This is a genomic window from Pseudomonas sp. SDO52101_S400, assembly GCF_054071635.1.
Map to the genome: position 1 here is coordinate 1 of NZ_JBSVWF010000050.1, position 48,397 is coordinate 48,397.

38 protein-coding genes and 2 pseudogenes are annotated in these 48,397 nt (G+C 61.7%); 18 read left to right on the top strand and 22 right to left on the bottom strand.

Annotation, left to right across the window (positions count from 1 at the left end; translation table 11 throughout):
* Positions 1 to 103: 103 nt before the first annotated feature.
* The 3 genes from ACW9HX_RS22095 to ACW9HX_RS22105 all read right to left on the bottom strand — a co-directional run bounded on the left by ACW9HX_RS22095 (position 104) and on the right by ACW9HX_RS22105 (position 4,098).
* Complete coding sequence (locus ACW9HX_RS22095) at positions 104 to 2,533, bottom strand: TonB-dependent siderophore receptor (protein ID WP_457382243.1); 2,430 nt, start codon at positions 2,531 to 2,533, stop codon at positions 104 to 106.
* 99 nt (positions 2,534 to 2,632) lie between these two features.
* The gene (locus ACW9HX_RS22100; protein ID WP_457382244.1) at positions 2,633 to 3,592 is read right to left on the bottom strand and encodes a FecR domain-containing protein; all 960 of its coding nucleotides are present in this window, start codon (positions 3,590 to 3,592) and stop codon (positions 2,633 to 2,635) included.
* Positions 3,592 to 4,098 carry a sigma-70 family RNA polymerase sigma factor gene (locus tag ACW9HX_RS22105; protein WP_457382245.1) on the bottom strand — a complete coding sequence of 169 codons (507 nt, stop codon included), beginning with the start codon at positions 4,096 to 4,098 and terminating at the stop codon, positions 3,592 to 3,594. The genes ACW9HX_RS22100 and ACW9HX_RS22105 overlap by 1 nt, the downstream gene beginning before the upstream one ends.
* Positions 4,099 to 4,338: 240 nt before the next feature.
* Here ACW9HX_RS22105 and ACW9HX_RS22110 point away from each other — a divergent pair, with 240 nt between their 5' ends.
* On the top strand, positions 4,339 to 4,779 hold the full coding sequence (locus ACW9HX_RS22110) for a carboxymuconolactone decarboxylase family protein (RefSeq protein WP_457382246.1): 441 nt from the start codon (positions 4,339 to 4,341) through the stop codon (positions 4,777 to 4,779).
* A gap of 4 nt (positions 4,780 to 4,783) precedes the next feature.
* Here the strand turns inward: ACW9HX_RS22110 and ACW9HX_RS22115 are convergent, their stop codons facing one another.
* The 3 genes from ACW9HX_RS22115 to ACW9HX_RS22125 all read right to left on the bottom strand — a co-directional run bounded on the left by ACW9HX_RS22115 (position 4,784) and on the right by ACW9HX_RS22125 (position 8,355).
* The gene (locus ACW9HX_RS22115; protein ID WP_457382247.1) at positions 4,784 to 6,376 is read right to left on the bottom strand and encodes a DHA2 family efflux MFS transporter permease subunit; all 1,593 of its coding nucleotides are present in this window, start codon (positions 6,374 to 6,376) and stop codon (positions 4,784 to 4,786) included.
* The gene (locus ACW9HX_RS22120) at positions 6,373 to 7,494 is read right to left on the bottom strand and encodes an HlyD family secretion protein (protein ID WP_457382248.1); all 1,122 of its coding nucleotides are present in this window, start codon (positions 7,492 to 7,494) and stop codon (positions 6,373 to 6,375) included. Before ACW9HX_RS22120 ends, ACW9HX_RS22115 begins: the two co-directional genes overlap by 4 nt.
* 96 nt (positions 7,495 to 7,590) lie before the next feature.
* Positions 7,591 to 8,355, bottom strand: a complete 765-nt coding sequence (locus ACW9HX_RS22125) for an AraC family transcriptional regulator (RefSeq protein WP_457382249.1) — start codon at positions 8,353 to 8,355, stop codon at positions 7,591 to 7,593.
* Between the two features lie 98 nt (positions 8,356 to 8,453).
* Here ACW9HX_RS22125 and ACW9HX_RS22130 point away from each other — a divergent pair, with 98 nt between their 5' ends.
* The 5 genes from ACW9HX_RS22130 (at position 8,454) to ACW9HX_RS22150 (ending at position 17,466) form a co-directional block, all read left to right on the top strand.
* On the top strand, positions 8,454 to 9,587 hold the full coding sequence (locus ACW9HX_RS22130) for an MFS transporter (RefSeq protein WP_457382250.1): 1,134 nt from the start codon (positions 8,454 to 8,456) through the stop codon (positions 9,585 to 9,587).
* A 105-nt stretch (positions 9,588 to 9,692) separates the two neighbouring features.
* Positions 9,693 to 11,420, top strand: a complete 1,728-nt coding sequence (locus ACW9HX_RS22135; protein ID WP_457382251.1) for a ShlB/FhaC/HecB family hemolysin secretion/activation protein — start codon at positions 9,693 to 9,695, stop codon at positions 11,418 to 11,420.
* Between the two features lie 94 nt (positions 11,421 to 11,514).
* Entirely contained in the window at positions 11,515 to 15,984 is a 4,470-nt protein-coding gene (locus tag ACW9HX_RS22140) for a hemagglutinin repeat-containing protein (protein ID WP_457382252.1), read from the top strand.
* A 145-nt stretch (positions 15,985 to 16,129) separates the two neighbouring features.
* A complete protein-coding gene (locus ACW9HX_RS22145) occupies positions 16,130 to 16,864 on the top strand; it encodes a class II aldolase and adducin N-terminal domain-containing protein (protein WP_457382253.1) in 735 nt (244 codons plus the stop codon).
* A 221-nt stretch (positions 16,865 to 17,085) separates the two neighbouring features.
* Positions 17,086 to 17,466: a hypothetical protein gene (locus ACW9HX_RS22150; protein WP_457382254.1), complete on the top strand. Its 381-nt coding sequence runs from the start codon at positions 17,086 to 17,088 to the stop codon at positions 17,464 to 17,466.
* Positions 17,467 to 17,565: 99 nt separating this feature from the next.
* Here ACW9HX_RS22150 and ACW9HX_RS22155 read toward each other — a convergent pair whose 3' ends face one another.
* From ACW9HX_RS22155 to ACW9HX_RS22165, 3 genes are read right to left on the bottom strand one after another with little or no spacing between them, the layout of a single operon-like run.
* On the bottom strand, positions 17,566 to 18,588 hold the full coding sequence (locus ACW9HX_RS22155; RefSeq protein ID WP_457382255.1) for a GlxA family transcriptional regulator: 1,023 nt from the start codon (positions 18,586 to 18,588) through the stop codon (positions 17,566 to 17,568).
* Positions 18,589 to 18,601: 13 nt separating this feature from the next.
* Positions 18,602 to 20,263 (bottom strand): choline dehydrogenase, encoded by a 1,662-nt coding sequence (locus ACW9HX_RS22160; protein ID WP_457382256.1) that lies wholly within the window; start codon positions 20,261 to 20,263, stop codon positions 18,602 to 18,604.
* A 39-nt stretch (positions 20,264 to 20,302) separates the two neighbouring features.
* Positions 20,303 to 21,472 (bottom strand): aromatic ring-hydroxylating oxygenase subunit alpha, encoded by a 1,170-nt coding sequence (locus ACW9HX_RS22165; RefSeq protein ID WP_457382257.1) that lies wholly within the window; start codon positions 21,470 to 21,472, stop codon positions 20,303 to 20,305.
* Positions 21,473 to 21,652: 180 nt separating this feature from the next.
* Between ACW9HX_RS22165 and ACW9HX_RS22170 the strand changes: the two genes are divergently transcribed.
* Complete coding sequence (locus ACW9HX_RS22170; protein ID WP_457382258.1) at positions 21,653 to 22,366, top strand: class I SAM-dependent methyltransferase; 714 nt, start codon at positions 21,653 to 21,655, stop codon at positions 22,364 to 22,366.
* A 17-nt stretch (positions 22,367 to 22,383) separates the two neighbouring features.
* On the opposite strand, the gene ACW9HX_RS22175 is transcribed toward ACW9HX_RS22170, so the two are convergent.
* Complete coding sequence (locus tag ACW9HX_RS22175) at positions 22,384 to 22,695, bottom strand: hypothetical protein (RefSeq protein ID WP_248743292.1); 312 nt, start codon at positions 22,693 to 22,695, stop codon at positions 22,384 to 22,386.
* A 464-nt stretch (positions 22,696 to 23,159) separates the two neighbouring features.
* On the opposite strand from ACW9HX_RS22175, the gene ACW9HX_RS22180 reads away from it, so the two are divergent.
* From ACW9HX_RS22180 to ACW9HX_RS22195, 4 genes are all read left to right on the top strand, one after another.
* Positions 23,160 to 23,660 carry a hypothetical protein gene (locus tag ACW9HX_RS22180; RefSeq protein WP_457382259.1) on the top strand — a complete coding sequence of 167 codons (501 nt, stop codon included), beginning with the start codon at positions 23,160 to 23,162 and terminating at the stop codon, positions 23,658 to 23,660.
* 408 nt (positions 23,661 to 24,068) lie between these two features.
* Positions 24,069 to 24,569, top strand: coding sequence for a sigma-70 family RNA polymerase sigma factor (locus ACW9HX_RS22185; RefSeq protein WP_457382260.1), 501 nt, complete (start codon positions 24,069 to 24,071; stop codon positions 24,567 to 24,569).
* Between the two features lie 40 nt (positions 24,570 to 24,609).
* Positions 24,610 to 25,593, top strand: coding sequence for a FecR family protein (locus ACW9HX_RS22190; protein WP_457382261.1), 984 nt, complete (start codon positions 24,610 to 24,612; stop codon positions 25,591 to 25,593).
* Positions 25,594 to 25,691: 98 nt separating this feature from the next.
* Positions 25,692 to 28,115, top strand: coding sequence for a TonB-dependent siderophore receptor (locus ACW9HX_RS22195; protein WP_457382262.1), 2,424 nt, complete (start codon positions 25,692 to 25,694; stop codon positions 28,113 to 28,115).
* Between the two features lie 44 nt (positions 28,116 to 28,159).
* Here the strand turns inward: ACW9HX_RS22195 and ACW9HX_RS22200 are convergent, their stop codons facing one another.
* The 3 genes and pseudogenes from ACW9HX_RS22200 to tssI all read right to left on the bottom strand — a co-directional run.
* Positions 28,160 to 29,311 (bottom strand): MFS transporter, encoded by a 1,152-nt coding sequence (locus tag ACW9HX_RS22200; protein WP_457382263.1) that lies wholly within the window; start codon positions 29,309 to 29,311, stop codon positions 28,160 to 28,162.
* 110 nt (positions 29,312 to 29,421) lie between these two features.
* Positions 29,422 to 29,673, bottom strand: coding sequence for a hypothetical protein (locus ACW9HX_RS22205; protein ID WP_457382264.1), 252 nt, complete (start codon positions 29,671 to 29,673; stop codon positions 29,422 to 29,424).
* A gap of 127 nt (positions 29,674 to 29,800) precedes the next feature.
* Positions 29,801 to 31,018, bottom strand: a pseudogene (tssI, locus tag ACW9HX_RS22210) (type VI secretion system tip protein TssI/VgrG); the annotation flags it as partial.
* A gap of 269 nt (positions 31,019 to 31,287) precedes the next feature.
* Between tssI and ACW9HX_RS22215 the strand changes: the two are divergent.
* Entirely contained in the window at positions 31,288 to 32,283 is a 996-nt protein-coding gene (locus ACW9HX_RS22215; protein WP_457382265.1) for a diaminopimelate epimerase, read from the top strand.
* A gap of 10 nt (positions 32,284 to 32,293) precedes the next feature.
* Here ACW9HX_RS22215 and ACW9HX_RS22220 read toward each other — a convergent pair whose 3' ends face one another.
* The 7 genes from ACW9HX_RS22220 to ACW9HX_RS22250 all read right to left on the bottom strand — a co-directional run bounded on the left by ACW9HX_RS22220 (position 32,294) and on the right by ACW9HX_RS22250 (position 39,650).
* Positions 32,294 to 33,865 (bottom strand): glucan 1,4-alpha-maltotetraohydrolase domain-containing protein, encoded by a 1,572-nt coding sequence (locus tag ACW9HX_RS22220; RefSeq protein ID WP_457382266.1) that lies wholly within the window; start codon positions 33,863 to 33,865, stop codon positions 32,294 to 32,296.
* A gap of 141 nt (positions 33,866 to 34,006) precedes the next feature.
* Positions 34,007 to 34,462, bottom strand: a complete 456-nt coding sequence (locus tag ACW9HX_RS22225; RefSeq protein WP_457382267.1) for a carboxymuconolactone decarboxylase family protein — start codon at positions 34,460 to 34,462, stop codon at positions 34,007 to 34,009.
* Between the two features lie 7 nt (positions 34,463 to 34,469).
* Positions 34,470 to 35,705 carry a cytosine deaminase gene (gene codA, locus ACW9HX_RS22230; protein ID WP_457382268.1) on the bottom strand — a complete coding sequence of 412 codons (1,236 nt, stop codon included), beginning with the start codon at positions 35,703 to 35,705 and terminating at the stop codon, positions 34,470 to 34,472.
* 13 nt (positions 35,706 to 35,718) lie between these two features.
* On the bottom strand, positions 35,719 to 36,990 hold the full coding sequence (gene codB, locus ACW9HX_RS22235) for a cytosine permease (RefSeq protein ID WP_457382269.1): 1,272 nt from the start codon (positions 36,988 to 36,990) through the stop codon (positions 35,719 to 35,721).
* A 240-nt stretch (positions 36,991 to 37,230) separates the two neighbouring features.
* Positions 37,231 to 38,043: an alpha/beta fold hydrolase gene (locus ACW9HX_RS22240; RefSeq protein ID WP_457382270.1), complete on the bottom strand. Its 813-nt coding sequence runs from the start codon at positions 38,041 to 38,043 to the stop codon at positions 37,231 to 37,233.
* A gap of 84 nt (positions 38,044 to 38,127) precedes the next feature.
* Positions 38,128 to 38,484, bottom strand: a complete 357-nt coding sequence (queD, locus tag ACW9HX_RS22245; protein ID WP_007955941.1) for a 6-carboxytetrahydropterin synthase QueD — start codon at positions 38,482 to 38,484, stop codon at positions 38,128 to 38,130.
* A gap of 86 nt (positions 38,485 to 38,570) precedes the next feature.
* Entirely contained in the window at positions 38,571 to 39,650 is a 1,080-nt protein-coding gene (locus tag ACW9HX_RS22250) for a patatin-like phospholipase family protein (protein WP_457382271.1), read from the bottom strand.
* 145 nt (positions 39,651 to 39,795) lie between these two features.
* Between ACW9HX_RS22250 and ACW9HX_RS22255 the strand changes: the two genes are divergently transcribed.
* Genes ACW9HX_RS22255 through ACW9HX_RS22270 form a run of 4 tightly spaced genes read left to right on the top strand, consistent with a single transcriptional unit; the run spans position 39,796 to position 42,397 of the window.
* Positions 39,796 to 40,104, top strand: a complete 309-nt coding sequence (locus ACW9HX_RS22255; RefSeq protein WP_457382272.1) for a PepSY domain-containing protein — start codon at positions 39,796 to 39,798, stop codon at positions 40,102 to 40,104.
* Positions 40,104 to 40,415, top strand: coding sequence for a PepSY domain-containing protein (locus ACW9HX_RS22260; protein WP_457382273.1), 312 nt, complete (start codon positions 40,104 to 40,106; stop codon positions 40,413 to 40,415). Before ACW9HX_RS22255 ends, ACW9HX_RS22260 begins: the two co-directional genes overlap by 1 nt.
* A gap of 3 nt (positions 40,416 to 40,418) precedes the next feature.
* Positions 40,419 to 41,087: a response regulator transcription factor gene (locus tag ACW9HX_RS22265; protein ID WP_457382274.1), complete on the top strand. Its 669-nt coding sequence runs from the start codon at positions 40,419 to 40,421 to the stop codon at positions 41,085 to 41,087.
* A complete protein-coding gene (locus ACW9HX_RS22270; RefSeq protein WP_457382275.1) occupies positions 41,084 to 42,397 on the top strand; it encodes a sensor histidine kinase in 1,314 nt (437 codons plus the stop codon). The genes ACW9HX_RS22265 and ACW9HX_RS22270 overlap by 4 nt, the downstream gene beginning before the upstream one ends.
* Positions 42,398 to 42,612: 215 nt before the next feature.
* Here ACW9HX_RS22270 and ACW9HX_RS22275 read toward each other — a convergent pair whose 3' ends face one another.
* Together ACW9HX_RS22275 and ACW9HX_RS22280 are read right to left on the bottom strand one after the other, a co-directional pair.
* Positions 42,613 to 43,368, bottom strand: a complete 756-nt coding sequence (locus tag ACW9HX_RS22275; protein WP_457382277.1) for a methyl-accepting chemotaxis protein — start codon at positions 43,366 to 43,368, stop codon at positions 42,613 to 42,615.
* A gap of 102 nt (positions 43,369 to 43,470) precedes the next feature.
* Positions 43,471 to 44,760: pseudogene (locus tag ACW9HX_RS22280) on the bottom strand (HAMP domain-containing protein); the annotation flags it as partial.
* Between the two features lie 313 nt (positions 44,761 to 45,073).
* Here ACW9HX_RS22280 and ACW9HX_RS22285 point away from each other — a divergent pair.
* Entirely contained in the window at positions 45,074 to 46,390 is a 1,317-nt protein-coding gene (locus ACW9HX_RS22285) for a Na+/H+ antiporter family protein (RefSeq protein ID WP_064380903.1), read from the top strand.
* A gap of 121 nt (positions 46,391 to 46,511) precedes the next feature.
* Positions 46,512 to 48,194, top strand: coding sequence for a methyl-accepting chemotaxis protein (locus ACW9HX_RS22290; protein WP_457382276.1), 1,683 nt, complete (start codon positions 46,512 to 46,514; stop codon positions 48,192 to 48,194).
* Positions 48,195 to 48,397 lie beyond the last annotated feature (203 nt).

Consider the following 48,397-nt stretch of genomic DNA (forward strand, 5'->3'; position numbering starts at 1 on the left):
TTTTGATTTCTTGCGGCCAAAGGTCAAGCGAGAAGGCTTAACTGATCGGCATTAGGCCATGGCCTGCTCTTTTTCGTTGGGATGGCGGGTGAGGCAATGCGACTCAGAAATCCACGGTGGCCGAGACTTTCAGGGTGCGCGGCGTGCCCTGAGTCAGGTAACCGCCGTTGGCCGAGGCCCAATAGGCTTCGTTGGCGACGTTTTCCAGATTGGCCCGCAGGGTGATCTGCTTTTCATCCACTTTGAAGGCGTAGCGCGAGCCGATATCGAAGCGGGTCCACGCCGGAATGCTCTGGGTGTTGGCCGCGTTCAGGTACTGACCGCCGGTGCGCAACATGCGGGCGCTGAGGGCGGCGCCTTCCAGCCCCGGAATGTCCCAGTCGGCGCCGAGGTTGAACTGAAAGCGCGGCACCCCGACGGCGCGGTTGCCGTCATTCACACCGTTGCTGCTGCCTTCGAGTTCAGTCTTCATCAATGTCGCGCCGCTGAGCAGGCGCAGACCGTCGAGCGGTTCGCCGTAGACGTTGAGCTCTACGCCTTTGTTGGTCTGCTCGCCGTCGACCCGGAAGACGCCGTCCTGGGTGTAACTCGACGGTTGCTCGATGCGATAGACGCCGAGGCTGGCGCCGTAGCTGCCCATGTCCAGGCGCACGCCGGCCTCGACCTGCTTGCTGCGCACCGGGGCGAAGGTTTCGTCGCGGTTGATCGCGGTGGTCGGCGGCGTCGGGCCCTTGGCCAGGCCTTCGATACGGTTGGCGTAGAACGACACGTGTTCCCAGGGCTTGATCACCAGACCATAGACCGGGGTGGTGATCGACTCGTCATAACTCGAGGTGCGCGCACCGGTGACAGTGCTCCAGCCGTCGACTTTCAATGCCTGGCGACGTACGCCCAGGGTCAGCAGGATGCGGTCGTCGACGAAGCCGAGGGTGTCGGAGATCGCTTCGCTGCGCAGGGTGTTCTTGCCAGTGATGCGCGGGTCATTGATGTCGCTGGCGAACGAGGTGGCGGGCGGGCGAGGCTTGTCGGTGACGTTGTAAAGGTTGGTGCTGTAGCGCGAGGCATTGCCGATGGTTTCGTAGGCCGAGCGTTGCTCGCCCCAGATGCCGGCCCAGCCGAGGTTTAGTTGATGAGTGACGGGGCCGGTGTCGAAGCGACCGTTGAGGCCGGCCATTGCGCTCTGGTTGTCCTCGTCGTGGGGCGAATAGAGCATGCCGCCACGGGCGTTGCCGTTGAGATCGGTGACGGTCAGCGAGGAGTACACGCCGTTCTCGCGGGTGTGTTTGGCGCCGCCGGAAACGTACGCCGTCCAGTTGTCGTTCAGGTCGTATTCGGCCCGGGCCATGCCGAAGGTGTCTTCGAGTTGCGAATAGCTCCAGCTCTGGGCGTAGCTGGCGTTGGCGTGCGGCACCTTGGGGGCTTTTTTCAGGCTCGAATCGACGTAGATCACCGAACGGCCCTGATTGATCACCTGCTTCTGATAGCCGAAGTCGGTGGAAACCCGGAGGCGGTCGCCGCGATAGTCCAGGCCCAGACTGATCAGCGACGAGCGCTGGTCTTCTTCATCCACGGCGGTGTCACCTTCGCGCTGCATCAGGTTGACCCGCGCACCGAAGCGGTTGTCCTCGCCAAAGCGCTGACCCAGATCCAGATGCCCGCCGACCCGACCGTCGGCGCTGTAGTCGAGGGTGACGCTGCGGGTTGGCGTGTCCATGGCGCGTTTGGGTTGCAGGTTGATCCCGCCACCGATGCCGCTGCCGCTCGGGGTCACGCCGTTGACGAACGCGTTCGGGCCCTTGAACAGCTCGACCCGTTCCAGTGCCTCAGTGGCGATGATCTGCCGGGGCAGTACACCGTAGAGGCCGTTATAGGAAATGTCATCGGCGGCCAGCGGCAGGCCTCGAATCATGAACATCTGCGAAAAGTTGCCGAAGCCGTTGGACTGGCGCACCGATGAGTCGTTGAGGAGTACATCGCCGACGGTCTGTGCCTGCTGATCGGCCATGGTCTTGGCGGTGTAGCTGGTGACGCTGAAGGGCAGGTCGCTGACCTCCTGGTTCCCGAGCATGCCGATCTGCGCGCGGCGGGCGACTTGCTCGCCGCCGAAGGTGTCATCGCTGTTGTCGTGCAGGGCGCTGACGGTGGTGGCGCCCAGTTCCAGGGCACCGTCCGCCGCGACTTTTGGCGCCACGGTGTAGCCGTTGTTGCCGGTGCTGACCAGCTCGAAGCCGCTGCCTTCCAGCAAGCGGGAAAAACCGCTTTGCGCAGTGTAATTGCCTTGCAGGCCGGGGCTCTGACGATTGCCCAGTTGCGCCGGATCGAACGACAACGGCACGCCGACGCTCACCGCAAATTGCGCCAGCACATGGCTGAGCAGGCCGGGGCCGATGTTGACGCTCTGGCTTGAGCTTTCGCTGGCGCTGTCGGCGGCCAGGCCGAGGGTTGGCAGCAATGTGCCGAAGGCCAGGGCGAGGCTCAGGTTCAGGGCCTTGAGCGGGAAAGTGGCGGAGCGGGGCGGGGGCAATGCGGTCATTCGGCGATCCTGTCGGGCGCGTGGAATCAAAAGGTCTATCCACTCACCGAACGAGACGCGAAAAGGTATCAGTGAACATCGAAAAGTTTTTTGCCGGGCTCAGACACGGGGTTCGACCGACAGCCAATAGCGGGTCCGACTGTTGATGTTCAGCGGCAGGGTGTCGCTGAGCAGACGCAGGCTGGCGTCGGTGTCGCGCAGGGAAAACGCCCCGGACACACGCATCGCCGCGACGTCCGGATGACAGCGCAAGACGCCCCTACGATAGCGGCTCAATTCGCCGAGCAATTCGTCCAGGCGCATGTTGCTGGCCAGCAGCATGCCTTTGTCCCAGGCCAGGCTTGCGGTGTCGAAGGTTTCGGCGCTGTCGAAGCCGTTCAGCTTGAAGCGCTGTCGTTCGCCGGCCTTGAGCATCGCGCTTTGCTTGAGCAATTCCGGGGTGATTTGCACCTGGCCCTCCAGCACCGACACCAGGCTGCGCGAACCCTCGGTGCGCACGCAGAAACGTGTGCCGAGCGCACGGGCCAGGCCCTGTGGTGTTTCGACAATGAACGGGCGTGCGGCGGCGTCAACGGCGGTGTTGATCAGCACTTCGCCGTTGAGCAGCAAAACTCGACGCTCGACCGGGCTGAAAGCGATGTCCACGGCACTGTCGGTGTTGAGCAGCAGTTGAGTGCCGTCCGGCAATTGCAGGGTTTTCTGTTCGCCGACGGCGGTGCGCTGATCGGCGGTCCATTGCTGCCACGGCACGTGTTGCGAGGCGATGCCCAGTGGCCCCGCCATCAACAGGAGGCCGAGGCGGGTGAGGGTCTGGCGACGGCTGAGGCCTTCCTTGTGCGAAGCCCGTTGCAAGGTCTGGATCGCCACATTGGCTGGCACACTACGCAAATCCCCCAGCAGCGCTTCGGCCCGCAGCCAGGCCTGGGCGTGTTCGGCGCTGCGGCTGCGCCATTGGGCGATGGCCTGATGATCGGATGGCGAGGCGGTGCCCGAATGCAACTGCACCAGCCAGTCGGCGGCTTCACCGAGAATCTGTGGGTTGATCATCGACGAACTCATCAGGCGACACTCAGGCAGGCAATGAATGCGGCGCGCATGTGGCGCTTGACGGTAATCAGCGACACATTCAGGCGTGTGGCGATCTGCGCGTAGGTCAGGCCTTCGATCTGTGAAAGCAGGAAGGTATCGCGGGTCTGCGCCGGCAACTCACGCAGCAAGGCTTCGATGCGCCACAAAGTTTCGAGAATCAGATAGCGGGTCTCCGGCGACGGCACATCAGCGGCGGGCAGGCTGGCGATGGTTTCCAGGTAGGCGCGCTCGATGTCCTGACGACGCCAGCGGTCGATCACCAAGCCCTTGGCGATGTGCGTCAACAGCGCCCGGGGTTCGCTGCCCAGCGGCTTGATGACTTGACGGGTGAGCAGGCGCAAGAACGTATCGTGCGCCAGATCGGCTGCATCGCAGCGATTGCCCAACTTGCGCTGCAGCCAGCCCTGCAGCCACCCGTGGTGTTCGCTGTAGAGCGTCTGGACTTGCTGATTCAACGGCTGATCGAGGGACGACATGAAGAGCAGATACTCGTTTCGGGCATCCGTTGCCAGGGGTGCGATTGTGAGTGCGACTTGGGTGCAATTAAGAATTGATCGCATTCTAGTGGTACAGAACGAGCGCTGGCAATTGCCCCCTGACACTTTCTTTTCTGACGTCAGCGAAGTGGCCTACTCGTCTTCCGGGAGATTGGCTATTTGCCTGGCCCGGCCCCGGGACTAACGTAGCCACACATTCACTCGCCCCGGAGAACCACCATGAAACCTCGTGCCGATTTCTACACTGCTTCCCCAGACGCCCTGAAAGCGATGATCGCCCTGGAAACCGCCGTCTCGAAGCTGCCGCTGGAAAAGTCCCTGATCGAACTGGTCAAGCTGCGTGCCTCGCAAATCAACGGCTGTGCGTTCTGCATCGACATGCACACCGCCGACGCGATCAAGGGCGGTGAAACCCCACGCCGGTTGTTCGCCGTAACCGCATGGCGCGAAGCCCCGTTCTTCACCGACCGCGAACGCGCCGCGCTGCTGTGGACCGAGTCCCTGACCCAACTGAGCCTGACCCACGCCCCGGACGAAGATTACGAAGCGGTCGCTGCCCAGTTCTCGCCGAAAGAAATGGTCGACCTGACCGTGGCCATCAGCACCATCAACAGCTGGAACCGTCTGGCCGTGGGCTTCCGTAAAACCCCGCAGGCCTGATCGATCAATGTGCATCGGCACTCGGCGCGGCCGGTGGTTGCACCTTGCGCATCAAGGGCACCATCGCCGTGGCGATGACGAAGCACACCATGATCATCAGGAACGTGTCGCCATAGGTTTGCGTTTGCGCCTCGCGGTAGGTCAGCAGCCATAACTGATGCAGGCCGGCGGTGATGCCGACATCACCGCTTTGACCCAGTGCGGCGAAGTTGCCGCCGACCTGGGCCAGCCACTGATTCAACGCTTCGTTGCTGCTGTTCAGATGCTCGGCCAACCGCGTGAAGTGCAGGTTGGTACGGTCGTTGAGAATGGTCGCGCACGCGGCAATTCCGATTGCACCGCCCAGGTTGCGCATCAGGTTGAACAGGCCCGAAGCGTGCTTCAACCGCGCCGGCGCCAGCCCGCCAAGCGTCAGCGTCACCGCCGGCGGCACCGCCAGTTGCTGGGCAATCCCGCGCAGGGCTTGCGGCAGCATCAATTGCCCGGCGCCCCAATCGTGGGTGATCGGACTGAATTCCCACATCGACAACGCAAACAACGCCAGGCCCGCCATCATGATCCAGCGCAGATCGAGGCGGTTGGCCAGAAAGGCGTACAGCGGAATCGCCATGATCTGGAACACCCCGGTGGAAAAAACCGCCAGGCCAATGTCCAGCGCACCGTAGCCGCGCACCCGGCCGAGAAACAGCGGCGTCAGGTAAATCGTCGCGAACAGGCCGATGCCGGTGACGAAGGAAAAGAAGCAGCCGAGGGCGAAGTTGCGATCCTTGAGGGCGCGCAGGTCGACGATCGGATTGGCCACGTGCAGCGTGCGGCCGACGAATGCCACGCAGGCCAGCGCGCTGATCCACGCCGTGGTGAGGATGGTCTGGTCGCTGAACCAGTTCCAGCGCGGGCCTTCTTCGAGGGTGTATTCCAGGCAGCCGAGAAACAGCGCCAGAAACACCATGCTCAGATAGTCCGCACCCTTGAGCAGCGACAGTTCCGGCTGGTCGATCTTGACCAGCATCGGCACCGCAATGGCGACGAAAATCCCCGGCACCAGGTTGATGTAGAACAGCCAGTGCCAGGACGAGATATCGGTGATCCAGCCGCCGATCACCGGGCCCAATGTGGGCGCCAGCGAAGCCACGGCGCCGATGGTCGCGGCGGCGATCACCCGCTGTTTGCCGGTGAAGAAAAAGAACGCCGTGGTGAACACCAGGGGAATCATCGAGCCGCCGAGAAACCCTTGCAGCGCCCGAAAGGCGATCATGCTCTGGATGTTCCAGGCCGCGCCGCACAACAGGCTGGCGAGGGTAAAACCGACCGCCGAAGCGCAGAACAGCCAGCGCGTGGAGAATACCCGCGACAGCCAGCCCGACAGCGGGATCACGATGATTTCGGCGATCAGATAACTGGTCTGCACCCACGCCGTTTCATCGGTGCCGGCGGACAACCCGCCGCCGATATCGCGCAGTGAGGCCGAGACGATCTGAATGTCCAGCAGCGCGATGAACATGCCGATGCACATCGTGGCGAAGGCAAACACCTTGGTCGCCGTCGCCATTTCGGCGGCATTGAACGGCTGCGCGGGGACGGCGAGGGCGCGGCTCATGGCGCGCTGGCCACGGCGGTGGTTTCTGGCTGGGCGCGGGTGTCGACTTCAGCCGTCACCGACAGGCCCGGACGCAGGTGGCCGAGCACGCCGTCGGCCGGGTCGAGCAGGATCCGCACCGGTACACGCTGGACGATCTTGGTGAAGTTGCCGGTGGCGTTTTCCGGCGGCAGCACACTGAACTGCGAACCGGTGGCGGGGGCGAGACTGTCGAGGCGGCCGTGGAATTCCTGGCCGGACAACACGTCGGCGCGGATGCTCACGCGCTGGCCGGGTTTCATCCGCGCCAGTTGGTCTTCCTTGAAGTTGGCATCGACCCACAGGCCGCTGGCCGGCACCACCGACAACTGTTGCGAGCCGGCCTGGGCATAAGCGCCAACCCGCGCACGGCGGTTGCCGATCACGCCGTCGACCGGGGCGCGCAGTTCGGTGTAGCCGAGGTTGAGTTGCGCCAGATCACGTTCGGCCCGGGCTTGCTGGAGGGCGGCGCGAGCCTGTTGTTTCTGGGTTTCGATCACGGTGAGCTGGCGTTGCGCGGCCAGCAGTTCGGCCTGGGCTTTTGCGCTCAGGGCTTGCGCGGTCTTGAAGGTGGCGTCGGCCCGTTGCGCGCTTTCCACCGAGACTGCATTGGTGGTCACCAGACGTTTGTAGCGCGCGTTGTCGTCTCGGGAACGAGCAGTTTCGGCGCCGGCGGCATCGATGCCGGCACGGGCCTGGCCGATCACTGCTTGTTGCAGTTGTTCGGTAGCGTCCAGGTTAGCCAGCAGCGCTTCTTCGGCGGCAACCGCGCCTTCAGCCTTGGCCAGATTGGCGCGGTAATCGCGGGCATCGAGGCGGATCAGCACGTCGCCGGCCTTCACTGGCTGGTTGTCGCTGACCAGCACTTCTTCGATGTAACCGGCGACTTTCGGCCCGATCACTGTGACGTCACCGCCGATGTAGGCATCGTCAGTCTCCTCAAGAAATCGTCCGGCGCCCCACCAGTGCACGGCATACAGCCCGGCGAACACCAGCGCGGCCAGACCCGCAGTCGGCAACAGCAGGCGTTTGAGCAGGGGAGGTTTGGGAGTGCTGACCGGAACGGCGAGATCGGGTTCAACGGTGGGCATGCTGGTCATGGCGTAATACCTGCGAAGCGAGGTTGTTATTACGGCTGTAATATGACGCAGGTAATATTTCGTAGCAAATGATTTTTGCTGCCGGTCGTCGTTTGCTTATCGCAGCCAGTTGCCGGGCGTCGTGCCGGTCATGGTCTTGAAGAACGCAATAAATGCGCTGTCGCTGGCGAAGCCCAGTTCAAACGCGCAATAGCCGAGGTTGCGGCCGGTGGCGAGCAATTCCATGGCACGCATCAGTCGCCACTGCTGGCGCCATTGTTGATAGCTCATGCCGGTTTCGCGCTGGAAGATCCGGCCGATGGTGCGGCTGCTGGCACCGATCTGTTGTTCCAGCACTTGCAGCTCTGGCGGCAGTCCTTCGGGTTGCGCCAGCAAAGGTGTCAGACGTTTGTCCTGAGGCAGGGGCAACAGCATCGGTTGCTGCGCCGCGTCACGGATTTCACTCAGGCACAGCCCCAGCAGATGGATGAATTTTCCCTGTTTCCAATCGGTGTCGAAATCGGCGATCGCAATCGGCTCCAGCACGGCACGCAGCAACGGGCTGACTTCGATCACGCAGACCTGCTGCGGCAAGTCCCGGCACAGTTCGGGGATCAAAAAGATTGAGCGGTAATCGACACTTTGCTGCATCACCGCCCGATGCGTGACCCCGCCGGGAATCCACGCGGCCCGCGACGGCGGCAGCAGGCACAACTGCTGCGCCAGTGTGATGCGCGTGCAGCCCTGTCGGGTGTACAGCAGTTGCCCGCGCTGATGTCGATGTAACCCCGAGTCGTGATCGCCAAGGGTGGAAGCGATGCCGACCACCGGCGCCGGAAAGCGATCTGGATCAAAACGGTCGTGGGCATCGAGCCAGGCCATGGGTTGTCCGATTTCAACGATAAATTGTCAGGGTTCGGATAATACGTCAGTCATGACTTTTTAAACTCCTCGGCGGTTCAAGTTGAGGAGTTATCGTGATGAACAACAAGAAGCTTTTGATGTTGGCAATTGCGTTGCTGATGTTCCCGCAGATCGCCCAGACGTTGTTCAGCCCGGCGCTGGGAGATATCGGCCGAGTATTTGATGTTGGCCCGCAAGCGGCGGCGCAAACCCTGTCGGTGTACTTCCTGGCTTTCGCGTTTGGCGTGGTGACGTGGGGCCGGGTGTGTGACCGGATCGGCCGGCGGCCCTCGATGCTCGCCGGTCTGGCGATTTATGCGCTTGCCTGCGTATTGGGCTTGAGCGTTCGCAGTTTCACCGGTTTGTTGATGGCCCAGGCGCTGGCGGCATTCGGTGCCGCCGTCGGCTCGGTGGTGACCCAGACGCTGTTGCGCGATCGTTTTCGCGGAACGGAACTGGCCCAAGTGTTTTCTCTGGTGGGCATGGCGCTCGCGGCCAGTCCGGCCATCGGCCTGTTCAGCGGCGCGAGCCTTGTTCAGGGTTTCGGTTATCGCGGTGTACTCGTTGCGCTGTTGTTGCTGGCTTCAATCTTGTGGATCTGGAGTTGGCACAACCTGCCGGAAACCCGTCCGCCGCAACACACCTCCTTCGGCCTGTTCGCAACCATGGGCCAGATGTTGCGCGATCCGGGCATCTGGCGTTCGGCGCTGTGGATTGCATCGTTCAACGTAGCCTTGTTCAGCTATTACAGCCTCGGGCCTTATCAGTTCGAACGCCTCGGCTTGAGTGGCGAGTGGTTCGGCTACAGCGGTGTGATGCTCGCGCTGGCCTCAGGGTTTGGAGCATGGCTCAACAAACGCTTGCTGCGAATCGGTTACCGGCCGCTGCAGTTGATTCGCCTTGCAGCCTTCACCGGGTTACTCGGTGGCATCGGCGTGTGGCTGTTGCAGGCGTATGTCTGGTTCGTGCTGCCGATGCTGCTGGTGGTACTGGCGCTCGGCATGGCGATCCCGAACATTCTGGGCGCAGCACTGAGCAATTACGCGGATCGATTGGGCACGGCCGGCGCATTGCTGGGGCTGTTTTATTACCTGCTGATCGGCGGGGGATTGATGATGGCGGCGTGGTCTCAGGCCCTCGGGGAAACCCTGATGATCTGCAACTTGCTGGCGTTATCGCTGGCGATCCGCGCTAAAAACGCATTTGTTTAAGAAATGTAAGCAATGTAGGAAGCGTCTTGCATTTGTGTAGGAAGGCTCTGACTATCACTGCAATTGATGGGATGGCATTAAGCCATTTGATTGCAAGGATGTTGAGTGCCGTATTCGATTCGCGCTGTTACCCGTTGTAGTTTCCTGCCTCGCCCGCTGTTGTCGGCCTTGTTGTTGAGTGTGTGTGCGCCCAGCGTTCTCGCCGCCGAAGCTTCAGCCCCTGGCCAGGAAGTGCTGCGCCAGCAACAACTGCAACAGCGCGATCTGCAACAACTGCAACTCGAACAGCGCAAGCGGCAACTGGAGCGCGGCGCGTTCGGCCCGGCGCCTGCCACCTCGGCCGTTCCAGAGTCGATCAAACCCGACGAACGCTGCTGGCCCTTGAGCGGCACGCGCATCGGCGGCGTTACGCTGATCGACAAAGACAAACTCAACGCCCGAATCAAACCGCTGCTGGCGCCGTGCATGGGCGTCGGGCAGATCAACCATTTGCTGGCGACCATCACCGCGCTGTACGTGGAGAAGGGCTACATCGCCAGCCGGCCGTACCTGAGCAGCGCGCCGGCAGCGGGGCAGTCGCTGGATATCCTGGTCGACGAAGGTTATATCGAGTCCATCGAGCTGGCCGACCAGAGCCTGCCGGTGTCCCTCGGTGGCGCGTTTCCCGGCATGCTCGGCAAGCCGCTGAACCTGCGGGACCTGGAACAGGGTCTGGATCAGTTGAACCGTCTGCGCTCCCTCGATCTGACCGCCGACATCGCTCCCGGCAGTCAGCCGGGCGCATCAAAAATCATCCTGCGTTCGCGTACTTCGGGGCAGTCGCGCTGGGCCTTGGGCCTGGGCGCGGACAACCTTGGCAGCGCCAGCACCGGTCGTGACCGCGACACGCTGAGCCTGACCCTCGACAGTCCGCTCGAACTCAACGACCTGCTGAGTATCAGCGCCAGCGACACCCTCAATCAGGGCGACCGCTACAGCCGCAACGCCAGCCTCTACTACGCGATTCCTTACGGCTACTGGACGTTCAGCACCTTCGCCAGCCACGCCGAATACCGCGCGCCGTTCAAGCTCAGCACGCTGACCTTTCACAGCACCGGCATCACCGATCAGATCAGTCTGCGCGCCGACCGGGTGTTGTGGCGCGACCAGAGCCATCAGCTCAGCGCCAACCTGCAACTGGCGCACAAGGATGTCGACAGCTATCTGGAAAACGTCCGGCTCGGCATTCAAAGCCCGACCCTGACCGTGGCCGAGGCCGGGATCAATCTGTTCTGGCTCGACCGGGCGGTGTGGAACCTGGATTTCAACTATGCCCAAGGCCTGCGCTGGCTGGGGGCCGACGACGATGCCGATCGCCAGGTCAAGAACCTGCCCAAAGCACAGTTTCGCAAGTACCGCGCCGGCCTCAGCCAGTGGCGCAACGGCCAGCTCGGCGCGCAAGCCTGGCAATGGCAGAGCCAGCTCAATTTGCAATACAGCCCCGATCCATTGCCGGCGATCGAACAACTGCTCGGCACCGACGATTCCGCCGTGCGCGGTTATCGGATCAGCAGCGCGTCGGGGGCCAGCGGTGCGATCTGGCGCAACACCTTGCGCCTGCCGCTGCGCAGTGATTTGCCGGTACAGCTCACCCCGCGCATCGGCCTCGACCACGGCTGGATCAAGGCCGATCACGGCGCCCCGGTTCAACGCCTGAGTAGCGCCAGCATCGGCCTCAACCTGGGTTGGAAAAACCTGCAGGTGGATGTCGATTACCAGCGCAGCCTCAACACCCCGACCGGCCTGCACCGCGAGCCTGAAACCTGGCTGATGCGGGTCGGATTACAGATATGAACGTCAGTGAACAACAGCCATCGGACCTGAGCGCGACAGCCGTGGCCTTCTACTCAACGCGCAACGTGATGCCGCACTACATGGAGAGTTTTTTATGCCAATGAATACCTTTGCGTTTCATCTTTCCCCACGGGGCAAACTGCGCTGGGCCATCGCCAGCCTGTTCCTGGTCGCTCACCTGCCGGGCGCCATGGCCGGCGGTGTAGTGGTCGCGCCCGGCCCCGGCGGCACCGCGCAACTGCAAACCCAGGGCGGCGTCCCGATCGTCAACATCGTTGCGCCCAACGGCTCGGGCCTGTCGCACAACCAGTTCCTCGACTACAACGTCGACCGTCAGGGGCTGGTGCTGAACAACGCCTTGCAGGCCGGGCAATCGCAGCTCGCCGGGCAACTGGCGGCCAACCCGCAATTGCAGGGCCAGGCCGCGAGCGTGATCCTCAACGAAGTGATCAGCCGCAATCCGTCGGCCATCAATGGCGCCCAGGAAATCTTCGGTCGCGCCGCCGACTATGTGCTCGCCAACCCGAACGGCATTTCGGTGAACGGCGGCAGTTTCATCAACACGCCGAACGCCAATCTGGTGGTCGGCCGTCCCGAGCTGAACGACGGCAAACTGCAAGCCCTGAGCACCCGCGACGCCACCGGCCAGTTGCAGATTCAGGGCGGCGGGCTGCGCAATGGCGAGGGCTCGATCAACCTGATCGCACCGCGCATCGACAGCCAGGGTGCGATCACTGCCCGTGATCAACTGAACCTCACCGTCGGACGTAATCAGATCGACTACGCCAGTGGCCAGGTGAAAGCCGTGGACCCGGCGGGCAACACCACCGATCAGCGGATCGACGCCAGCCTGTTCGGCGCGATGCAGGCCGGGCGCATCAACATTGTCAGCACCGCGGAAGGCGCGGGCGTGAAAGTGGGCGCGGTGCAAGTCGCCGGACGCGACGGTGTGCAGATTCGTTCGGCTGGCGACTTGAGCGTCAGCGGCCAGGCGATCCCGGACAGCCTCGACGTGACCCGTGCCGGCATTCGCAGCAGCCAGGGCGACGTCGGCCTGCACAGCGGCAAGGACCTGACTTTGGCCGCCACCGACGTCAGCGGTCGTGACGTGAAGGTCGATGCCAAACGCAATCTGACCCTGAGCACCGTCGAAAGCCGCAAGCTCCAGGAACAGCGCGAGAACTGGAACAACAGCACCATCGGCATCACCTGGGAAACTTACGAGCGCACCAAGACCGACAGCGATTCGCGCCAGCACGGCACTCAGATCATCGCCAGCCGCGACGCGCAATTGTCGTCCGGCAAAGACACCGAACTGAAAGCCGCCAAGGTTGAAGCGAAGAACAACCTCAGTGTGCAAAGCGGCGGCGACCTGCGCCTGACCGCCGCCACTGAAAGCCACACCCAGACCGATCAGGGCAAGCACCGCAAGCACCTGTGGAAAGCCGACTGGGACAGCAGCAGCGAAGAGCAGCGCAGCATCAGCAGCCAGTTGAAGGGCGGCAACATCGCTCTGCAAACCGCCGCGTTGCTGCGCTCCGAAGGCGCCGAGCTGAACAGCGCCGGCGATCTGCAACTGGCCGGCAAACAGGTGGAAATCACCACCGCGACCCGCACCAACCGCAGCAGTGACAACCGCTATTCCGGTGATCTGGTCGGCGGTGGCTTCTTCGGCAAGACCGGCGATGCCGACAAGGGCCAGACCCAGCATCAGGGCAGCAAGATCAACGCCGCCGGCAAACTGGTGGTCAAGGCGGACGAGGTGCGCATCAGCGGCAGCCAGGTGCGTGGCGCCAAGGACGCCAGCGTGATCAGCGACAACGGTTCGCTGACCATCGACGGCGTGCAGGACACCTCGCACAGCAATAACCACGACAAGGACAGCAAGTTCTTCGGCATCACCAAGGACGAGTCCCGGCAGAACAGCAAGGACAGCACCACGGTGCGCAGCGAGCTGGTGTCGGACAGCAACCTCAAGCTCAAGAGCGCCAAGGACATCGAAGTCGCCGGTTCCACGGTCAAGGCCGGCGGTTCGCTGACGGCAGATGCGGCCGGTGACGTGAATGTGCATTCGACGCAGAACACCCACGACAGCAGCAACAGCACACAGACCCGTGGCTTCGACGCCTATGCCAAGGAGCAGACGGCGGAGCAGTATCGCGCCGGCGTGCATTACGAAGACAAGGCGCAAACCGTCACCGCCAACGACGTCACGCAGCAGGCTTCCAGCCTCAGCGGCGGCAGCGTGCAGGTGAAGGCGGGCGGCGACGTAACGCTCAAGGGCACCGAGGTGAAATCCACCGCTGGCGACACCAGCCTGAGTGGCAAGAACGTCTCGTTGCTGGCCGAGCAAGACAGCCACAGCACCTCGACCGAAACTCGCAGCACTGGCGGTGGTTTCTACTACACCGGCGGCCTTGACCGCGCCGGCAGCGGCGTGGACTTCTCGCACAGCACCTCACAAGACACCACCAGCAAAACCAACGCGCAAACCACCGGCGTGCAGAGCAGCGGCAGCCTGAACATCAACGCTGACAAACTCGTCACCGAGGGTGCGCAACTCAAGTCCGGCAACGGTCTGAACGTCGCCGCCAACGAAGTCGACAACCGTGCCGCCAGTAGCACCGAGAGCAGCACTCACAATGAGAGCAACTGGTCGGCGGACATCGGCGCCAACGTCGAGTACAAAGACATCGCCCGGCCTATTGCCGGCGCGGTGAAAGACGTGCTCGACGGCAAGGTGCCGGACAAGGACGCACTGGCCAGTCTCGGTCAGCCGAACGTCGGTATCGACGTGGCGGTCGGTCATGCCAGCGCCGATAAAACCGAGCAGAGCAGCAACGCGGTGGTCAGCCAGTTCGACGGCAAGACCGTGGACGTGAAGGTCGGCGGCACGCTGCACGATCAAGGCACGCAATACAACGCCAGCGGCGGCAAAGTGAACATCAGCGCCGACAAACTGGTGGCCGATGCCGGGAACAACACTCGCAGCAGCACCGAAAAATCGGTGGATGCCAAGGTCGATGTGCGGGTCTACACCAAGACCGGCGAAGACGTGAACGTGGCCGGCAGCGGCGCGGGCGGCAGCAGCCAGTCGAGCAAGGACAGCTCCACGGCGGTGGTCGGTGGTTACGCTGGCAATCAGGGCGTGAACATCAATGTCGGCCGCGACGCACAGTTCGAAGGCAGCCGTTTCGACGGCGGGCAGGGCGCTGTCAGCATCAAGACCGGCGGCGATCTGGCCCTGAATCAGGCCAACGACCGCCAGAGCAGCGACAGCTCCAGCCTGCGTGGCAACGGCTCGCTGACGGTCGGCACCTTGCCGGGCACCGACGGCACCAACGTCGATCTCGGCGCCGGGTTCCAGCTCGATCACAAAGGCAACAAGACCACCGACAGCCAGGCGCACGTCGCCAGCCTTAGCGGCAACGGCCCGGTGCAACTGAGCAGCGGCGGCAATCAGGTTCAGCAGGGCACGAAGATCGACAGCGCTGGTGCTATCGACCTGAAGGCCGACGGCAAGCTCGACCTGCAAGCGGCCACCGACACGCACGTCGCCACCGGCAGCAATCTCGGCGGCGGTCTGAAGGCGGGCGGCAGCAAGACCAGCAGCGAGAAGAGCCGCGATCAGGGCGGCAACCTCAGCGGCAACTTCAACATCGGCCGGGTCAACGAGAACTCGCAAACCCTTACCGGTGGCCAACTCAACAGCCAGAACGGCATCGCGCTGAGCGGCGACTCGGTGCGCCTGCAAGGCACTCAGGTCACTGCGCCAAACGTCGGCATCGATGCGCAGAAGGGCGGTTTCGTTCAGGAGTCCGCGCAGTCCACCGACAGCCGTAACAACTGGAACGTCGCGTTGAATGCCGGTGGCAATCTGAGCAAAAGCACACCGACCGCCGCCGATGAAAAAGTCAGCAGCGATCACGGCTTCAATGCCGGGGCCAAGGTCGGCGTGGACTACCTGCAAGGCACCACCCAGCAGAACAGCCAGATCAAGGCTGACACGGTGGTGTTGAACAGCGCCGGCGATGCGAGCCTGAGCGGTGCACGGATCGATGCGCGCAATGTCAGCGGCAAAGTGGCCGGTGATCTGACGGTCGAAAGCCGTCAGGACACCAGCAACCACGCCAAGCTCGATGTGGATCTGGGCCTGACCGCCAAGAAGACCCCAGCCGACGACAAGGGAAAACTCGCGGGCACCGATTACAAGCCAACGCTGAAAGTCGATGGGGAATACGCGCACAAGGACAGTGTGAAACAGGCCTCCGGCATCAGCGCTGGTCAGGGTGTGAATCTCACTGTCGGCGGCGCTACGCGGCTGACCGGCGCACGGATTTCCGCCACCGAAGGCAAGGTCGATCTGGGTGGTTCGAAGGTCAGCAGTACCGACCTGAGCAACCGCGACTACGGCGTGAAAGCCGGGTTGGATCTGCCGCACAAAACCGAAGAAAACGCACCGAAGGTGTCCTTTGAAAACGGCAACCTGAATGTCGGCCCTGTGACCTTGAGCGGTCATCTGGACAGTCAGTCCCTGCAAGCCGGGATCGACGAAAAAGGCTGATTCACCTTCAGTGAAACCGGCGGGAGCGAGCCTGCTCGCTCCCGCTTCTGATGAACACCCCGCTCAAAACGGCAGCCACTGTCGTTTCCCGTCAAGTCGATAAAAGCTTGCGCTCTACACTCGGGTGAAACCGGGAGGCTGCGCCATGCACGACAACGTCGAACACCTGAGAATCCAGCTGGCCTGCGCCCTGCGCTGGGCCGCGCGCTTGAACCTGCACGAATCCATCGCCAACCATTTCAGCGTGGCCACTTCACCGGACGGTCGCGAGTTTCTGATCAACCCCTACGGCAAACACTTCTCGCGGATTCGCGCCAGTGATCTGTTGCTGCTCGACGCTGACGATCCTTCCAGCCTCGACCGCCCGGACGCGCCGGACATCACCGCCTGGGCCTTGCACAGCGCCTTGCACCGCAACCAGCCTCAGGCCCGGTGCATCCTGCACACCCACAGCAAATACGCGACGACGCTGGCCTGTCTGAAGGACTCGCGGCTGCCACCGATCGAGCAGAACAGCATGCGGTTTTTCGAGCGGGTGACGATTGATGACGGCTTTGACGGCATGGGCCTCGGGGTAGAGGCTGAGCGGGTGAGCAGACTGCTCGGCGACAAGCCGATCCTGCTGATGGGCAATCATGGATTGCTGGTCGCGGCACCGAGCGCAGCCCAGGCGTTTGATGATCTGTATTACTTCGAGCGGGCTTGCGAGGTGTACATCACCGCACTGGCGACCGGGCGTGAGTTGCGGGTGGTGAGCGATGAAGTGGCGCGCAAGACCTGCCGGCAATGGCTGGATTATCCGGGGTTTGCCGATAAGCATTTCAACGCGTTGATGGGCATCCTCGACGAAGAGGAACCGGTCTACCGCCAGCTGAATTAGCGATGGGTTCTCGGATGACTGATCCAGAGCCCGCGCGGATTCGTGCCACAGTGAAATTGAGTTTGGCTGGAAGAAGCAAATTGTTATAGCGAATTGTTCTTGCTGGGCTGTCAGTTCTGACAGTATGCAAAAAGCTGATGAGGAACGACGATTGGCTTGCGGTGTGTGGTTCCGATTGAACCTGCGCTGACATCAAACCAATCAATTCAGGGAGCTGAAAAATGAGCGACATTACTTTTCCAGACGTATTTAACGGTGTGATCAATTGCCGTTCCAATCCAATGAACGGCGTTAGGGTCCAAATTGGACCACTGACTGGTGCGCAAATCGGTGGCGTGTTGAAAATCACATGGCAGGGATACAGTGATCGCAGCGGCACGGTACCCATCCCCGGCACCCAGACATCGCTGAATCGTTTTATTACCCAGGATGAAGTCGACAACGGATTAGAACAAACCATCGGTGACTGGCTCGCAAATATCAAACCCATTCGAGTTGGCTCGGCTCGTGTTGACTTCACGATCAATGGCGGTGGGGGGAACAATGCGTTGGTGGAGGTCTTTTTATTGAATGCAGCTGGTGAATCGTGCGACGAGGTCTGAACGCACCTCGTTCGAGTTTCAACAATGTCTGCCTGTTGCAGGCATTTTTTTGCCAGCAAGGCATTGCGCAATGTCACGGGTGAACGGCCGCTCTTCGTTTCAAGGTGCCTTGCCCAGCGGCTGGCGCATCACCGGCGCGCTCCACGCCTGACGCCGATCCTCACTCGGCGGGCAGCCAAAACGCGCGCGGTAAGTGCGGGAGAAATGCTCCAGCGATCCAAACCCCGAACACGCGGCCACCTGGGCCACGCTCATCTGTGTCTGTTGCAGCAGGTTGTGCGCCCGGGCCAGACGCAGGGTGATGTAGTACTTGAGCGGCGAGAGCCCGGTCTGATGCTTGAACTGACGCTCCAGTTGCCGTCGCGACAGGCCGACCTCGCTGGCAATTGCTTCGCAGTCCAGCGGTTCTTCCAGAGCCTTTTCCATGAGTTGCACGGCGCGGCGGATCTTGCTGCCGAACATCCCGCTGTTGCCCGGGCCACTCTCGAGCTGATTGTCCGCCGGGGCGCGCATCTGGCCCATCAACAGGTGCAGGCCGATTTCCCGGGCCAGGTCTGCATCGAAGCGCTGGCCGATCCAGCCTAGCAGCATGTCGAGAATGGTGGTGGCGCCGGCGCAGGTCAGGCGCTGGCGTTCGAGGGTGTAGAGCTGCGGTCGGGCGCGGATCTTGGGGTAGCTTTCCTGAAAACCCTGCAGATTGTCCCAATGCACCGCCGCTTCGTAGCCGTCGAGCACACCGGCGGCGGCCAGCAGTTCGGTGCCGGTTTCCACGCCGATCAACACCGCGCCGAACAGCGCCTGTTTGCGCAGCCAGCTCTTGAGCGCCGGGTTGCGGCTGTGCTGATGCACCTCGAAACTGGCCAGCACCACGCAGGCGTCGAAGGCCTGTTCAGTGTTCAAGCCATCTTCGGCGATGTTCACCAGACCGTTGCTGGCGGTCACCGGACCGGGCTGTAAGGACAACAGTGTCCATTCGAACAGCGTGCGCTGGCTCAGCCAGTTGGCGATGGCCAGCGGTTCCAGCACCGCCGCCAGCCCGAAATTGGAAAACGCCGGCAATAACAGCACCGCCACTCGCAGCAGTGCTTCATTGTGCGGTACAGCTTCAGTGGATCGGGTCATCGCCATCTCGGCTTTATCGTTGTTCGGTTTGCCAGTGCGGGTTGATCCACACCGGTACATCGAGGGCTGGCAGCGGGCGGAGGTTGCGGATCAGGTCACTGGCCTTTTCCGCGATCATCACCGTCGGCGCGTTGGTGTTGCCGCTGACGATCACCGGCATGATCGACGCGTCCACTACGCGCAAGCCGTCGAGGCCGTGCACTCGCAATTGCGGATCGACCACCGCTTCAGGGTCGCCCACCGGGCCCATCTTGCAGGTGCCGCTGGCATGGTAGCCGGTTTCCGTGACCTGCCGCGCCCAGGCGTCGAGCTCGGCGTCGGTCTGCACCGAACGGCCTGGCACCAGCTCCTCGCCCTTGAACGGAGCCATCGCCGGCTGCTCGATGATCTCGCGCACCAGCCGTGCCCCGGCGCGCATGTCGGCGCGATCCTGCGCGGTCTTCAGGTAGTTGAACAGAATCCTTGGCGGCCGCCGCGGTTCGGCGCTGTGCAACGTCACGCTGCCCAGGCTGGTGGGGCGCATCAGGTCGATGTGGATCTGGAACGCGTGGGTCGGCACCCGCTCGACGCTGCCGGGTTGCACCGCCAGCGGCATGAAGGTCAGCTGCAGATCCGGGTGTTCGACACCGGCCCGGGAACGCAGGAACGCGCCGGCCTCGAAATGATTGCTCGCCGCCAGGCCGTCGTGGCGCACGAACCAGCGCGCACCGATCCACCATTTGCCCGGCGCGGTGGTCCAGCGATACAGCGACACCGGTTGCTGGCAGCGAAATTGCACCACCGCATCCGGGTGATCGTTGAGACGTTTGCCGACGCCCGGGAGGTCGTGCACGACGCTGATCCCGAGGTCACGCAGTTCTGCCGCCGGGCCCACGCCCGAGAGCAACAGCAACTGCGGCGAATTGATCGCCCCGGCGGTCAGCAGCACCTCCCGGCGGGCGCGGACGGTGTTCGTTTCGCCGCTCTGTTCATAGTCAATCCCGACGGCTCGTCGACCCTCGAACAGGATGCGTAGCACCAATGCATCGGTGACCACCCGTACGTTGCCCCGCGCCAAAGCTTCGCTGAGATAACCGCGCGAAGTGCTCCAGCGCCGACCGTTGCGTGTGGTGCGATCCACCGGGCCGAAAGCTTCCTGACGGTAACCGTTCAAGTCCTCGCTGATGCCATAACCGGCCTCGGCCCCGGCCGCGATGAACGCCGCGCACAACGGTATACTGACGTCGCCGGGGGTGACGTGCAAATGGCCGCTGGCGCCGCGATAGTCATCGCCGCCGTCGGCATGAGTCTGCGCACGCTTGAAGTACGGCAGCACTTCGCGATAGCTCCAGCCGGTGCAGCCTTGCTCGGCCCAGCCGTCGTAATCCCGGGCATGGCCACGGATGTAGACCATGCCGTTGATCGACGATGAACCGCCGAGGGTGCGGCCTCTTGGCGTACCGATTCGCCGGCCGTCGAGGTACGGCTCCGGCTCCGATTGATAACGCCAGTTGTAGCGCGACCCGCCCACCACAAGGCCCACGGCGGACGGCATATCGATCGTCCAGCTCTTGTCCTCGGGCCCGGCCTCCAGCAGCAGGATTCGCACGTTCGGGTCTTCGCTCAGGCGGTTGGCCAATACGCAACCGGCCGAGCCGGCGCCCACGATCAGGTAATCAAACCCGGTTTCGTCCATGGTTTGCTCCGTTCTGACAAATGACGAGGGAAAGGCGGATCAGTCCACGGAATGGCCGTGAATGCCGTTGAACACCAGGCGATGAAAGTGATGCACCAGATGCTCGCTTTCATTGCTGCGCTGGGCGTCGATCATGTAGCGGCCCTGGTCGTAACCGAGCGAGCGCAGGCCCTTTTGCACCGAGATGTTCAGGGCGATGTCTTCGGGGCCGAGGTCTTCGTTCATCCACTTCATGCACGCAGTGCTGACGGCGGCCGTCTCGGGGTTGCTGGAGTAGTAGCCGAAGCGCAGCAGCGAGCGCTCGGCATCCAGCGGAATCATGATGAACGAGCCGAGAAACTCGGAGAACGGGAAGGTGTAGAAAGTGTTGTTCGGCCACATGCCAATGTTGAAAAAGCACTCCTGCGGATTCAGCTCGCTTTTCAGCGGCACGCCGTAGGCTTCGGTCGACGACAGATTGGCCGGTGCGGCGTAGGTCCACCAGTGGTCGCGTTTGATCAACTGGTAGCCCTTGAAGTCGATCAGCCGGGCGAGGTCGATATGGCACGGGCCGGACAGCTTGAAGTGATAACCCTCGATGGAATTGTCCATGATCACTTTCCAGTTGGCCGGCACGATCACGTCCTGTTCCTCGATCAGGCGCATGTCGCTCAGGTCCGGAAACACCCGGTACATTTCTTCGTCGGCGCCGGGGAACAGATCCCGCAGCGTCGGTGCGGTCGGGTCGAGGTTGAAGTAGATGAAACCGCCGAGTTCCTCGGTGCGCACCTGGGGAATGTTGAACTGCGCCAGCTCGAAATTCTTCATCCGTTCGCATCGTGGTGCACCGCGCAGGCTGCCGTCCATCTCGTAGCACCACGAGTGATAGGCGCAGCGCACCACGCCGCCGGTGATGCCACGCCGTTCTTCCAGCAAGCGATTGCCGCGATGCTGGCAGACGTTGTGAAAACCATGGATCTGCCCCTGCCGATTCTTCGCCACCACCACGCTCTGGTCGAACAGATCGGTGACCACGAACTGCCCCGGCTCGGCGAACTCACTGACATGCCCGGCGACATGCCAGGCCTTCATGAAAATGTTGTCGCGCTCGGCACGAAACAGGCTGTCGTCGTAGAAATAACGCGAGGGCAGGGTGAAGGCCTGCTCCGGATCCTGCTGATCCCAGGCGTCGACCGGGCTGTGCTGCTTGCGGGTCTGGAAACTGTGCATGAGGCGATCTCCACGGCGTGTTGTTGTGGGATCTAATCTAGGGTGCGGGGCGGTGTGGGGGTTGATGGATTGCGACCAGTTGCTGGACGGAATGATCAATCGCAGGCTGGACCGGGGAGGCCTTGACAGCCCTGCGATAATGAAACTTCACCGCGATCATGATGCAGAGGAAATTTCTCCATGGACAATCAAGCACTCAAGGCTTTGTTCGACCAGCAGTCCGCTGTCTATGACAAGCAGTGGAGCGGCATGGCGCCCATTCGTGATGCGCTTTATTTGCTGCTGGATTCGGTATTCGCGGGCCTGCCGGAAAATGCCCGGATTCTCTGTGTCGGCGTGGGCACCGGCGTGGAAATGGCGCACCTGGCGCAGCGGTTTCCCGGCTGGCAATTCACCGGCGTCGATCCTTCGGGCGCGATGCTCGACGTGTGCCGTCAAAGAGCGACCGAAGGCGGCTTCCTGGCCCGTTGCCGGTTTCACGAAGGTTATCTCGATACGCTGACGGATGACTCCGCTTACGACGGTGCAACCTGTTTTCTGGTGTCGCAGTTTTTGCTCGACCCGCAGGCCCGTATCGGCTTTTTCCACGAGATTGCCCGTCGTCTGGTGCCGGGCGGGATTCTGGCGAACGCTGATCTCGCCTCTGACACCGCATCGCCGGCCTACAAAGCATTGCTGCGTCACTGGATGACGCTGATGGCTTCGGCCCAGGTGCCGGAGGAGATGCTCGAGCGTGCGCGTGCGGCGTATGCCAGCGATGTGGCGATCCTGCCGGCGCCGCAAGTCGCCGGACTGATCGAGTCGGCCGGGTTCGAGGCACCGGTGCAGTTCTTTCAGGCGGGGTTGATGCATGGGTGGTTCTGCCCACGCAAGGCAGAGATTGCCAGGAGTTAGCGCTGAAGTTGAGGCTATCACTCGTCAAACAGAATCCAGCCGTGACAGATGCCGTCAAAATTCTTTGCCGTAAAAAATAGCTCAAGTTCTGTCGCGTCAAATTCTTTGTGCAGCCAGTGCCCACGTACTGGCCCTCTCGTTATCACAAACTCCAAGCGATACCTTTGAACAGTCCACGATCTGAAAGACGCCCGATTCAGTTCAAACCTGTCGCCCTGCTTGAGCGCCCATAGTTTTTCGACAAGACTGCTATCTCGCACCACCTCTTCGGCTGTCGTCAGCAGATGCAGTGAATGGAGCTTTTTTTGAAGCCTGAGGCTTCTAGTCATAAGTTAACCTGTCCATAAGCGAGCCGAGTTTCAACACGATAATGCTGGAGCGCGGAGATGATCGATTTTGCTCCAAAGCTACCCGTTGCGGACGGGGGAAGCGGTCAATAGCCGATGTCATTAAACACTAGAGAACAAAATTTCACCTTACTCAAACGTCCAAACATGAATGTCCGTGCGAAACGGCTGCGCCTTATGCCTCGGGTGTCGGGTTGGCCCACTGAGCGGTGAACTCACTGATTTTTTTCCGCGCTGCGGCTCTCGACGATGTGCAGACGCAGTATGGGAATGCCGCTTTTCGCCAGGATGCCATTCTCAAATTGTCCCGCGGCATCTGATCGGGTCGGTTGTGGGCCCCGCCATCGACCTCAATGACTCCTACCGGTAGCCCTCGCGGCAGGCGTTAGAGATGCGTTAGATTCGCTTCAAGTCTATTTGTAAGCCCCTGCCTCGGATGAACATGCATGGATTTGTACTCGTTTCAAATAATCACACTCGGAACGGACGCTGCGAATGGGCAGGCAACTTGGTTGCAATACCTGGCCGCGCTCTTGACCCCTTTGGTAGCAGCTTTGGGTATCTTGATAGCATTCAATCAGTGGAAAACCGCCCGAATGAAGTTGAAGCTCGACTTGTTCGATAAGAGGGTTGCCGTCTATGAAACTGTCCAGCGTGTCGTGAGAGAAGCTGTCCTTGAGGAGCACTTCACAGATGAAATGCTCTCTGATTACGTGGAAGGCATCGCTGGAACCCGTTGGCTTTACGACGAAAAAATGAAGGATTACTTGATCGACCTTGTCGACTCGCTCTGTCGTATTCGCCCATTTAACGGCCTTCCGGACGACGTGCCTGAGGGATTTGCGAGCGAATTAGTGTTGAGAGAACTTGAAGCGTTAGCGAGGTTGGATCTTCACTGGAATAAGCTCGACGAGAAATTTGCCCCTTTTCTTTCCCTGGGGCACTGACGTAAATCCCCAGACATTTCCGGTATGCACCCATGCACCATTCTCTACGTATAGAATGGCGCATGGGTGCATACCCTCCGCTCGGAATCGGGCAAAGTCTTAAACCCCGCTGAAACTCCCCCCTCTTTCATGACCCGCCGAAACTGGCGGCATGAACAAGACACTTCTCGCACTCAATGCCGACCTCTCCGCCGCCGTCATTGACGGTGTCGCACCTGAATGGCTTGAACGCCTGAATTCCCCGCGGAAACACGAAAGCCGCGCAGATGGTGCCAAATACTGTGCAGCGCGGTGCCAAATCCGGTGCGCGCTTACAGTCCGTCAGCCTCGTCGGCATTCCCGAGGAATCCATTGCTTCGCCTTAATGGGAAGTATTACCATTCGCTCCCCTTTCCTCAGCACGCCGCAATGATCCCCATGCTGCCCCGCAGACCCGGCTTTCTCGAGCATTACGAAGAGTTGATCGGCACCTGGACTCGCCGTCTGCGCAATCGCTCGCAGGCCGAGGATCTGGCGCACGACACTTTTGTGCGGGTGCTCGAGTCCGATTCGTCGGCGGTGCAGCAACCTCGGGCGTATTTGCACCAGACGGCGCGCAACATCGCGGTGGACGGTTATCGGCGTGAGGACCGGCGGGGCGCCATGGAGTCGGAGGCGATCGATCTCAGTGAGTCGCCGACCGGTGACCCGGAGCATTACATGCATGCGATCCAGCTGGCCGATTCCATCGAGCGCGCGCTCACCGAGTTGCCAGTCAACTGCCGACGGATTTTCGTCTGGCAGAAGATCGAAGGCCTGACTCAGGCGGAAATCGCCGAGCGTATGGGCCTGTCCAGGAACATGGTGGAAAAGTATATGATCCGCACCCTGCGGCACTTGCGTGATCGCCTGGACGGGGCGCAATCGTGAGTCGCGGCGTCTTTTCATCCCCAGCCAAACAGGACATTCCATGATGGATACTCGTGATTGCGCGTGCGGGCAAACAACGGTGCGCGATGAGGCGGCATGCTGGTTTGTGCGTTTGCAGGAGCCGGTTGTCAGTGTCGACGAACAGCAGCGCTTCGACGCCTGGCTGAACGAACACCCGCAGCACCTTGACGAATTCCAGTTGCTGCAAGGCCTGTGGACAGCGGCGGATCTGCTCACGGCGCCACGGCTCAAGGCCCTGTGCGAAACCCCACCAGCGCGTCGTGAGCGCCGTCCGCTGCTGCGTTATGCCGTGGCGGCCAGCGTGGTCGCGGTGGCCCTTGGGCTCGGTCTGTTCAGTGGCTTGAATCACCCGGCGGGTTACAGCGCCGAATTCGTCACCGCGCTGGGCGAGCGCAGGCATGTCGCGCTGCCGGACGGCTCGGTGATCGACCTCAACAGCCGCAGCCGCTTGCAGGTGCGTTTCGAGAAGGATAGGCGCCTGATCGAATTGACCGAAGGCGAAGCGATGTTCAGCGTCGAGCACGATACCTCGCGGCCCTTCGTGGTCGAGGCCGGCAGCGGCAAGGTCACGGTCACTGGCACCCGCTTCGATGTACGCCGCGACGTGACGCAAACCCGGGTCGCGGTGGAGCAGGGGACGGTCAAGGTGCAGGGGCGCAATGCGCCGGACAACGAGTTCATCAACCTGACGGCCGGCCTCGGCACCCATGTCGATGCCAATGGCGTTGTGGCCCAGACCTATGCAGTCAACCCGGCGGAACTGACGGCCTGGCGTAGCGGCAAACTGGTATTCAACAACGCCAGTCTCAGCGAAGTCGTCGAAGAGGTTTCCCGTTACCGCGAAAAACCCCTGACGGTCACCAATCCGGCCGTGGCCAGTCTGCGCCTGACCAGCGTGTTCAAATCCGACAACACCGACGCCTTGCTCAAGGCCTTGCCGAGCATCCTTCCGGTGGCCGTGCGCACCCACGCCGACGGCAGCCAGGAAATAATTTCAAAATAAAATTCAGGTTTTTTTCGAGTTCGTCGTCTTCCTGTTCAACTGCAACTGGTTTGCATTAACAGCCGCACACTCTTGCGATCCACAGGACTCCGTACGACGTGAAAAACACCACTGCCAACAACAAAAAATCCCCCTGGTTGCCGCTGGCGCTCGCGCTGGCGGTCAACGCTGCGATGCCGCTGGCCTTCGCCGCCGACGCCATTCATATCCGCGCGCAGCCACTGGGCCAGGCGCTGAGCGAACTGGGTCAGCAAACCTCGCTGCAGGTGTTTTTCAGCCCGGATCTGGTGGCCGGCAAGCAGGCCCCGGCCGTCGATGGCAACCTCTCGCCGGAGGACGCACTGCGCCAGTTGCTGCAAGGCAGCGGCCTGAACTATCAGATCAATGAAGGCTCGGTGACCCTGTCGCCGGCACCGACCGCAGCCGCCAATGGTCCGCTGGAACTCGGCGCGACCGACATCAAAGTGGTCGGTGACTGGCTCGGCGACGCCGATGCCGCCGTGGTGCAGAACCACCCGGGCGCACGGACGGTTATTCGCCGCGAAGCCATGGTCGAGCAGGGCGCGATGAACGTCAGCGACATCCTCAAGCGTGTACCGGGCGTGCAGGTGCAGGACTCCAACGGCACCGGTGGCAGCGATATCTCGCTGAACGTCGGTGTGCGTGGCCTGACTTCGCGTCTGTCTCCGCGCTCTACTGTGCTGATCGACGGCGTACCGGCGGCGTTCGCACCGTACGGTCAGCCACAACTGTCGATGGCACCGATTTCCTCCGGCAACCTCGACAGCATCGACGTTGTGCGCGGTGCCGGTTCCGTGCGCTATGGGCCGCAGAACGTCGGCGGCGTGATCAACTTCGTGACCCGTGCCATCCCGGAAAAAGCCACCGGTGAAATCGGCACCACCCTGGAAACCACTCGCTACGGCGGCTGGAAACACATCGACACTGCTTTCCTCGGCGGTACGGCCGACAACGGCATGGGCGTGGCGCTGTTGTATTCCGGGGTCAACGGCAATGGTTATCGCGAGCGCAACAACGGCAATGACATCGACGACGTGCTGCTCAAGACCCACTGGGCGCCGACCGATCAGGACGATTTCAGCCTCAATTTCCACTACTACGATGCCAGCGCCGACATGCCCGGCGGCCTGACGCAGAAGCAGTACGACGACAAGCCGTATGACTCGGTTCGCGATTACGACAACTTCAGCGGTCGCCGCAAGGATGTGTCGTTCAAGTGGATCCGCCAGATCGACGAACGCACCCAGGCCGAAGTGCTGACCTATTACACCGACAGCTTCCGCGGCAGCACCATCGCCGCCCGCGACCAGAAAACCCTGAGCTCGTACCCGCGTTCCTACTACACGCTGGGCATCGAGCCACGCGTCTCGCGGGTATTCGATGTCGGCCCGACCACTCAGGAAGTCAGCGTCGGTTATCGCTACCTGAAAGAGGCGATGCACGAGCAGTCGAGCCGTCTGGCACTGGTCAACAATGAGCCGGTGGTCACCAAGACTTCCGACGGTCATGTGTTTCAGGACCGTACCGGTGGCACCGAGGCCAACTCGGTCTACGTCGACAACAAGATCGACGTCGGCAGCTGGACCATCACCCCGGGCATTCGCTTCGAGCACATCAACACAGACTGGCACGATCGCGCCGTTCTCGACACCGCTGGCAAGCGTGTACCGGAGAAAAACCGCAGCATCGAGAGCAACGAACCGCTGCCGGCGCTGAGCGTGATGTATCACTTGTCGGACGCGTGGAAGCTGTTCGCCAACTACGAAACCTCGTTCGGCAGCCTGCAGTATTTCCAGTTGGGGCAGGGCGGCTCGGGTGACCAGACGGCCAACGGTCTGGAGCCTGAGAAAGCCAAGACCTATGAAATCGGAACCCGCTACAACGATGACGTGTGGGGCGGTGAAGTGACGCTGTTCTACATCGACTTCGATGACGAACTGCAATACATCAGCAACGACGTGGGCTGGACCAACCTCGGCGCCACCAAGCACCAGGGTATCGAGGCTTCGGTGCACTACGACATGGCTGCGCTCGATCCGCGCCTTGATGGCCTGACCGCCAACGCCGGTTTCACCTACACCCGCGCGACCTACGAAGGCGAGATCCCAGGCTTCAAGGGCCGCGACCTGCCGTTCTATTCGCGTCAGGTGGCGACCGTCGGCCTGCGCTACGACTTCAACCGCTGGACCTACAACATCGACGGTTTCGCCCAGTCCAAACAGCGTTCACCGGGCACCGGTGTGAATGCCGACGGCAGCTTCAGCAACAACTACATCACCGAGGGCACGGCGGACGGACAATACGGTGACATCCCGGGTTATGTGACCTGGAACGTGCGTGGCGGCTATGACTTCGGTGCGCAGCTGTCTAACCTGAAGCTCGGCGCCGGGGTGAAAAACGTCTTCGACAAGCAGTACTTCACCCGCTCCAGCGACAACAACTCAGGAATGTATGTCGGCGCACCGCGTACGTTCTTCGTGCAGGCCAGCGTCGGATTCTGACCTTGCCCGGATCGCTCCCACGCAATGCGAGGGAGCGATCCGGCTCAGACTTTGAGCGCTTTCCCGCCAATCGCCACTGCCACCAGCAGCGCCGCCATCAACCCGAAGGCGAAACTCAGGCTGCTGGCATGGGCGACAAATCCGATCACCGCCGGCCCCGCCAGAATGCCTGCATAGCCCAGCGTGGTGATTGCCGGCACCGCGATGCTTTCTGGCATCACCGTCTGTTTGCCCACCGCCGTGTACAGCACCGGCACAATGTTCGAGCAGCCGGCGCCGACCAGTGCATAACCGACCAGTGCGGCTTCCCAGCTCGGCGCGAACGTCGCCAGAAACAGTCCCGCCGCTGCCAGCAGACCGCCAAACAGAATGATCCGGGTTGCACCCAATGCCCGAACAATCCGGTCACCGGTCAAACGACCCACTGTCATCGTCAATGCGAATGCAGCGTAACCCAGCCCCGCATACGCCGTATCGATCCCGCGTTCCTGTGCCAGAAACACCGCACTCCAGTCCAACGCTGCGCCTTCGGTTAGGAACACGATGAAGCACATCCCGCCGATGAACAGCACGATCCCGTGGGGCACCGCGAACGCCGGGCCCGAGCTTTCACTGCCGTAAGGCAGCATGTGCGGAACAGCCTTGAACAGCGCCGCGATCAGCACCACGACCACCACCAGCATCGCCGCCAATGGCGACAAGCCGAGGCCGAGCAGGGCGCTCACGCCCGCCGCGCCGACGATCCCGCCGAGGCTGAACAGCCCGTGAAACCCCGACATCATGTTCTTGCCGCTGGCCCTCTCGACGATCACCGCTTGCAGGTTCACCGTCGAATCCACCGTGCCGAGCCCGGCACCGAACATGAACAATGTGGCGATCAACGCCGGAATCGACGAAACCGTCGCCAGCAATGGCAACGCTGCACAGATCAGCAGCGTGCCACCGGTAGCCACGCGCCGACAGCCGAACCGCGTGGCCAGAATCCCCGCCAGCGGCATTGCCAGAATCGAACCCACTCCCAGACACAACAGCAACAGACCCAGCGTCCCTTCATCGAGCCCGGCCCGCGCCTTGGCATACGGCACCAGCGGTGCCCACGCGGCAATGCCGAGCCCGGCGATGAAGAAGGCGATGCGCGTGGACATCTGTTGCAGGCGTCCGGGGGCGAGGGGAGGCGGGGTGTTGATGGCAGTCATGAAACGTCCTTGGTCTTGCGGTCAATGGCGTGATGCAGGGCAACATCCTTGCATATCAGTCCATGGGCAGCGACCTTGAGTTCCCGATCAGGCTGATCGGCGAGAACGGCTCACTGCTCGCGAATGCTTTGCGTCAGCTTCAAAAAGCGCGGTACGACAGCCTCGGGTGGTGGCACCAGATCTTTCAGGTCGTCGGTGCCTTTCTGGAAAGTGAACATCTGCGCTGCGATCAGCGGGCTCGCGAGACCGCCGACATGGGCGATGGCGAACCAGGCGCGATCCTGTTCGGTGGTTTCCGGGCGCGGATCCAGACCCCAGCCTTCGAGGGTGGTCATGCGATCACCGATATAGAACTTCTCCATGATCTTCGACTTTTTCCAGATTTCGGCATCGTAGCCGGGGCGGTAGTCGGTGTCGTAGGTGCCGTCGGTGGGTTTGGCGTGGTTGCCGAGTGAGGCATTGATCAGGCTCATGATGACGTTGGGCGTGCTGGTGGTCCCAGTGGAATTGCACCTTGATGCGGCCGTATTGGTCGCAGTGGATTTCTTCGCCTTTGGGGCCGGTGACCATGGCGGTCTGGCTGCCGAGCACGCGGGGTTTCGGGTGTTCGAGGGCCGGGCGGTAGAACACGTCCCATGGAGTGGCGAGGAAGGTGTTGCGGTAGCCCTGGTGGAAGTCGTCCTTGTTGTCGGTGGTGTCGCTGGTCACCGACTCTTCGAGGACTTGCGGCTGTTTGCCTTCGTGGAAGATTTCGGTGAGCAGCCACAGGTCGTTCCACTCGCTGCGCGGGTGGTCGGACATTTCCATGAAGTGGCCGCTGACCAGTCGGGTCTGGTCGCCGCGACCTTCGGCCTGGCGGTAGTCGGCACGATGACGTTCGAGGGCACGCTGGCTGAGGAACTTGCCGCGCGCGCGGTCGATGAAACGGCCGGGGTAGTCGTAGTCTTCCAGATCCGGTTCAGTGCTCTCGCCATCCGGTTTGTACGCGGCTTCCATTTGCAGGCGCGGCTTTTCGAAGTCGTAGTCGCGGCGAGTGGTGCGGCTGGTGCGGGTTTCCAGACGCAGCTTGAAGCCTTTGATCACCGGTTCTTCGGCGACCATGCCGCTGCCCTGCACGTACGCGGTCGGCTGGCCAAGGTTCGGGAACACGGTCTGGTCATCGCCAAACACCAGCAGATGGCCCTTCTTGCTGTGCTGGAAGTGGTAGTGAATGCCTTCTTCTTCGCACAGTCGCTGGACGAAATGCAGGTCGGTTTCGTCGTACTGCACGCAGTAGTCGCGATCCGGGCACGGCTGGCTGAGCTGGAAGCTGTAGGCGTTGCCTTTGATGCCGTGCTCGTCGAGGATCAGCGCGATGATTTTCGGCGCCGACATCTGCTGATAGATGCGCTGGTTGGTGCGGTGATGCAGGTATTGCAGCTGCGGCACCAGCGAGACTTTGTAGCGGGTCAGGCGCTTGCCGGCATCGCCCTGGGCGGCGCGGTAGATCTGGCCGTGGATGCCCGAGCCCTGCGGATCGAGGGCGAGGAACGCCTGTTTGTGCAGGAGTTTTTCCAGGTCCAGATCCGGGTTTTCGCTGACCAGTTCCAGGTCGAAACGGAACGGCTGGCTGATGCCTTCGGTGCCGGTGAACGACAGCACTTGCAGGTCGCCTACGTAGTCCTCAACGGTCAGGCTGAAGTGCGTTTCGTTGGCTGGACTGAACATTTGGCGCTCCTTGAAGTGAAACTGAATCTCCTTAAAGTTCTACAGCCGGCGAAAGCCTGATCCAGAACCGAAGCGGATCATAAAGGCTTAAAGTTGCGCAAAAAGTTGCGCACATACCCTGAAGGCCACGTTTTATAAGGGCTGCTTGAAGTTGCTACGAGATATTTCTTGGCAAAGTGATATCACTTTTGCTGATGTTTCCACGTGATTGTCGATCCCGTCAGGCAGTAGAGTGGAGCGCTGACAGGAACCTGAGTGCAGGAAAACAGATGGCGAAGTTCTACGATGCACGGGGCAATATCTACGGCGTGGTTTCACCCCGACAAGTATGCGAGGCGGGCATCACCCTGCCGGCCAGCGCTGATGACGCCGCTTCCTCCAGAGCAGCGTGGAGCGAGCGGGCCATAGAGACATTTTGCCAATGGCCGGACGGGATTCGTCCCGTCGGCGCCAAACACCATCGCAGCGATGGCTTGCTGATCGGCCCGTTTCAATCGTCGCCACCTTTCGATCTGCTGATCGTCAACACCGACGGCACGCTGGCCGAGCGCAGTGGTAACGGTTTGACGATTTTCTCTCAGGCGCTGCTTGAACAAGGTTTGATGCCGCAAGAGGGCGCGCCACTGCAGGTGCATCACGACAAGCAGGATGCGCCGTCGCCTGTGCCGACCACGGTCAAACCGGCTGTAGTGGCAGGCGTGCAAGGCTTCTGGCTGGATCTCGGCCAGCCCGGTTTCGGCCCGGCAGCGGTCGGTGCGCTTGGCGTTGAACCAGTGTCTTTAAATGGTGTTGAGGTCAGTCGCATCGAGCCACTGGCACAACTCGATACCGCTTGGACGCACAGCCAGTTCGTGCGAATCGGCAATCCGCACTGCGTGACGCTGCTGGAGGATGAGGCGGCATTGCCGAGCAATGAACAGATGCTTGAATCACCACTGGCGGACAGTCTGACCGCCATCGCCTACGCCATGCCCACCGGCGCCGGCCAGCCATGCCCGGCCGGCGTCAACCTGCAATGGGCGAAGCGCGTCGGGGATCAACGCATTGTGGCGCGGGTGTTCGAACGGGGCGAAGGTCCGACCGCCTCATCCGGCACCAGCGCCAGTGCGGTGGCGAGTGCGGCGTGGCGGGTGGGCTGGGTGTCGGCGGGAGAGGTGCAGGTGGTGATGCCGGGCGGGACGGCGCCGATCCTGCTGGAGGAACGCGATGGAGAACTGACTGGCGTGCGTCTGTTCGGCACCGCAGTGTGCGACGAAAATAGCTGAAACCTCGAGATCAGAAGTGCCCGACAGTGTCTTTCGCGGCATCGCTGGTAAATGCGTTATTCGCGCCGCCCTGCCAATACACCGCTGTCGGAGCCTGGCCCCGCACGATGCACTTCCACTCGAGTTTTTGCTGACTTGGCACCTCAACGGTTGTGCTCCAGCGGTTGTTGTTCAGCGTCAGCGCTATCGCATGTTGTGGGTCCCACGCCCCGAACTCCAGAGATGAACCCGCCGCATAAACGCGCTCACCCGGTTGCGGATTTGCGTTGTCGCAATGCACGTTGACTGCCACCGTTGCAGGTTCGACAGGCCCGCTCCAGATCCGGATATCGCCGTTATCCCAGCTCAAGGTCGGCGTGCCCAACCCCTGCGGCAACTGTTGCAGATCGGATTTGAGCGCAATCACCAACGTCCCGCGCACGCCCGACGTGGTGGCGACCAATCCTGAGTAAGCGGTGTTGAAGCGAATCGGCGAATCAGCGCGGATACCGGCGGCCTTGCGCAATTTGATCAATTGCCGGATCAGTTGATCGCGCTGCCAGTCGTACATGTGCGGCCAGTACACGGTCGGTGTGCCGGGGCTGCTGAGGATGTAGGCGTAAGCCAGATTGACCTGGGTATCGGGCAACGGCCAGTGATGTTGGCCGCCGTAGGCACCCGGTGAATAACCGGTGTCATGATTGTCGACGAAGGTGACGGCGATCGCGCGCCAGGCAGGATCCGGATTGCCATTCAGACCGTGACGCCACTCGGCGAGCGAGCCGTTCTGCATACGCTCCTTGAGAGCGAAATCAAACACCGTGCAGTGCGAGCGATCCGACCAGTCCTTGAGCACATCCTGCCAGCTCGCATTGTGTCGCCAGTCGCCCGGCGGGTATTCGCCGGGGCTTTTCCAGTTTTCGCCGACGCAGAATTGCTGGTTGCCGAAGGCGTTCATCCAGCGATCCACGGTTTCCGGTGCGTAGCCACGGACGAAGTCAAAGCGCAGGCCGTCGGCGCCGTAGTTGTCGCGCAGGTTGATGAACTCGTTTTTGAAGGTCTCGAAGACGTTTGGATTCGCAGTGTTCAGATCCGCCCTTCCATCCACAAACGCGTCGCCTTCGTCACATTGCGCGCAATCATGCCGCCACTCATTGCTCCCTCTCGGGAACATGGGAAAGACCGCTTTGTCGCTCATGTGATTGGGCACCACGTCGTAGACGACTTTGACTCCGGCATTCTTCAGCGCTGACGCCGCGGCCTTGAGTTGCTGATCGCTGCCATAGCGGCTGTTCTTATCGAAGCTGTCCCAGAAATAGCCTTCTCCACCACCGGAGGTCTGAGCCTGGCTGTCGGTCCAGCTTGAGCTGTCGTCCCAGACTGGCGCTACCCAGGCAGTGGTGAATCCGTCTTTGCCAATGGTGGACGCCTTTTGAGCAAGTACTGAATACCACGGAGTCGGATTGCGGCTGGAGTTCCAGTGAAAGCCTTGCAGCATGATCTCTTCACCGCTGCCGTTGCGAACGGCGGCGCTCACCACTGTCGTAGCGGCCATGGCCAGGCATAGCGCGAAAATCAACTGAAGTGGTGAAGTCCCTTTCATGATCGTCCCCCCGGGAACGATGGATCCCTTGGGGCTTACTGTGAGCCGGCTCGCAGTGGTTGTCGCCTGTCAGATCTGACAGGTCGGCTCTATCGTTTTGCGATAAAGCTGTCCCCATCCATAACCAGGATTTCACCCGTCTCATTGAGCCTTGAACAATTTCACCGCGACCACGGCGTCTGCCTCCACCCTCAGATGCAGCATTGCTCGTGGTGTGGTCTGCGAATCCTTGAAGCATTCGACAATGACCGCCTGCGCCGCACAAGCCTGCATCGCCAATCGGTCCGCCTCGCGTAACTGGCGTTTTACCGCAGTACTTATCGGAATGGCTAAATGGCCCTCGCGCACGTCTGAGCAAAACTTCAAGGCGACTTCTCTCGGCGTGGGGGGCGGTGGAGATGTCAGGCCAGCCTCCTCGAACAGATGATTGAGCTGCTCCGCCGCACTGACTGCGCGGGGGAAACCAGCGAAGGCCGAAGCCTGCAGGAGCACTTCAGTCATTTCACCCGGTGCGAGGCCCAATGCCAGGCCAGTTTTGAGGTGCACGCTTAGCGGTGGCCCGACCATGCCCAAGGCGATAATTACGGCAAGTGACACCTACACCTTAGACGAACTCCACCACCGGCATCTGCCGCTTCATCAATACCTTGCCAGCGCGGATCGAATACAGCGGCAGACCCTGGCTGCGGATCACTTCGTAATCGCTGTCCGCCGACAGGATCAGCAGGTTCGCCGGACGGCCCTGTTCCAGGCCGTAGCGCTCACCGAGGTGCATGGCCCTGGCGCTGTTGTCGGTGACCAGGTCCAGGGCGCTTTGCAGGTTGCGGTAACCGAGCATGTGGCAGATGTGCAGGCCGGCTTCGAGCACCCGCAGAATGTTGCCGTTGCCCAGCGGATACCACGGATCGACGATCGAATCCTGGCCGAAGCAGACGTTCATGCCGGCTTCGAGCAACTCGTTCACACGAGTCACGCCGCGGCGTTTCGGGAAGTTGTCGAAGCGACCTTGCAGGTGAATGCTTTCGGTCGGGCAGGAGACGAAACTGATCCCCGAATGCCCGAGCAGGCGGAACAGTTTTGCGCAGTAGGCGTTGTCGTAGGAGCCCATCGCCGTGGTGTGGCTGGCGGTCACGAGCGCGCCCATGTCACGGCTGCGGGCCTCTTCGGCCAGCACTTCGAGGAAGCGCGAATGCGGGTCGTCGGTTTCGTCGCAATGCACGTCCACCAGGCAGCCGGTGCGCTCGGCCAGGTCCATCAGGAACTTCACCGAGCTGACGCCCTGATCACGGGTGTATTCGAAATGCGGAATCCCGCCGACCACGTCTGCGCCCATGCGGATCGCTTCTTCCATCAGCTCGCGACCGTTGCGGAACGACTCGATGCCTTCCTGGGGGAACGCGACGATTTGCAGGTCGATCAGGTGACGGCTTTCCTCGCGCACTTCGAGCATGGCCTTGAGCGCGGTGAGTTGCGGGTCGGTGACGTCGACGTGGGTGCGCACATGCTGGATGCCGTGGGCGGCCAGTGTCTGAATGGTTTTCTTCGCCCGGTTCTTGGTGTCTTCCTGGGTGATGGTGACCTTGCGCTCGCCCCAGCATTCGATGCCTTCGAACAGCGTGCCGCTCATGTTCCAGCGTGGTTCGCCGGCGGTCAGGGTGGCGTCGAGGTGAATGTGTGGTTCGACGAAAGGCGGCACTACCAGATTGCCGCCGGCGTCGAGGTCGTCAGGGCCCAGGGTCGGCGCTTCGGTCTGGCGCGCGATGCTGCGGATCAGGCCATCTTCCAGGTGCAATTCGTGCAGACCTTCCTGGTTGCGCAGTCGGGCGTTGATGATGTGCATCGGGCGAATCCTTTTATAGATCTTGTAGAGGGGCGGCCGCGTTGCGGGCGCCGAGCAGGCCGGTCACTGCGATATACGTTAACGCGGCAACGGCGATCCCGACCAGCGGCGCGACCCAGGGCGAGCCGAACGCCGCGACGGTGCCGGCCGCGTAAGCCGCCAGCCCCGGCCAATTGAACGCCGGTAACCGTGCGTCGGCCAGGCGTGGATATTGACCGCGCCAGCGGAAGAAAAAGTCCGCCATGATCACCCCGCCAATCGGCGGAATCACCGTGCCGAGCAGGATCAGATAAGGCACCAGCATGTCGTACATGCCCAGCAGTGCGAGTGCCGTGCCGATCACGGCACCGACCAGGGTCACGGTCTTGCGGCGACCGGTGCGCAGCAGGTTGCAGCCAGCGACGGCGAAGTTGTAGATGGTGTTGTCCTGGGTGCTCCAGATGTTCAGTAACAGCATGGCCATTGCGGCCATGGCGAACCCTTGCAGCAGCAACACTTCAACCACGTCGGGCTGTTGATAGACGATTGCACCATAGGCGCCGATCAGCACCATCAGGCCGTTGCCGATGAAAAAACCGATCAGGCTGGCCAACACCGCGACCCGAGCCGAACGGGAAAAACGTGTCCAGTTAGTGGCCTGGGTCGCGCCACTGACGAAGGTGCCGAACACCAGCGTGATGGCGGTCGACCAGTCCAGCGAACCCGTCGGTACGACGCTGAGCAAACCATTGAGGCCGCCGACTTTCACGGTCGCGACCCACATCGACAGCATCAGCAGCAACATCATCGCCGGCACCGCGATGTACGACAGAATCTCCAGCCCGCGATAACCGACATAGGCCGTGGCGCAGAACACCAGGCCGAACAGCACCATCAGACCGAGCACCGTGCTGTCGTCCAGGGCGAAATATTTGCCGAGCACCACCGCTGCCGTGGCGGTGCCCCAGGCGTACCAGCCGATCTGGGTGAACCCGAGAATCAGGTCGCTGAGCTTGCTGCCGACTTCGCCGAAACAGAAGCGCCCCATCAGTACCGAGTTCAGGCCGCTCTTGAAGGCGATGTAACCCAGGCCTGCGGCGTACACGCCGAGCAGCAGGTTGCCGATGACGATGACGGCGAGCATTTCGCCGAAGTTGAACGCTACACCAAGCTTGCCGCCGGCAAACATGGTCGCGGTGAAAAAGGTGAAGCCCAGCAGCACCATCGCGGTGGAGGCGAGGCCTTTTCGCGCGTGCATCGGGACTTCGCTGAGGGGGTAATCGTTGCCAGGATCGTTCTGCGTCATGGGGCGTTCCTTGCTGAAAAGGGGAGGACGCGAAGAGGTTGCAGCGGTCGTGCCAGTCACGGATTGACGGGGTTATGTATAGACGAGGTGGCGGATTTGGCGCGAAAGCGGTGCGCCTGCATCCACCAAAGCACAAAGTGGGAGCCAGCCTGCTGGCGATGGCGGTGTGTCAAACAACGCAGATGTTGAATGTGCCGGCCCTATCGCCAGCAGGCTGGCTCCCACGGGTTATGTTTCGGCTCACAGGAACCGCAGCAGCGCAGCAACGATGGCTTCAGGCGCATCTTCCTGCACCAGATGCCCGGCATTCGGGATCGGATGAAACTGCGATCCGGGGATCATCTGATGCAAGGCCCGGCCGCGTTCGATGGGAATCCATTGATCCTCCTCGCCCCAGAGAATCTGCACCGGGCAGCGGATCGTCGGGTACAGCGGCTGCGCTTCCAGTGTGTAGCGCTGATCCATCTGCGCGATCTGCCGGTAGAACGCCGCTTGCCCGGGATAGCCCAGCCACGGCCGCACATAGGGCGCCAGTTCATCATCGGGGATATCCCGGTGAATGGCCCCGCGAATGTAGGCCGGCACGATGGCACGCTGGATGTAATCCGGCAGGCCACTGAACGCCGCCTCATGCTGGCGCACGTGCTGCACGAACGGCGAGCCCCACGGCGTCAGCGCGACTGGGTCGATCAGCGTCAGGGTGCGGTAATCCTTGCCGTTGAGCAGATGCGCGCGCAGGGCAGTGGCGCCGCCGAAGTCGTGGGCGACCACGTCCGGGCGTTGCAGGCCCCAGTGATCCAGCAGTTGCGCGAGCAATTCGTTTTGCACGCCGAGGGAGACATCGGCGTCCGGTTGCTCGGACCGCCCGTAGCCCAGCAGGTCGAAGTAATGCACTCGATGTGTGGCGAAAAAATGCGGCGCGATGCGATGCCACACGTAAGAAGAGAAGGGCGTGCCATGCACGAATACCAGCGGCGGGCCGTCGCCGCGCACCCCGTGGCGAATCTGTCGCCCATTGAAGTCAAAGACCTGATCCAGCAGCCAGTCTGTCATGGGCCTGTCCTCTTGGCGGGTTCGAGCCAAAAAGCATAGGCGTAAAAAAACCACCGGTCCCGGTGGTTTTTTGTGTCGCGGGATTTACTCGCCGCGATAGATGCAACCGCTGGTGCAGGTCTCGTGGATGCGGATCGCACTGAGTTCCGGCAGCAGGGGCTTCAATTCATTCCAGATGAATTTGGCCAGCACTTCGCTGGTCGGGTTCTCGAGGCCCGGAATGTCGTTCAGGTAGTTGTGGTCCAGACGCTCGTACAGCGGCTTGAAAATCGCCTTGATCTCGGAGAAATCACGGATCCAGCCGGTGTGCGGATCGAGGTCGCCGCTCAGGTGAATCGCCACTTTGAACGAGTGACCGTGCAGGCGTCCGCACTTGTGGCCGTCCGGTACGTGGGGCAGGCGGTGGGCGGATTCGAACGTAAATTCCTTGAAGATTTCCACAGTGATTTCAGCTCTGTTCAGATGGCGTTCGCCGCAGCGAATTCGGGCAGGCGGCGAGTTTACCAGCTTGTCCCCGGCTGTGCTGACTAAAGGGTCAGCAAGCGCTCGGCGAGGCGACCATTGGCAGTCAGCTCAAGGAATTCGTCGCCCAGCCGGCGGCTCTCGTCCATCGCCGCCCGCCAGTATTTCTGCCGGCTCGGTGCATCGCCCATGAAGCGCTTGAAGTCGTTACGGTCGGGGAGTTTGCCGTAGGGAAGACGCGCCAGGTATTCCTTGGACGGCGCCAGCAACAGCACGTCCTGCAAACGCTCCACCGAGGCTTTGCGCCAAGGCAAGGTCTTGTCGAACCAGCCCGGGATCACCCGGTCGGTGAAGTGCGGATAGAGCACGATGCCGTCGCCGCTGTAGGGCAGGTCGAGGTGATAGTCCAGCAGGCCGCCGTCGCGGAACGTGCCGGCACCGGCGCCCGGCAGGTCGCGTACGCCTTCCATGACCATCGGAATCGAACCGGACGCCAGCAGCGCCTGACGCAGGTTGCCGGCATTGAGGGTGACGAAACGTGACGGGAAATCGTTCAGCGCATGCACCGGCGGCGCCAGACGCGGGTCGTGGATAATCAGCCGTTCGAAGTGCCGCGACAGTCGAGCACGACCCCGCAGGTTGTCGGCGATCACTGAACCCAGCGCCAGCCCGAGCCGTCCGCGATGGTCATCCGCCAGCCCGCCGTGGCTTTTGACCACCATGATGTTCAAGCGGTAATGGGCGTTGTCGAGCAGTAGCGCATCGCGGCCGTCGAGCAGGTCATCGAGCATGCGCTGCGAGCTGCGGCTGACGTCGCTGATGGTCACGCCTTTGTTGAAGTTCTGCTCGGTGTACAGATGACCGAGGCGGCGAATGCCTTCGGCGGCATCCGGCAAACAGGCGCTGGCGAAGCGCCAGGAGCCCACCGACGCACCGATCAGCGAGCGCTCACGCGGCGCCGCCGGCAGCCACTCGCCGAACAGCGCCAGATCAAGCCCCTGAATCCCCAGCGCCTTCGGCCCACCGGCAGCACCGGGCAGGGTGCCGACGTCGGCGGCGTTCAGGCCTTGGGCGCGGATGCGTGCCATGGCGCGGGGGCCGGCCTTGAGGGTGAGGGCAGGGAACTTGATGTGGATGGCTGTCATACCGGTCTCGATCGTTAGCAAGCGAAGAATTATAAACACATGTTGCCGGCCCTGCGGCAGCGGGCTCGATGATGGCAATTCAGTTTCAGTTAAGTTCGCACCGTTATGGTGCCGGCTGTAGCGACACATAAAACACGGAGGCCCCATGAAAACCCTGACTGCCTTGAGCCTCGCCTCGTTCATCGGTCTGAGCGCGAGCCTCGCTCATGCCCGCGATCTTGGCCCGGACGAAGCCCTGCGCCTGCGCGACGCTGGTACTATCGTCTCCTTCGAGAAGCTCAATGCCACGGCGCTGGCCAGGCATCCGGGTTCCACCATTACCGACTCCGAACTGAAAGAGAAGTACGGCAAGTACCTCTACCAAGTTGATCTGCGTGATCCACAGGGGCTGGAATGGGATCTGGAATTGGACGCCGTCAGCGGGCAAGTGCTCAAGGATCATCAGGATACGTAATGAAGGTTAATGCTCGCGCCGCCAGTCGAACTGCGTTGGCGCTTTTGATTGTCTGCTCGGCGGTGACGGCCCGCGACCTCGATCAGGACGAGGCCCTGCGCCTGCGTCAGCAGGGGGTGATTCTGCCGCTGGAGCAAGTCCTGCATAACGCGCTGGATCGCTACCCCGGCGCCAAACTGCTGGAAGTCGAGCTGGAAGAAAAACACGACGTCTACATTTACGAAGTCGAGTTGCTGACCGTCGACGGTGTCGCGCGCGAGTTGCATCTTGAGGCCGCCACTGGCCGTTTACTGAAAGACAAGGAAGATTGACCGATGCGTTTGCTTCTGGTGGAAGACCACGTCCCCCTGGCCGATGAGCTGATCGTCGGCCTGCAACGCCAGGGCTATGCCGTGGACTGGCTGGCAGACGGGCGTGATGCGGTTTATCAGGGCCGCAGTGAGCCGTACGACCTGATCGTTCTCGACCTTGGTTTGCCGGGCGTGCCGGGCCTTGAAGTGCTGGCGCAATGGCGCGCCGGCGGGCTGGCGACCCCGGTGTTGATCCTCACCGCCCGGGATTCCTGGGCTGAGCGCATCGAAGGCCTGAAGGCGGGTGCCGACGACTACCTGACCAAACCCTTCCACCCGGAAGAGTTGCACCTGCGCATTCAGTCGCTGCTGCGCCGCTCCAAGGGCCAGGCCAACCAGCCGACGCTCAAGTCGGCGGGGCTGCATCTGGACGAGGGGCGCCAGTGTGTCGTGCGTGACGGCGCCGACATTCAGCTGACAGCTGCCGAGTTCCGCCTGCTGCGCTATTTCATGCTGCACCCGGAGCAGATCCTTTCCAAGAGCCACCTCGCCGAACACCTCTACGACGGTGAAACCGAGCGCGATTCCAACGTGCTTGAAGTCCACGTCAATCACCTGCGTCGCAAGCTCGGCAAAAGTGTGATCGAAACCCGTCGCGGTCAGGGTTACCTGTTCGGCGGACAAGCTTCGTGAGATCGATCCAGCGCCGCTTGAGCCTGGGTCTGATCAGCGTGATGGTGATCGTTGGCCTGGTGCTGGCGCAATCGAGCCTGTGGCTGTTCGAAGTGGGTTTGCAGCGTTACCTCGAGGCTGGCCTGCGCAATGACAGCGAGAGCCTGCTGGTGGCGCTGGTGCGTGGCCCGCAAGGCTTGCAGCTTGATGAACGGCACTTGTCGCCGGCCTATCAGCGGCCGTTTTCCGGGCATTATTTCCGTATCGATTTTGCCGAGAGCCACTGGCGCTCCCGCTCGTTGTGGGATCAGGAACTGCCGCTGCTTGAGCAGCCGGGCCTGCACAGCAACCTGCAACTGGGGCCGGACGGTCAGCAATTGTTGGTGCTGCGCTCCGACTATCGACGGCTTGGCCAATCGATCTCGATCAGCGTGGCTCAGGATTACACACCGGTGCGCGAAAGCTTCCAGCGCATGCGTCAGATCGGTCTGGGTCTCGGCCTGGTGGGGCTTCTGCTGATCCTGATTCTGCAACGACTGACCGTGCACCAGGCTTTGCGACCACTGGAAAGGGCTCGCGAGCAGATCGCTCAGTTGCAGCAGGGCCAGCGTTCACAACTGGATGAGCAGGTGCCGGCGGAACTGGAGCCGCTGGTTGCGCAGATCAACCATCTTTTGGCGCATACCGAAGACAGCCTCAAGCGTTCGCGCAATGCCTTGGGCAACCTCGGGCACGCGTTGAAAACCCCGCTGGCAGTGCTGCTGAGCCTGGCGTCGAACGAAAAACTCGATGCCCATCCCGAGTTGCGCAAGATCCTCAAGGAACAGCTGGAGCAGGTTCAGCAGCGGCTGAATCGTGAGCTCAATCGCGCCAGGTTGTCCGGCGATGCACTGCCGGGGGCGTTGTTTGACTGCGACGCGGAACTGCCGGGGCTGCTCGCAACGCTGAACATGATTCACGGCGAGCATCTGTCGTTGAGCTATGTGGCGCCACCCGGGCTGCATTTGCCGTGGGATCGCGAAGATCTGTTGGAACTGCTCGGCAACCTGCTGGACAACGCCTGTAAATGGGCGGATGCCGAGGTGCGGCTGAGCGTGATCGAGACCGCTGAAGGTTTTGTGTTGAGCGTGGAAGACGACGGGCCGGGGATTCCCGAGGCGCAGCGGGCTCAGGTGTTCAGCCGTGGGACGCGGCTGGATGAGCAGACCCATGGGCATGGGTTGGGGCTGGGGATTGTGCGGGATATTGTCGAGACTTGGGGTGGGGTTTTGGTGCTTGGCGAAAGCGAGTGGGGCGGGTTGAAGGTGGAGATTCAACTACCTCGGCGGTGAGCCTTCAAGAGCCCCCTCATCGGAACGCCGCCCGCCTAACCCTCTCCCGGAGGGAGAGGGAACTGACCGAGGTGGATGTGCGGGATACATCGACCTGAAAGCCTTCAGTCGAACTCAGGTTTGAACGGCATGAAGATCTGCTCCCTTTCCCCCTCGCCCCCCTGGGGAGAGGGTTGGGGTGAGGGGGTAAGCTTTTGATCTTCAGCAATCCCGCGTCAAACCCGAAACTGATCCATCAAACTCTGCTGCTGATTCGCCAGGCTATTGAGCGACTGACTCACCCGCGCCGATTCATTCGCCTGCCCTGACAGCGATTCCGTCACATCACGAATCGTCGCCACGTTGTTGTTGATCTCTTCGGCCACTGCGCTCTGTTCTTCGGCGGCGCTGGCGATCTGCAGGTTCATGTCGCTGATTACCGTCACCGCATCGCCGATCTGGCGCAGCGCGGTCACGGCCTGGCCGACCTGTTCGACGCTGCCCTGGGCCTGGCGATGGCTGTTGCCCATCGAACCGACCACGTCCTGGGTGCCGTTCTGCAATTGCTCGATGACCTGGCGGGTTTCCTCCACCGACTCTTGAGTGCGGCGGGCGAGGTTGCGCACTTCGTCGGCCACCACCGCAAAGCCACGTCCGGCCTCACCGGCACGGGCCGCTTCAATGGCGGCGTTGAGGGCCAGCAGGTTGGTCTGCTCGGCGATGGCGCGGATGGTTTCCAGCACGGTGCCAATCTTCTCGCTGTTGGCGGCCAGGCCTTCGACCTGGATCATCGCTGCGCTCATGTCGGCGGCGAGGTGGTCGATGCTGGCGGTGGTGCGGTCGATCACGGTCAGGCCCTGACGGGTAGCGCGATCGGCATCTTTCGCAGCTTCGGCAGCTTGCGCAGCGCTGCGGGCGACGTCCTGAGCAGTGGCGCTCATTTCGTGGGACGCGGTGGCGACCTGATCGACCTGACGGTATTGCTGCTCCATGCCGGCGCTGGTCTGAGTCGCAATGGCCGAGGACTGGTCAGCGGTGTTGCGCGCGTCCTGCACCGAGCGTTTCACTTCGGCGATGATCGGTTGCAGTTTGTCGAGGAAACGGTTGAACCAGCCGGCTAACTGGCCGAGTTCGTCTTTCTTGTCATAAGCCAGACGACGGGTCAGGTCGCCTTCGCCGCTGGCGATGTCTTCCAGCATGTGGGCCACGCCGAGGATCGGCTTGGTCACGCTGCGAGCCATCAGCCACACCAGCAACAGGCCGACCAGCGCGGCGAGCACGCCCAGACTCAGCTCGATCAGCGTGCCCGAGGTATTGCTGGCATCCAGTTGTTGCTTGAGCGCTTCGGCGCGGCTGACCAGGACTTTTTCCGGCACATCAAGCAGCACGCCCCAGGACGGCCCACCAGGGATCGGCTGGAACGGCGACAGCACTTTCAGCTGCGCATTGCTGTGCAGGCTGCTGACGGTTTTGCTCGAGGCCAGCAGGCGCAGCAGTTCAGCGCCGCTGGTGGTGTCCACCGCGTCGAGGCGCTGACTGAGTTTGCCGGCGTCCGGGCTGTAACCGGCGAGCAGGCCGGCGGGGCTGATGATGCTCACGGCGGTCTGGCCGTCATAGAGCTTTTTGCTGGCGCCCTGGCTGATCGCTTGCAGGCTGTTGAGGTTGATGTCCACCGACAGCGAGGCGATGACTTTGCCGTTGACCATCAGCGGGAACACGATGCTGGTCATCAGCACCTTTTGCCCGTCGATCACATAGAAGTAGGGTTCGATCACGCACGGCTTGAGCGTGGTGCGCGGGCAGGTGAACCAGGCGTTGGCGGCCTGGCCGCTGGGGCCGGTGCTGGTGTCGGCCATGTCGCTTTCCGGGAGTGCCATCGAGGTGACTTTGCCCGGTGTCGGCTGCGACCAGTACAAGGCGAAGCGGCCCTTGTCGTTGCTGCCTAATTCACTTTGTCCGGCGAACAGTTCGTCTTTGCCGTCCAGTGCGTTGGCTTCGAACACCAGCGACAGACCGAGCAATTCCGGGTTGGCTTGCAATGCCGATTTCACCTGACGGGTCATGTCTTCGCGCAGATCGAAGGCATCGAGGAAGCGCTTCTCGGCCTGTTCGCGCAGGAACAGCACCTGACGCGAAAAACCATGGCCATATTGATAGGCGTCCATGAACTGCTGGCGAATGCCCGCAGCCTGAACTTCGCCCTGGGATTCGATGCGCGCCTGGGCCGATTCGGTGAGCATTTCCATGCTCGAAGCTTTCACCAGTTCGGAACTGTGCTCCATGCGATACAGCGAAAGACCCACCAACAGGGTCACGATACCGGCCAGGCAGAGCCCGGCGAGCAGGGTGATTTTCCATTGGATGGAAAGTTGTCTGAGCGACATGGAAACGTCCTTATTCGATAAATATCTGAGACTTTGCACTGTAACGGCTGCGTTTCGACTTTCTTTATGGCGCAAATGCAATGGGGCGAATTGACGCACATTGTGGCGGATATGCCTTGTCAGAGAGTTTGATCATGGAAAGTTACACAGTGTCGCGACCGCTCGCTTTGACACTGCGCGCGCGCTGCGGCACAGTGCGCGCCCTTCTAATAAGACCCTCTATTCAAATCCGCTGGCGGCCTTCGGGTATTGCCGGGCGGACTCATCCTGTCTGGCGGTGATGATTTCATCGCAGTGTTCTTGAGGTAGTGAAATGAATGCAGTGATTGCTGCGGTCGGCGTCATGCTGATCCTCAGCCTGTCCCGGGTGCATGTGGTGATCGCGTTGATCGTCGGTGCGCTGGTCGGTGGCCTGACTGGCGGCCTGGGCATCGACGCCACGCTCAAGGCGTTCAACAGTGGTCTGGGCGGCGGGGCGACGGTCGCATTGTCCTACGCATTGCTCGGTGCTTTCGCCGTCGCGATTGCCAAGTCCGGCCTGGCTCATGCGCTGGCCGACAAGGCTTTGGCGATGGTCGATCGTCAGCATGCGACCGGTGGCGGCAGCGTCAAGTGGCTGCTGATCGGCCTGCTGTGGGTGGTGGCGATTGCTTCGCAGAACATCCTGCCGATTCACATCGCGTTCATTCCGTTGCTGGTACCGCCGCTTCTCTATGTACTGACCAAGCTGCAGCTGGATCGCCGGCTTATCGCCTGCGTCATGACCTTCGGCCTGATCACGCCTTACATGTTCCTGCCGGTGGGTTTCGGCAATATTTTCCTCAACGAGATCCTGCTGGCCAACGTCGCCCGCAGCGGCGTCGACATCAGCGGCATCAACGTCACCCATGCCATGGGCATTCCGGCGCTGGGCATGCTGGTGGGGCTGGGCATCGCCTTTATCAGTTATCGCAAGAAGCGCGTCTACGACCTGGGGAAAATCGAGCAGGTCGAGCAGGTGGCGGTGCAATACAATCCGCGGAGTCTGTTGATCGCCGGTGTCGCGATTGCGGCGGCCTTCATTATTCAGTTGTTGCTGGACTCGATGATTATCGGGGCGCTGGCAGGTTTCCTGATCTTTTCGGCGTCGGGCATCGTCAAGTGGCGCGAGACGGATGACCTGTTCACCGAAGGCATGAAGATGATGGCGATGATCGGCTTCATCATGATCGCCGCCTCCGGTTTCGCCGAAGTGATGAAGGCCACCGGTGAGGTTCAGACGCTGGTCGAATCGTCGGCGTCCTGGATCAATCACAGCAAAGGCATCGGTGCCTTGCTGATGCTGCTGGTGGGGTTGCTGGTGACCATGGGCATCGGTTCTTCGTTTTCCACGGTGCCGATTCTGGCGGCGATTTTCGTACCGCTTTGCGTGCAACTGGGCTTCAGCCCGATTGCCATTGTCTGCATCGTCGGGACGGCCGGTGCCTTGGGCGATGCCGGTTCGCCCGCGTCGGACTCGACCCTCGGCCCGACCTCCGGCCTGAACATCGATGGCCAGCACCATCACATCTGGGACACTGTGGTCCCGACCTTCCTGCACTACAACCTGCCGCTGCTTGCGTTCGGCTGGGTAGCCGCGATGGTCTTGTAAGCCCCAAACCAGATCGTTACTGCTGCGTGGTAACGATCTGGTCAAGACCCAGCTCAACTTTTGGTTTTGCGTGCCGTTAAAGCCTTTATCCACGCCAATAAAACCAAAAGAGTGAGCACCCATGCGCCTGAGTCTCAAGGCTAAAGTCCTGTCCCTTGCCGTCCTTCCGGTCTTGCTCTTCGCGCTGGTGATCAGCCTGACCACGCTGTTCATCCTCCAGGAACAGGCGCACAAGGAAGTCGAACAGACCCGCGAACGCCTGCTCGGCGACGCCAAGGCCACCCTGGCCAGCTACGTCGCCGTGGCCATGACCACCATCAAACCGCTGTACGACGCCGCCGCTCCCGGTGACGCCGACGCGCGGGCGCAGGTGATCAAACTGCTGTCGAGCATCAAGTACGGCAAGGACGGCTACTTCTTCGGCTACGACTCCGAGACCGTGCGTCTGTTCAAGTCCACCGATCCCGACGGTGTGGGCAAAAGCTTCAAGGACAACCGCGACCCGAACGGCGTCTACGTCAACCGCGACCTGGTGAAAGTGGCGAAGGACGGTACTCACTACCTGCAATACAGCTCGCCGCTGCCCGGTAACGCGCAGGTGCTGGTGCCGAAACTCGGTTACACCGAATACCTGCCGAAGTGGGACATGGCCTTCGGTACATCGGTCAACCTCGACGGCATCGAGGCGCAAGTGGCGCTGGTTCAGGCCCAGGTTCAGGAGCGCATGGAAGGCGTGGTGCTGAGCATCGTCGGCGTGGCGGTGATCGTGTTGCTGGTGATCGCGGTGGCGGGTCTGGTGCTGGCCAATACCATTCTGCGGCCGCTGACCCTGATGAAAGCCAACCTCGATGACATCGCGGCGGGCGAGGGCGACCTGACCCGCCGTCTGACCATCACCAGCCAGGACGAACTCGGCGAACTGGCCGGCTCGTTCAACCGCTTTGTCGACAAGATCCACGGCCTGGTGCGGCAGATCACCGAGATGACCTCGCAACTGACCGGGCTGGTGACGCAAGTGTCGGATCAGGCCCAGCGCTCGGATCAGGCCATGGAGCGTCAGCGCCATGAGACCGATCAGGTCGCGACGGCGATCAATGAAATGTCCGCTGCCGCGCAAGAAGTCGCCAAGAGCGCACAGAACGCCGCCGTCGCCGCGCAGCAGACCGACGAAGAAGGCCAGACCGCCAAGCGCGTGGTGGCCGGCAGCATCAAGCAGATTCATGCGCTGGTGGACGACATTCGCAGCAGCGGGGTTTCCCTCGACAGCTTGCAACAAGACGTGTCGTCGATTGTCGGCGTGCTCGGGGTGATTCGCTCGATTGCCGAACAGACCAATCTGCTGGCACTCAACGCCGCGATCGAAGCGGCACGGGCGGGCGAGGCCGGGCGCGGATTTGCGGTGGTGGCGGACGAGGTGCGGGCGCTGGCTTCACGCACGCAGATCAGCACTCAGGAAATTCAGGGGATGATTGATCGCTTGCAGGCGGGGACGCAGTCGGCGGTCGAAGCGATGCGCCGTTCCAGCGAGGCGGGTGATGGTACATCGGCGCAAGCCAATCAGGCGGGGGCATCGCTGGATGCCATGGCGGATCTGATTGCGACCATCAACTCGATGAACGCGCAGATCGCCAGTGCTGCCGAAGAGCAGACGGCCGTAGCGGAAGAGATCAACCGCAGCGTGCATCAGATTGCGGTGGCGGTGGATAACGTGGCGGATGAGACACAGTTGGGGGCGCAGACTTCGCGCAGTCTCGCGGAGTTGGGGCAGCGGCTTGGGAAGTTGGTGGGGCAGTTCCGGATCTGACCCCCAAAGGCCCCCTCACCCTAACCCTCTCCCGGAGGGAGAGGGGACTGACCGAGTAGTCTTGCGTTATACATCGACCTGAAAAAACAGTCGATTTTGGATTCAAAGCAAATCCTTCAGGTCGGCGTACTTCTCCAATATCCCCCAATCGGTCCCCTCTCCCTCCGGGCGGTCCGACGTTTCGGGAGGGTTAGGGTGAGGGG

Coding starts and splice junctions, on each gene's coding strand:
- ACW9HX_RS22290 (WP_457382276.1), top strand. CDS start 46,512: ATGCGCCTGAGTCTCAAGGCTAAAGTCCTGTCCCTTGCCGTCCTTCCG.
- ACW9HX_RS22120 (WP_457382248.1), bottom strand. CDS start 7,494: ATGACCAGCATGCCCACCGTTGAACCCGATCTCGCCGTTCCGGTCAGC.
- ACW9HX_RS22275 (WP_457382277.1), bottom strand. CDS start 43,368: ATGGAGCAGCAATACCGTCAGGTCGATCAGGTCGCCACCGCGTCCCAC.
- ACW9HX_RS22260 (WP_457382273.1), top strand. CDS start 40,104: ATGAAGGTTAATGCTCGCGCCGCCAGTCGAACTGCGTTGGCGCTTTTG.
- ACW9HX_RS22175 (WP_248743292.1), bottom strand. CDS start 22,695: ATGACTAGAAGCCTCAGGCTTCAAAAAAAGCTCCATTCACTGCATCTG.
- ACW9HX_RS22265 (WP_457382274.1), top strand. CDS start 40,419: ATGCGTTTGCTTCTGGTGGAAGACCACGTCCCCCTGGCCGATGAGCTG.
- ACW9HX_RS22160 (WP_457382256.1), bottom strand. CDS start 20,263: ATGGACGAAACCGGGTTTGATTACCTGATCGTGGGCGCCGGCTCGGCC.
- ACW9HX_RS22180 (WP_457382259.1), top strand. CDS start 23,160: ATGGATTTGTACTCGTTTCAAATAATCACACTCGGAACGGACGCTGCG.
- ACW9HX_RS22110 (WP_457382246.1), top strand. CDS start 4,339: ATGAAACCTCGTGCCGATTTCTACACTGCTTCCCCAGACGCCCTGAAA.
- ACW9HX_RS22130 (WP_457382250.1), top strand. CDS start 8,454: ATGAACAACAAGAAGCTTTTGATGTTGGCAATTGCGTTGCTGATGTTC.
- ACW9HX_RS22155 (WP_457382255.1), bottom strand. CDS start 18,588: ATGACCCGATCCACTGAAGCTGTACCGCACAATGAAGCACTGCTGCGA.
- ACW9HX_RS22220 (WP_457382266.1), bottom strand. CDS start 33,865: ATGAAAGGGACTTCACCACTTCAGTTGATTTTCGCGCTATGCCTGGCC.
- ACW9HX_RS22190 (WP_457382261.1), top strand. CDS start 24,610: ATGATGGATACTCGTGATTGCGCGTGCGGGCAAACAACGGTGCGCGAT.
- codB (WP_457382269.1), bottom strand. CDS start 36,990: ATGACGCAGAACGATCCTGGCAACGATTACCCCCTCAGCGAAGTCCCG.
- ACW9HX_RS22250 (WP_457382271.1), bottom strand. CDS start 39,650: ATGACAGCCATCCACATCAAGTTCCCTGCCCTCACCCTCAAGGCCGGC.
- ACW9HX_RS22165 (WP_457382257.1), bottom strand. CDS start 21,472: ATGCACAGTTTCCAGACCCGCAAGCAGCACAGCCCGGTCGACGCCTGG.
- ACW9HX_RS22105 (WP_457382245.1), bottom strand. CDS start 4,098: ATGTCGTCCCTCGATCAGCCGTTGAATCAGCAAGTCCAGACGCTCTAC.
- ACW9HX_RS22095 (WP_457382243.1), bottom strand. CDS start 2,533: ATGACCGCATTGCCCCCGCCCCGCTCCGCCACTTTCCCGCTCAAGGCC.
- ACW9HX_RS22150 (WP_457382254.1), top strand. CDS start 17,086: ATGAGCGACATTACTTTTCCAGACGTATTTAACGGTGTGATCAATTGC.
- ACW9HX_RS22205 (WP_457382264.1), bottom strand. CDS start 29,673: ATGGAGAAGTTCTATATCGGTGATCGCATGACCACCCTCGAAGGCTGG.
- ACW9HX_RS22240 (WP_457382270.1), bottom strand. CDS start 38,043: ATGACAGACTGGCTGCTGGATCAGGTCTTTGACTTCAATGGGCGACAG.
- ACW9HX_RS22185 (WP_457382260.1), top strand. CDS start 24,069: ATGATCCCCATGCTGCCCCGCAGACCCGGCTTTCTCGAGCATTACGAA.
- ACW9HX_RS22125 (WP_457382249.1), bottom strand. CDS start 8,355: ATGGCCTGGCTCGATGCCCACGACCGTTTTGATCCAGATCGCTTTCCG.
- ACW9HX_RS22255 (WP_457382272.1), top strand. CDS start 39,796: ATGAAAACCCTGACTGCCTTGAGCCTCGCCTCGTTCATCGGTCTGAGC.
- ACW9HX_RS22140 (WP_457382252.1), top strand. CDS start 11,515: ATGCCAATGAATACCTTTGCGTTTCATCTTTCCCCACGGGGCAAACTG.
- codA (WP_457382268.1), bottom strand. CDS start 35,705: ATGCACATCATCAACGCCCGACTGCGCAACCAGGAAGGTCTGCACGAA.
- ACW9HX_RS22100 (WP_457382244.1), bottom strand. CDS start 3,592: ATGAGTTCGTCGATGATCAACCCACAGATTCTCGGTGAAGCCGCCGAC.
- ACW9HX_RS22170 (WP_457382258.1), top strand. CDS start 21,653: ATGGACAATCAAGCACTCAAGGCTTTGTTCGACCAGCAGTCCGCTGTC.
- ACW9HX_RS22215 (WP_457382265.1), top strand. CDS start 31,288: ATGGCGAAGTTCTACGATGCACGGGGCAATATCTACGGCGTGGTTTCA.
- ACW9HX_RS22200 (WP_457382263.1), bottom strand. CDS start 29,311: ATGACTGCCATCAACACCCCGCCTCCCCTCGCCCCCGGACGCCTGCAA.
- ACW9HX_RS22285 (WP_064380903.1), top strand. CDS start 45,074: ATGAATGCAGTGATTGCTGCGGTCGGCGTCATGCTGATCCTCAGCCTG.
- ACW9HX_RS22115 (WP_457382247.1), bottom strand. CDS start 6,376: ATGAGCCGCGCCCTCGCCGTCCCCGCGCAGCCGTTCAATGCCGCCGAA.
- ACW9HX_RS22145 (WP_457382253.1), top strand. CDS start 16,130: ATGCACGACAACGTCGAACACCTGAGAATCCAGCTGGCCTGCGCCCTG.